This is a genomic window from Providencia sp. wls1922 (assembly GCF_009706505.1).
Lineage (GTDB): Bacteria > Pseudomonadota > Gammaproteobacteria > Enterobacterales > Enterobacteriaceae > Providencia > Providencia lanzhouensis.
On record NZ_WLUG01000061.1, the window covers coordinates 1 to 57,671 of the forward strand.

The 57,671-nt window shown below is 42.5% G+C and carries 50 protein-coding genes (1 of these 50 running past the window's edge); 22 read left to right on the forward strand and 28 right to left on the reverse strand.

Annotation, left to right across the window (positions count from 1 at the left end):
• Positions 1–848, reverse strand: an 848-nt coding sequence (bla, locus tag GKR71_RS05485) for a class A beta-lactamase (protein WP_154634024.1), incomplete at its 3' end; no start/stop codon positions are given.
• 316 nt (positions 849–1,164) lie between these two features.
• Between bla and GKR71_RS05490 the strand changes: the two genes are divergently transcribed.
• On the forward strand, positions 1,165–1,881 hold the full coding sequence (locus GKR71_RS05490) for a sulfite exporter TauE/SafE family protein (RefSeq protein WP_154599243.1): 717 nt from the start codon (positions 1,165–1,167) through the stop codon (positions 1,879–1,881).
• On the opposite strand, the gene GKR71_RS05495 is transcribed toward GKR71_RS05490, so the two are convergent.
• The 3 genes from GKR71_RS05495 to GKR71_RS05505 all read right to left on the reverse strand — a co-directional run bounded on the left by GKR71_RS05495 (position 1,870) and on the right by GKR71_RS05505 (position 4,934).
• The gene (locus tag GKR71_RS05495) at positions 1,870–2,751 is read right to left on the reverse strand and encodes a LysR substrate-binding domain-containing protein (RefSeq protein ID WP_036947946.1); all 882 of its coding nucleotides are present in this window, start codon (positions 2,749–2,751) and stop codon (positions 1,870–1,872) included. The genes GKR71_RS05490 and GKR71_RS05495 overlap by 12 nt on opposite strands.
• A gap of 48 nt (positions 2,752–2,799) precedes the next feature.
• On the reverse strand, positions 2,800–4,113 hold the full coding sequence (yjjJ, locus tag GKR71_RS05500) for a type II toxin-antitoxin system HipA family toxin YjjJ (RefSeq protein WP_154599244.1): 1,314 nt from the start codon (positions 4,111–4,113) through the stop codon (positions 2,800–2,802).
• A gap of 275 nt (positions 4,114–4,388) precedes the next feature.
• Positions 4,389–4,934 carry an AAA family ATPase gene (locus GKR71_RS05505; protein ID WP_036947952.1) on the reverse strand — a complete coding sequence of 182 codons (546 nt, stop codon included), beginning with the start codon at positions 4,932–4,934 and terminating at the stop codon, positions 4,389–4,391.
• Positions 4,935–5,103: 169 nt separating this feature from the next.
• Between GKR71_RS05505 and GKR71_RS05510 the strand changes: the two genes are divergently transcribed.
• The 6 genes from GKR71_RS05510 (at position 5,104) to GKR71_RS05535 (ending at position 12,835) form a co-directional block, all read left to right on the forward strand.
• Positions 5,104–5,526, forward strand: coding sequence for a MerR family transcriptional regulator (locus tag GKR71_RS05510; protein WP_036947955.1), 423 nt, complete (start codon positions 5,104–5,106; stop codon positions 5,524–5,526).
• A gap of 87 nt (positions 5,527–5,613) precedes the next feature.
• Positions 5,614–6,795, forward strand: a complete 1,182-nt coding sequence (locus GKR71_RS05515; protein ID WP_036947957.1) for an MFS transporter — start codon at positions 5,614–5,616, stop codon at positions 6,793–6,795.
• 257 nt (positions 6,796–7,052) lie between these two features.
• Positions 7,053–8,180, forward strand: coding sequence for a LuxE/PaaK family acyltransferase (locus tag GKR71_RS05520; protein ID WP_154634025.1), 1,128 nt, complete (start codon positions 7,053–7,055; stop codon positions 8,178–8,180).
• A gap of 1 nt (position 8,181) precedes the next feature.
• Positions 8,182–10,587, forward strand: coding sequence for an acyl-CoA reductase (locus GKR71_RS05525; RefSeq protein ID WP_154634026.1), 2,406 nt, complete (start codon positions 8,182–8,184; stop codon positions 10,585–10,587).
• 68 nt (positions 10,588–10,655) lie between these two features.
• Positions 10,656–11,930 carry a phenylacetate--CoA ligase family protein gene (locus GKR71_RS05530; protein WP_154634027.1) on the forward strand — a complete coding sequence of 425 codons (1,275 nt, stop codon included), beginning with the start codon at positions 10,656–10,658 and terminating at the stop codon, positions 11,928–11,930.
• A gap of 14 nt (positions 11,931–11,944) precedes the next feature.
• Complete coding sequence (locus GKR71_RS05535) at positions 11,945–12,835, forward strand: GNAT family N-acetyltransferase (RefSeq protein WP_080675592.1); 891 nt, start codon at positions 11,945–11,947, stop codon at positions 12,833–12,835.
• A 30-nt stretch (positions 12,836–12,865) separates the two neighbouring features.
• Here the strand turns inward: GKR71_RS05535 and GKR71_RS05540 are convergent, their stop codons facing one another.
• The gene (locus tag GKR71_RS05540) at positions 12,866–13,612 is read right to left on the reverse strand and encodes a DUF4184 family protein (RefSeq protein ID WP_036947967.1); all 747 of its coding nucleotides are present in this window, start codon (positions 13,610–13,612) and stop codon (positions 12,866–12,868) included.
• Between the two features lie 292 nt (positions 13,613–13,904).
• On the opposite strand from GKR71_RS05540, the gene GKR71_RS05545 reads away from it, so the two are divergent.
• Positions 13,905–14,999, forward strand: a complete 1,095-nt coding sequence (locus GKR71_RS05545) for a porin (protein WP_036947969.1) — start codon at positions 13,905–13,907, stop codon at positions 14,997–14,999.
• Between the two features lie 71 nt (positions 15,000–15,070).
• Here GKR71_RS05545 and gss read toward each other — a convergent pair whose 3' ends face one another.
• Together gss and GKR71_RS05555 are read right to left on the reverse strand one after the other, a co-directional pair.
• Positions 15,071–16,948, reverse strand: a complete 1,878-nt coding sequence (gene gss / locus GKR71_RS05550) for a bifunctional glutathionylspermidine amidase/synthase (RefSeq protein ID WP_154599253.1) — start codon at positions 16,946–16,948, stop codon at positions 15,071–15,073.
• Between the two features lie 172 nt (positions 16,949–17,120).
• Entirely contained in the window at positions 17,121–17,384 is a 264-nt protein-coding gene (locus GKR71_RS05555; RefSeq protein ID WP_132495964.1) for a DUF3811 domain-containing protein, read from the reverse strand.
• 144 nt (positions 17,385–17,528) lie between these two features.
• Between GKR71_RS05555 and mnmH the strand changes: the two genes are divergently transcribed.
• Entirely contained in the window at positions 17,529–18,623 is a 1,095-nt protein-coding gene (mnmH, locus tag GKR71_RS05560) for a tRNA 2-selenouridine(34) synthase MnmH (RefSeq protein WP_154610123.1), read from the forward strand.
• A gap of 84 nt (positions 18,624–18,707) precedes the next feature.
• Here mnmH and GKR71_RS05565 read toward each other — a convergent pair whose 3' ends face one another.
• The 4 genes from GKR71_RS05565 to GKR71_RS05580 form a co-directional block, all read right to left on the reverse strand.
• A complete protein-coding gene (locus tag GKR71_RS05565) occupies positions 18,708–19,118 on the reverse strand; it encodes a hypothetical protein (RefSeq protein ID WP_154634028.1) in 411 nt (136 codons plus the stop codon).
• Between the two features lie 21 nt (positions 19,119–19,139).
• Complete coding sequence (locus GKR71_RS05570; protein WP_108478125.1) at positions 19,140–19,787, reverse strand: homoserine/threonine efflux transporter; 648 nt, start codon at positions 19,785–19,787, stop codon at positions 19,140–19,142.
• Positions 19,788–19,897: 110 nt separating this feature from the next.
• Positions 19,898–20,356: a YaiI/YqxD family protein gene (locus tag GKR71_RS05575; RefSeq protein WP_036948314.1), complete on the reverse strand. Its 459-nt coding sequence runs from the start codon at positions 20,354–20,356 to the stop codon at positions 19,898–19,900.
• Positions 20,357–20,426: 70 nt separating this feature from the next.
• On the reverse strand, positions 20,427–21,632 hold the full coding sequence (locus GKR71_RS05580; protein WP_154599255.1) for an MFS transporter: 1,206 nt from the start codon (positions 21,630–21,632) through the stop codon (positions 20,427–20,429).
• Between the two features lie 111 nt (positions 21,633–21,743).
• Between GKR71_RS05580 and GKR71_RS05585 the strand changes: the two genes are divergently transcribed.
• Positions 21,744–22,331, forward strand: a complete 588-nt coding sequence (locus tag GKR71_RS05585) for a TetR/AcrR family transcriptional regulator (RefSeq protein ID WP_036947987.1) — start codon at positions 21,744–21,746, stop codon at positions 22,329–22,331.
• 46 nt (positions 22,332–22,377) lie between these two features.
• On the opposite strand, the gene GKR71_RS05590 is transcribed toward GKR71_RS05585, so the two are convergent.
• The 3 genes from GKR71_RS05590 to GKR71_RS05600 all read right to left on the reverse strand — a co-directional run bounded on the left by GKR71_RS05590 (position 22,378) and on the right by GKR71_RS05600 (position 25,084).
• On the reverse strand, positions 22,378–23,403 hold the full coding sequence (locus GKR71_RS05590) for a threonine aldolase family protein (protein WP_036947990.1): 1,026 nt from the start codon (positions 23,401–23,403) through the stop codon (positions 22,378–22,380).
• Between the two features lie 91 nt (positions 23,404–23,494).
• Positions 23,495–24,136 carry a DNA oxidative demethylase AlkB gene (gene alkB / locus GKR71_RS05595; protein ID WP_154610125.1) on the reverse strand — a complete coding sequence of 214 codons (642 nt, stop codon included), beginning with the start codon at positions 24,134–24,136 and terminating at the stop codon, positions 23,495–23,497.
• A gap of 69 nt (positions 24,137–24,205) precedes the next feature.
• On the reverse strand, positions 24,206–25,084 hold the full coding sequence (locus GKR71_RS05600; protein WP_154610126.1) for an EamA family transporter: 879 nt from the start codon (positions 25,082–25,084) through the stop codon (positions 24,206–24,208).
• Positions 25,085–25,168: 84 nt separating this feature from the next.
• Between GKR71_RS05600 and GKR71_RS05605 the strand changes: the two genes are divergently transcribed.
• The gene (locus tag GKR71_RS05605) at positions 25,169–25,654 is read left to right on the forward strand and encodes a MarR family winged helix-turn-helix transcriptional regulator (RefSeq protein ID WP_036947999.1); all 486 of its coding nucleotides are present in this window, start codon (positions 25,169–25,171) and stop codon (positions 25,652–25,654) included.
• Positions 25,655–25,702: 48 nt separating this feature from the next.
• Here the strand turns inward: GKR71_RS05605 and GKR71_RS05610 are convergent, their stop codons facing one another.
• The 5 genes from GKR71_RS05610 to GKR71_RS05630 all read right to left on the reverse strand — a co-directional run bounded on the left by GKR71_RS05610 (position 25,703) and on the right by GKR71_RS05630 (position 36,425).
• Complete coding sequence (locus GKR71_RS05610; protein WP_154634029.1) at positions 25,703–27,772, reverse strand: SWIM zinc finger family protein; 2,070 nt, start codon at positions 27,770–27,772, stop codon at positions 25,703–25,705.
• Positions 27,769–28,929, reverse strand: a complete 1,161-nt coding sequence (locus GKR71_RS05615) for a VWA domain-containing protein (RefSeq protein ID WP_036948005.1) — start codon at positions 28,927–28,929, stop codon at positions 27,769–27,771. The genes GKR71_RS05610 and GKR71_RS05615 overlap by 4 nt, the downstream gene beginning before the upstream one ends.
• Positions 28,922–31,480, reverse strand: coding sequence for a DUF5682 family protein (locus GKR71_RS05620; protein ID WP_036948007.1), 2,559 nt, complete (start codon positions 31,478–31,480; stop codon positions 28,922–28,924). Before GKR71_RS05620 ends, GKR71_RS05615 begins: the two co-directional genes overlap by 8 nt.
• A gap of 63 nt (positions 31,481–31,543) precedes the next feature.
• Positions 31,544–32,653, reverse strand: a complete 1,110-nt coding sequence (locus GKR71_RS05625) for an ATP-binding protein (protein WP_154634030.1) — start codon at positions 32,651–32,653, stop codon at positions 31,544–31,546.
• 37 nt (positions 32,654–32,690) lie between these two features.
• Positions 32,691–36,425 (reverse strand): DUF4132 domain-containing protein, encoded by a 3,735-nt coding sequence (locus GKR71_RS05630; protein ID WP_154634031.1) that lies wholly within the window; start codon positions 36,423–36,425, stop codon positions 32,691–32,693.
• Positions 36,426–36,814: 389 nt separating this feature from the next.
• On the opposite strand from GKR71_RS05630, the gene GKR71_RS05635 reads away from it, so the two are divergent.
• From GKR71_RS05635 to GKR71_RS05645, 3 genes are all read left to right on the forward strand, one after another.
• On the forward strand, positions 36,815–37,231 hold the full coding sequence (locus GKR71_RS05635) for a RidA family protein (RefSeq protein WP_154634032.1): 417 nt from the start codon (positions 36,815–36,817) through the stop codon (positions 37,229–37,231).
• Positions 37,232–37,275: 44 nt separating this feature from the next.
• A complete protein-coding gene (locus GKR71_RS05640) occupies positions 37,276–38,244 on the forward strand; it encodes a threo-3-hydroxy-L-aspartate ammonia-lyase (protein ID WP_036948014.1) in 969 nt (322 codons plus the stop codon).
• 85 nt (positions 38,245–38,329) lie between these two features.
• Positions 38,330–38,959, forward strand: coding sequence for a helix-turn-helix transcriptional regulator (locus GKR71_RS05645; protein ID WP_036948015.1), 630 nt, complete (start codon positions 38,330–38,332; stop codon positions 38,957–38,959).
• Here the strand turns inward: GKR71_RS05645 and GKR71_RS20320 are convergent.
• Both GKR71_RS20320 and GKR71_RS20325 read right to left on the reverse strand, forming a co-directional pair.
• Entirely contained in the window at positions 38,956–39,498 is a 543-nt protein-coding gene (locus tag GKR71_RS20320) for a substrate binding domain-containing protein (protein WP_230085030.1), read from the reverse strand. The two genes, GKR71_RS05645 and GKR71_RS20320, sit on opposite strands and share 4 nt — an antisense overlap.
• Before the next feature lie 6 nt (positions 39,499–39,504).
• Entirely contained in the window at positions 39,505–39,882 is a 378-nt protein-coding gene (locus tag GKR71_RS20325; RefSeq protein ID WP_230085031.1) for a LysR family transcriptional regulator, read from the reverse strand.
• A gap of 110 nt (positions 39,883–39,992) precedes the next feature.
• Here GKR71_RS20325 and GKR71_RS05655 point away from each other — a divergent pair, with 110 nt between their 5' ends.
• Together GKR71_RS05655 and GKR71_RS05660 are read left to right on the forward strand one after the other, a co-directional pair.
• Positions 39,993–41,180: an MFS transporter gene (locus GKR71_RS05655; RefSeq protein ID WP_154634033.1), complete on the forward strand. Its 1,188-nt coding sequence runs from the start codon at positions 39,993–39,995 to the stop codon at positions 41,178–41,180.
• Positions 41,181–41,316: 136 nt separating this feature from the next.
• Positions 41,317–42,210: an alpha/beta fold hydrolase gene (locus GKR71_RS05660; RefSeq protein WP_036948025.1), complete on the forward strand. Its 894-nt coding sequence runs from the start codon at positions 41,317–41,319 to the stop codon at positions 42,208–42,210.
• A gap of 43 nt (positions 42,211–42,253) precedes the next feature.
• Here GKR71_RS05660 and GKR71_RS05665 read toward each other — a convergent pair whose 3' ends face one another.
• The 3 genes from GKR71_RS05665 to GKR71_RS05675 form a co-directional block, all read right to left on the reverse strand.
• Positions 42,254–43,138, reverse strand: coding sequence for a 4Fe-4S binding protein (locus GKR71_RS05665; RefSeq protein ID WP_154634034.1), 885 nt, complete (start codon positions 43,136–43,138; stop codon positions 42,254–42,256).
• Positions 43,139–43,228: 90 nt separating this feature from the next.
• Positions 43,229–43,891, reverse strand: coding sequence for a CerR family C-terminal domain-containing protein (locus GKR71_RS05670; protein WP_036948028.1), 663 nt, complete (start codon positions 43,889–43,891; stop codon positions 43,229–43,231).
• 37 nt (positions 43,892–43,928) lie between these two features.
• Entirely contained in the window at positions 43,929–45,191 is a 1,263-nt protein-coding gene (locus GKR71_RS05675) for a M24 family metallopeptidase (protein WP_195848962.1), read from the reverse strand.
• A 289-nt stretch (positions 45,192–45,480) separates the two neighbouring features.
• Here GKR71_RS05675 and GKR71_RS05680 point away from each other — a divergent pair, with 289 nt between their 5' ends.
• Positions 45,481–46,638, forward strand: a complete 1,158-nt coding sequence (locus tag GKR71_RS05680) for an iron-containing alcohol dehydrogenase (RefSeq protein ID WP_154634036.1) — start codon at positions 45,481–45,483, stop codon at positions 46,636–46,638.
• Positions 46,639–47,088: 450 nt separating this feature from the next.
• Positions 47,089–48,282: an efflux MFS transporter YdeE gene (gene ydeE / locus GKR71_RS05685; protein ID WP_036948034.1), complete on the forward strand. Its 1,194-nt coding sequence runs from the start codon at positions 47,089–47,091 to the stop codon at positions 48,280–48,282.
• A 99-nt stretch (positions 48,283–48,381) separates the two neighbouring features.
• On the opposite strand, the gene GKR71_RS05690 is transcribed toward ydeE, so the two are convergent.
• The 3 genes from GKR71_RS05690 to GKR71_RS05700 form a co-directional block, all read right to left on the reverse strand.
• Positions 48,382–49,788, reverse strand: coding sequence for an aminotransferase-like domain-containing protein (locus GKR71_RS05690; RefSeq protein WP_230083118.1), 1,407 nt, complete (start codon positions 49,786–49,788; stop codon positions 48,382–48,384).
• Positions 49,789–50,287: 499 nt separating this feature from the next.
• Positions 50,288–51,352 carry a bifunctional DNA-binding transcriptional regulator/O6-methylguanine-DNA methyltransferase Ada gene (gene ada, locus GKR71_RS05695; protein WP_036948039.1) on the reverse strand — a complete coding sequence of 355 codons (1,065 nt, stop codon included), beginning with the start codon at positions 51,350–51,352 and terminating at the stop codon, positions 50,288–50,290.
• A gap of 76 nt (positions 51,353–51,428) precedes the next feature.
• Positions 51,429–52,613 (reverse strand): MFS transporter, encoded by a 1,185-nt coding sequence (locus GKR71_RS05700; protein WP_036948041.1) that lies wholly within the window; start codon positions 52,611–52,613, stop codon positions 51,429–51,431.
• A gap of 107 nt (positions 52,614–52,720) precedes the next feature.
• Between GKR71_RS05700 and GKR71_RS05705 the strand changes: the two genes are divergently transcribed.
• Positions 52,721–53,620 (forward strand): LysR family transcriptional regulator, encoded by a 900-nt coding sequence (locus GKR71_RS05705; protein WP_036948044.1) that lies wholly within the window; start codon positions 52,721–52,723, stop codon positions 53,618–53,620.
• Here GKR71_RS05705 and GKR71_RS05710 read toward each other — a convergent pair.
• A complete protein-coding gene (locus GKR71_RS05710) occupies positions 53,617–54,459 on the reverse strand; it encodes an AraC family transcriptional regulator (RefSeq protein WP_154599274.1) in 843 nt (280 codons plus the stop codon). The genes GKR71_RS05705 and GKR71_RS05710 overlap by 4 nt on opposite strands.
• A 174-nt stretch (positions 54,460–54,633) precedes the next feature.
• On the opposite strand from GKR71_RS05710, the gene GKR71_RS05715 reads away from it, so the two are divergent.
• The 3 genes from GKR71_RS05715 to GKR71_RS05725 form a co-directional block, all read left to right on the forward strand.
• Entirely contained in the window at positions 54,634–55,176 is a 543-nt protein-coding gene (locus GKR71_RS05715; protein ID WP_036948047.1) for a GNAT family N-acetyltransferase, read from the forward strand.
• 200 nt (positions 55,177–55,376) lie between these two features.
• A complete protein-coding gene (locus tag GKR71_RS05720; protein ID WP_154634037.1) occupies positions 55,377–56,804 on the forward strand; it encodes a Na+/H+ antiporter NhaC family protein in 1,428 nt (475 codons plus the stop codon).
• Between the two features lie 15 nt (positions 56,805–56,819).
• Positions 56,820–57,671, forward strand: the 5' portion of a protein-coding gene (locus tag GKR71_RS05725) for a D-cysteine desulfhydrase (protein ID WP_036948052.1). 138 nt of this gene lie beyond the right edge of the window; 852 of the gene's 990 nt are visible here — the first part of the coding sequence; its start codon is at positions 56,820–56,822; its stop codon lies beyond the right edge, outside the window.

Here is a 57,671-nt window from a genome sequence, read left to right on the forward strand (position 1 = left end):
AGGTATTCGTCAAATATATGAGAACCTAAAATACGAATCACTTCTGAGCGTTCATCCAAAGAAGTATCCGCTTTTCTTACATAGATGCTGATGAAAACAGGATCATGATTATTTGACCAGACCATCGACGTTATCCCTCTGACACCGTAGTCACTTGCACCTGATCTATCTGCGATTTTCCATCCTTTAGGAAGTGAAGCTCTAAGCATATTATCAGCGACTTTATTATTGACCATCCATTCTTTCAATTGTTCTTTTGATGAATGACTAAGAACTTCGCCAGTCAAAATTTTCTTAATACTCTTGCTCATTGCATCAGGAGTCGTTGTGTCTCGCAAATCACCCTCAGGATTGACTGTCAATTCTGGCTCATATCGGTCAGAACGAGTAACCGTATCTCCTATTGCTCTCATAAATGCCGTCAGAGCTTCTGGTCCCCCACCCGAAAAAATAGCAAAATTAGCGGCAGTATTATCACTGTATTCATTGGCCGCTTTGCAAGCTTGTTCAAGCGTAAATGGCTTATTCATATAATCTTTAGCAACTGGTGAATATGTCACAATATTTTTTTCAGTCACTATCATCGAATGATTTAATGAAAGTTTCTTTGCATCAACCTTTGCCAGAACATTGGCACAAGCAATTGATTTAACTGTACTATCTAAAGGAAAACGTTGATTTCCATTTATAGAAATCGTTTTATCATCTGGGAATATAATTGACAAACCAACCTTCCAACCCTCTTTTTCGTATTGCTTAACTTGATCCTGTAAAGTCAAAGCAAATGCAGAGGATACAAGAGGCATGCTTAAAATGAATGCGGCAAATGTTTTAAATCGTAAAGTCATAGTAAACCTTTGATGGTCAATATTTATATAATGAGTTTATTTCAGCATAAGTTGAAATTTAATTTATGTAGGGTCTTATTTTTAATCATGATTATATTTTCTTCTCTATGGTTCACAAATGATGATAATTTTTAGTAGCCTATAGAAAAACTTATAGCTTGATTTAAATGGTGTATTGATGGCTATAATCGCTGTAACTTGCTGAAAACCCTGCTCTGTATTTTCCGAAGCCCTCCTGAAGATAATCCATATAGGTTGTTTTTATTTAATTGATTACCCTTTAAGCAATACTTATCAATTCAAAGGTAAATTCAATATGGCGTTAATTCTATTGATCTTCTTTTTAGCAGGATTTGTTAAAGGAGTCATTGGGCTAGGCTTGCCAACATTATCTATGGGTTTGTTAACAGCGGTCATGGAACCTGCTGTTGCAGCAAGCATTCTAATTATTCCATCTTTCGTCACTAATATATGGCAGCTTATGATCGGTGGTAAGTTTTTAAACTTAATTCGACGATTTTACTTATTTATTATCGCTATTTTTATTGGCACTGTTTATAGCCCATTACCAAAATTGAGCTCAGCATCAGAGTGGGTATTTCCTGCATTAGGTCTGATATTAATCATCTATGGCTTAGTGGCCATGTTCCTCCCTAAATCGTCAACATCGGGTAAAAATGAACGATGGTTATCCCCACTGATTGGCTATATTACTGGCGTTATTACCGCAGCCACGGGGGTTTTTGTGATCCCTGCCGTTCCTTACTTACAATCGCTAAATCTTAATAAAAATGAATTAATACAAACTTTAGGACTCGCGTTTACCGCGTCAACAATTGCGTTGGCCATATTATTAATCAGAGAGAATAATAGTGAAACTATAGATTATTACACATCGTCAATTGTACTTATTCCGGCGATTATTGGCATGTATGTGGGGCAATATTGTAGAAATTTGATCAGTGAAAAAATATTCAGGCGTTGTTTCTTCTTAGGATTGATCGCTTTAGGCATTTACATGTTATTCAAGTAAGAACTTAACAAACTCATCCATATAACTCGGTAATTCATCAAACCTTCGGGCGCAAATGTATAATTTGCGCTTTGCCCATTCATCAGATAAAGGAGTGATATTTCCTGGATATATTCCGATAAAGCGTGATATGACTTGTCTCGGTAAAATGGCATAGCCAAGCCCTTCACTCACCAATTGCATCACTGCGTCCATTGTTGCTAAACGCATTCGGTAATTAAATGAAACTCCTTCGCTTAGTGCATGATGGTCAATATAATCCTGTAATGCATTACCTTGAGAAAGCCCAATAAAATCACGGTTTCCAATTTGGTTTAATGAAGAAATGCCGTGATCATTAAAACCATTGGATGGTGGTGCGAAAATAACTAAATGGTCATCACATAAAAATTTAAATTCTAAGTCATATAATGACGATGGATTTGCAACAATGCCTAAATTTGCCATTTGATTATTAAGGCTATTGATGATTTTCTCACTCGGCATTTCACGGATCCCAACGCTAATCTTAGGATATTTCTGTAGATAGTCCGCTAATTTTTGGGGAAGAAAACCAGCTTGTGCCGAAGAGTTGCATAACAGGTCAATATACCCCCGTAAACCTTGGCTGTATTGACGCAATTCACTACGCATATGGTCGATTTGCAAGAGCACTTGATTCGCGTGATTCAATAATGCCAATCCTGCATTTGTCAGCTTTATTCCCGACGAAGAGCGCGTCAATAATAAAACACCAAGTTCACTTTCCATGCCCCGAATACGTTCACTGGCTGATTGCAAACTTAAATTAGATAAATTGGCCCCTGCTGTAATACTCCCGGCCTTGTGGGTATTTACAAATAAACGTAAATCAACCATATCAAAACGCATAATCGCTCCGAAAATGTTTATGCCCCATGCTTAGACTAAGTTTTAGCATCAAAACTCATCAGCAAGGCGCGATATCCGGGAAGTGGCCTCATCGATGTGACCGCGTAACGTTTGTAAGCATAAAGCAAAGTTTTCAGAAAAACATTGGCAATCATTGGCTAAAGTAAAAAACGTCTCAGCTAATTCCAACGCTTCCCGCCAAGTTTCTCCACGGATCCCTTCAAGTAATGTAACTGGCCTAAGAGTATTAACGATTTCACCACCCGACTTAGGCGCAAATCCCATCGGTAAGATATCGTAAGCTGGTGCAAGATGGTATGGGCGGCCATGACTACTAATAAACGATAAATTACCATGATGCATATCGGTATTGCCGATGAGCATACCAAATGCCCAAAGCCGTGCTGTACTGGTAATAGCATCGGGATGTACATGTTTTTGCTTCACTAATTCATTGACCAATACAGGCCAAGGCTCCCTTGCCCGCCCTACAAATTCTGCATCCAGAGCTTGTAAAGAAAAAAGCCCTCGACGACCGAGTAAACCAACACGATCGAATCGAGGAATTTCAAGGAAGCGTTGTCCTTCAAAATCAAATACCTCTGTTTCTACTCCTAGTGCCTTTAAAGCAAGGTGCTCCGCTTGTAACAAATCACGCCAACGTTCACTGATTGGGTTATCATCTTGCGCCGTAAATTTTACAATGACATGACCTCGTTCAGTGTAGGTACAAAACTTAGGTTGCTCACCGCCTGCGGATGATCCTGGAGCCTCTCCCGAGCTAACCGCTCGCGCTAATGTTGGATACACAGTAGCTCGATCAACAGGAGTCGGTGCCTGCATGTTCAGAAATTGGTTTCTTGCCTGCTCCCCAATTAATAAGTTTCCTACTGCATCATGCCCGTGAGCGAGCAAGGCTCTTATAATATCGGAGTCTGACCAGCGATCTGGATTTGGTGATATTCCAAGTTGCGTTGAATAGGCGGATGCATAAGCTCGACCAAGGTATCCTTGTGGGCGCATATCAAATAGCCACCATGGTAAACCATCACTATGAAGGCATACTCCGTCAACTTGCTCCATAACGAATCCATCTGGATAAACCGGAATTAGCTGACCTAGAGATCGTAATGTACCCTCTTCTGTGATGCGATAAATAGGAGCAGAATTAAACCCTCGAAACGTATCACGCAATGCATATTGAATAGAGGATGCAGCGCCAATCCGGATAATATCGTCACCTAAAGCTTTTAGCGCTCGAGACAAAGTTGGCTGGCTAACATTAATAATATCAGCTAGTTGCCTTGCTGTTTTTGGCCCATTACGGAGCAATTGATGTATCATCTCAGATCGATTAGTCATGGTATTAACCACTTAATGAATAGATAAATGAATAGATGCATGAATAGATAATTTAGCAGCTATTTCTAGTATTGTCATCTTTCTGAGCTATCTAACAACTGCACTAACTCATCAATCTTGGAGTGAGAAAATACAGAAACCCCTGATTGAGATAATAACGTAGTTGCAACCCCCATTCCTTGAATGGTTTTTCCACTAAATGTACCTATTCTGTTCCATTGTAACGAATGTTATGTCCCATTAAACAAGCGCTAACAAGAATTTTTTTATTCATCTCATTGATTCACATAAGAAAGAATAAAATTAACTCGGTCTTTAACGGGTAAACAAGGGATCTCGATTAATTCATAGTTATATTTTTTATATGTCGTCACCATCGCATGGTAGGTCATCACTGCTTCATCAAATGTTTGTTTTCTTTCCGTATCTTGCACATATATTTCTTGCCATGGCGGTGTGATAAATACGTTTTTATTATACTGAAACGTATTTATTGCTCGTTCTATATGCTTGGGAATTGGAATTGAACATAAATTCAAATAGCCCTCAATATCAGGCAGCCCCCGGTCAAAAAAACAGATTTCATTATGATAATCAGCCAAATGCCATGATCGCAATTCCCAGCAAAGCATCATTTCAGCAAATGCTTGTCTATCAAGCCATGGCAATGCGTTACCACCAATACAGACTTGATCTTGAATAATGGCCCTACCCGATTCCGGTAAACAGGTGTATTTTTTAGCCATTAAATTTTCAATAATTGCACTTTTACCTGCGCCGGGACCGCCAGTGATAATAATCTTTAGCCCATCATTAATCATATATTTCCTTCATTTTTACTATTTCTTATGACTAAAAAACACCATTTTTCTTCAAATGAACTGAGTTAACCATTCTTGATGTAAATAAGTCATCAACCATAATTCAATTCAGAATAGTTAGGTGATAAGTTAGCGGATAAACGTTATTTATATAGAGCGCAAAATTATTATGAAAACACTCTCTATCAGCCAAGTATCCGAACTTACGGGTCTTACCTCTGCAACTATTCGTTTCTATGAAATCAAAGGGTTGATTCAACCTATTGGCCGAAAAGGTTTAACTCGGCTATATGCCCCTGAAGTTCTCACTCATCTTTCACTCATTATTCTTGCTAAACAAGCTCAGTTTTCACTGGATGAAATAGCAAACATGCTAAATCGTATGCCAGAAAAAGGAATTGAACGCCCTATTTTGCGGGAAAAAATAGATGAGATTGACCAAAAAATCCAAGAGTTGCAGAAACTTAAGCAAGGGTTACAACATATTGAACAATGTCCGTCGGAAAATCACTTGCAATGCCCTAAATTTCAGAAAATTTTATCTGTAAGCTTAAAACAAAATATCGCAAAACTGACCAAAAACATCGCTTGACTTAAAGTCAACTTGAAGTTTTATCATCCGGCATATTCGTTTTCTCCCTCTACTATTGTTGATTTTTATGAGCAATAAGGAATGATTATGCCTCGTTCAGTTTTTTGGCTTGCCGCCGCATTAGCCCTATTTACAACCGGTAATGCACTTGTATTGTCGGTTGCCGTTTTAGTCGGATCTCAGCTTTCTGCCGATCCTGCCTATTCGACAATCCCTCTTCTTGCTCAATATATTGGATTAATTCTGACTTCTGTTCCGATGGCGCATTTTATGATGCGGTTTGGCCGTCGTGCTGGGTTCATTCTTGGAAACGTTGGCGGATTAGCTGGCGCACTATTTGCCATAATCGGTATTTATAGCCAGAATTTATTACTTTTCTCTATTGGCACTTTCTTTACGGGTATTGCTATTGGTACGGCACAACAGTACCGATTTGCTGCATTAGAAGAAACGCCGGTTGCATTACGTTCAAAAGCCATTGGATTAACCATGAGTGGCGGTATTATTGCCGTATTGATTGGTCCAACACTTGCTGTTTCAACTCGAACCTTAATTGAAAACTATCCATTTATTGGAACCTTTGGTGCTCTGACGATTATCTATATTCTTGCATTTATTCTGTTACTCTTTTTGCCATTAAAACCGCATCAAATTCAAGCCAAAACCGCTAATTCATGGGTAAGTCGCTCTTATTTACGGCTCTATTCTCAGCCATTATTAATGCTGATTGCCATTGTCAGTGCTATCGGTTATGCCCTTGTCGTTTATATGGTGGGGACATTCCCATTAGCGATGAAAGCTCAAGGATTTGATTTTGCAGCCATCACTTTTGTCTTTCAATGTCACATATTAGGCATGTTCGCCCCTTCATTCTTTACTGGGCATCTGATTAGCCGTTTTGGGGTGAAAATATTCGTTTGGATGGGGGCAATATGTTTAGCTATAGCCAACATTATTGGTTTCACTGGCTCGAGCTACACACACTTTTTAATCACCATGACATTAGTCGGATTAGCGTGGAACTTTATTTTAATTAGCACCACACAGCTACTTCCAAGAACTTACCATGAACATGAAAGAGCCAAAATTCAAGGCGCTACAGATTTTCTCATTTTCAGTTTTGGTGCCTTAGGAAGCTTAAGTGCAGGCTTCGCTTTTTACTTTATGGGTTGGAATTCAGTTAATATTATGGGATTAGCGGTAGGAATTGGCATTATTATCGCGATGATATTACTGCGAGATAGCCTCAATAACCAAACCGCCAACTAACCACATGAATTACTGGCAGTAATACGCGTTTTATTACTGCCATTTCCTTTAGTACCCATCAAAAACGTTAACCTTGAAGCTGTACTCTAACCTCCCGCACAAGACTTCTATTTTACTATTACGGTGTAACAATCTTAATAATTTTGTTTTTTTTCCATCTGTTTATTATCACTCGTAATATTAGATTGCTGTTGCAATCTAGACTTTTTTAACACCTTTTTCTTATTCAATTACTCCTTGGGCTAAAGGAATATCTTATGATATCTGTCCCTACTGTCAATGAATTATGCAAACTAAATCAACCTTATAATTGTACGGCGGCAAGCGAATTATTATTCCATCACGCTATGCAGGAACTCGTTTTTTTCCATATAAAAAACACCCCCAAATATGCCCAATGGCTGATTAAACATCATATTTCCCCGGAAAACCCGCAAATCAATTCATGGGGAGACTTACCGCCAATCTTTGCCAACTATTTCAAACATAATCTGTTGGTTAGCCACACAGGCAATGATGCGTTAGAGCTAACATCGTCGGGTACTATGGGGCAAAAAAGCCGGATGCGTTTTGATGAACGTAGTATTAACGCCTTGCTGAACATGGTTGATCATATATTCCAATATTATGACTGGGTTACACCGAAAACACCGTGTAACTACCTATTACTCAGTTATGAGCCCGTCGATTCAATTACCCTAGGCACAACGTATACTGATCAATATTTATGCAAATATGCGCCAATTAAACAGGTTGTTTATGCCTTACGACATACGGGAAAAGGTCATCAATTTGACCCGCTAGGCGTGATCCAAGCATTACAGCGTTTTTCCCTTGATGATGCCCCTGTACGTATACTTGGTTTCCCTGCTTTTATCTGGTTTGTACTTGAAATGATGCAAGATATGCAATTGCCTCCGCTAACATTACCTCCCGACTCATTAACACTTTTTGGCGGCGGTTGGAAAACATATGCAGAACAAAAAATCCCTAAAACTACGCTCTACCAAAGACTGACCAAACAATTAGGGATCATCAACGAACGTTGCCGAGATGGTTATGGTGCCATTGAGCATGGTGTTCCCTATATCGAATGTATTCATCACCATTTTCACCTTCCTGTCTATGCTAAAGCGTGGGTGCGAGATACCTACTCTTTTGAAATAAAAGGGTATGGCAAAAGCGGTTTCTTACAATTGGTTTCCCCCTATATAACCTCCTGCCCAGCCCATAGCATTTTGATGAGCGATTTAGCGATCCTACATCGAGGTGCTGAATGTGGATGTGGTCTAGGAACTGACTGGTTTCAACTGCTTGGTCGTGCAACTCAACATAAAACACGGAGTTGCGCATTAGCCGCCTCAGAACTACACCAAGGAAAATAATATGTTCCTCATTTATGGAAAACATTACCCCGATTTCAATCCCAATCAGTCCTTGAGTTTACTCACTGAAATGCTGCCAAGCACATTGGGGCAACCTTTACCTCTCGAAGCCCTATTGACCTGTGCGGAACGTTTTATCACCCGATTAAAAGACCCTAATTTTTTACCTAAAATTGATGAGGTACTAAGAAACGAAATCAAACAATTTTGTCATCCCACCGCATTACGTTTTAAACTCGAACATGAATTAGGGCGTTCACCATTCTCTTTACGCCGTCCCCATTTATCTCAACCTCATTTTGAAAGTTGGCGACCGTTGGGAGTCGTATTGCATATCACACCCGCAAATGCCACATCTCTTCCTTTTTTAGCCATAATCGAAAGTTTGTTAGTGGGTAATATTAACTGGTTGCGTACAAGCTCCCGTCAACAAGGGATAACTTTCGAATTATTACACGCATTTCTGGCGTGTGACGAAACCCATGTATTGAAGAACTATGTCGCCATCTTACCTGTGGCAATAGAAAACCTTCCCCAATTAATAAAGCAGGTTGATGGCGTTTCTGCATGGGGGGCGGATAAAACACTAACAAGTATAAAAGAACAACTTTCGCCGAATTGCCGTTGGCTCCCTTGGGGTCATAAAATCAGTTTTTCTTGGTTAATCCCAAATGGCATTACTGACAAAAATTTGGATCAACTTGCGGATGAAGTTTGTCGATTTAATCAGCTATCATGTTCGAGTCCACAGAGTATCTTCGTCGATACTGAATCCTTACCAACACTCATCGACGTGGGAAATAATCTAGCACAGGCAATGCATCGACGTTGTCATTACTGGCCATTTCAACAACCAGACATCACATCCGCGGCGGATATTACCACTGCAAACGCCTTTAACGAATTAGACAACGTATTTGCAGATGCACAAAACCTCTGCTGGAGTGGGGATAATTGGCGTATTTGGTTAAAAAATACCATTGAATTTGAGCCATCACCACTATATAGAACGCTCTTATTACGTCCCTTGCCTCGCCATAAACTGATTGAAACCTTACGCCCATGGCGTACTTACTTGCAAACCTGTGCTCTAATTTCAACGACAAATGATACAGCGAATCTGAGTCAGCAATTGCTGGCTGCTGGGGTTAATCGCATCACCACACCTGGGTGCATTCATTCAGGTTATCACGGGGAGCCCCATGATGGAGTGTTTGCATTAAATCGACTCACTCGGCGAGTTAGTGTAACCCTCGATGATAATAGTTTATCCGGTTTAGCCACCCTTGACCTCCCACTCGATGAACCTAATTTACGTACAGAACAACCCATTATGGACAAATTATCATTCACTGAAAACACGATACAGCCTAGTGCTAAATTATTTTTCCGCAGTGGTGGCAGCACTGGCACTCCTAAGTTATCCGGCTTTACTTATCGTGACTATCACCTTCAAATGCAAGCTGCCGCAGATGGTATCTTCGCCGCAGGTCTTGACCCCGCCAATGATAACGTACTGAATTTACTCTACTCAGGAAATTTATACGGTGGTTTACTCAGTTTTTTCACCATCCTCGATAAAGCTAACGTGACCCATCTTCCAATGGGAGGTCCCCAAAATGATGACTATGGCGAAATTGCCGAAATGATCGTGAGTCAGCAAGTTAATACACTTATCGGCATGCCAAGCACGCTTTCTCAGCTATTTACGCAACAAGCAGTACCATTACGCCGCTATGGCGGCATTCGAAAAATATTGACCGGTGGTGAGCCAATAAGTCCTGCCCAACGTGATTTCTGGCATAGCTTCGGTATCCAAACTATTCGCTCTGCGCTCTATGGTTCCACCGATGCTGGTACATTAGGCCATGCCTGTAAGGCAAGCAAAGACGGTGTATTTCATTTAATGGCTGATATTCAGTGGTTAGAGATAGTCGAAATGACCAGTGATATTCCCGTTAAATCAGGAGAAGTCGGTCGTTTACTTTTTACTTCTCGCAACCGAGATGGACATCGGGTCACTCGCTACGACATTGGTGATCTTGGGCGTTGGGTGAAAGGCGCCTGCCCTTGTGGCGCACTCACGCCTCGCTTTGAACTTCTAGACCGTCATGACAACCTGATCCGCATAGGCAGTGCATTTATCCCAATACAGCAGCTAGCTCGACTGGCAGACGTTCCAATACAGTTCATATTAGATCATAGCCCCCTTAGCCAATTAGACCGGATGCGTGTTTTCGCTGATGGTGACACAATAGAAGTACAAAATCGGCTTAAGAGTGACCCGGTGTTACTCATGATACTTGATGCAGCGTTACTTGAATTTGAAGTCATCCGTTGCCCATCAAACACATTTGAGTGCAATCCTCAAAGTGGTAAAACGCTATTAGTCATTGATAAACGATAAATGTTAAGCGTTCAGAAACATAGCACTCATGAATATAGTTCTCATAAATACAGGATTGGGGTCGACAAATGAAAACATACATCAATGACGCCACTATCTTATCGCTTGAACAGCTAATTGAATTTGCTCGTCAGCACTCACCTTACTATGCGAAGCATTACCGAAAGATCCCCAAACATGGCTGGCAACTTTGTGATTTACCCCTCGTCAATTCTGCTGGATATTGGGCTGGGAACCATGACCTGGCCAGTTGGCCTGTCTTAACGGCTCCATTTACTCATGGTTTGGTATTTAAAACAGGCGGCACCACTGGAGCCTGTAAATTATCGCTTTATACCCATAACGAATGGTATGCCTTTGTGACCCGCTTTAGCCGTAGCCTGTCAAACCAATTACAATCTGGCGATCGGGTTGGAAATCTATTTTTCGCTGGGGATCTTTATTCAAGTTTCTTATTTATCCATCAAGCCCTATTCCATGCAGATATTCCCCTATGTGAATATCCATTTAGCGGCACAATCGATCCTCAAGGCTTATTTACTCAAATTCGCCAACATAAAATCAATGTTCTCGCGGGAGTTCCTGCAACGTTATTACAACTAGCAGCAAAAGCTACCCAACAACACCAACCCTTATTGGAGATTTCCCTGCTTCTATTTGGAGGAGAAAGCCTATTTGCCGAACAATCATTGTTACTTCAACGCGCATTTCCTTGTGCCCGTATTGCCTCTATCGGCTGTGCGGGGGTTGATTCGGGACTAATAGGTCAGAGTGACGCTCAATGTCAAATTGGAGAGCATCGAGTTTTTGAACCTGAAACTATCGTTGAAATTATTGATGAGGTCACTGGCGAACAAATTGAGGATGAAGGCCGCACCGGCATGCTGGTTATCACAAACTTAACCCGTCAGCTTATGCCGTTGATCCGCTATCCAACTGGCGATACTGCTGCTTGGTCTGAACCAAAGGGACAGCCAGCTCGTCGGTTCTTTTTACATGGACGAAGTAGCTTTGGGCATCGTATTCGTGTTGGCCACTCCACGATTTACCCTGATGAGATTGACGCTTTAATTAGCGAACTACTTGGCGAGCAACAGTGGCAAATGCTAGTAGAACATCATGGTTATTATGACCAATTAACACTACGTATTGCTTTTTTGGGCGATGATAATCACGCCAAAACTCTTGGTCATACAATCCAAAAAAAATATAGCCATGCCGTGAAGCAACTCGAAAGTGACCAACTACATTGGGTTATTGAATGGTGTCAACAGGATGAGCTTATTTGCAATATTCGAACAGGTAAATTACAGCGAATTATCGATAACCGAACATACGTTTAGAAGAAAAATAAATAATGAATATCCGAAATTTTTACGCAACAGATGCTAATGATATCAGCGCGCTTTTTCGTGATGTATACGCAGACCGCTACGTTTATCCCGAGCTTTATATCCCCGCGATGATCACTCGGCGCAATAAACAACGCATTTGGTGCAGTGCTGTGGCTATAAAAAATAACAAAATCATCGGTCATGCAGCCTTAAAACGAGACGCTAGCGTTACCACTAATGCAGAATTGGCGATGATTGTCACCCATCCTGCTGCCCGGCATCGTGGCGTGGCATTCCAGCTTGGTATGTACCTTTATGAAGAGGCTCGCCGGCAGCAATTAACAACACTGACCATTAAAATGGTATGCAGCCATTTAGGTTCACAGCTATTGGCAAAAAATTTAGGGTTTCATACCACCGCATTATTGCGGGATTATGTCGGCTCCCCCTTTGAATCAGGGTCATTTGAAAGTGTTGTTGTGGGCGTACAAACTTTGCAGCCAAAACCCGTACCAACACTCAGTTCGATGAGAACTCAGCCAAATACACTGGCATTACTGAGCGCGCCATTCGGTAATAAACCGCCATTTGCTATGCCAAACCTTCACATTTTTCCCATTGAGGTGTGTGATAGCGGGGAGCGCATAAACGTAACACTGCATCAAATAACAGGTGGGGTCATCAATGAACTCGCGCATCTACCCTATGAGCGGCGTATTTATATTCAGGTTCCTATCAATGCCATGCTAGCCAAATATCTGCCCTTTTTTTACCAAGTCGGTTATCGAGATGCAGGTTTAATTCTCGATAGTCATGGCGAATGGGTCTGGTTATTTCAGCGTGGTTTTAACCCCCAACATCTCCAGTTATGCTGTCCAATTGCACAAAAGTTACAAGAGGCTGCAATGTGCTGAAATGTTGAAATTGCAAAAATCTTGAATATTTTAACGTAAGCGGCATTGACGGTAAAATGTCCAAATCCCATAAGTAACTAAACCACCAAAGAAAAATGGCACCATCATGGTAAGTTCTAAATAAACGAAGCGGTTAAAGTGAAAATTGGGTAATTTCGGTGTGAGATAATAGGCAATAGGTAGCGCGAATAGCGCGGAAACAACACCTATACCCATTATTTTTTTGAGTTTTTGGTTATCAATGTGCTGCTGTATTTTTGGCTGTTTTCGATGATATCGCCAATATTGATAACTTAAATAGAGCAAACCTAATAATGATCCGGAATGCTGCAAAATTTTATAAATAGCAATTTCTTGTTTATCCGTCATGGTGAGGTTGAACTGTAAAAATGACCATGACCGCACCATCGTGCCTGTATCATGCGTAAAAGAATCCCAAACAATGTGCGTTAATGCGCCAATAAAGAAAGATATAGCGAGAATACAAATATTTCGGATAGACCAACCCTGCGTTTTTTTAATCGCAAAAGGTATAACGGTTGATAATGGCGAAGCCAGCTTCAGAATAATGACATAAATAATAAAGCAAAGAGGTAATCCAATAGATAGCCATCCCACAATACGATGGGCTTCTGATGCTAATCGATACAATCCAAACGAATATAATAAGTCTGGGCTCAAACTCCCAAGGATCATCGCAGGCAAACTTAGCCATTTTCCCAAGAAAGAATGCTTAATAGGAAACACAACTGCAGGATGAGAAAACGTCCATGGCATCAATTATTATCCTTCTATGATCATTTGGGATGCATCACATTCTAAATGTTGCCGTTCCAGTTCACTATACGATTATCCTGAAACCCCCGCCTTCCATTCGCACTTCCCAAATAGCGATTTTACGAAATAATTTGCGAGTAATTATATTTAGTTCAGTGCAATCCACTCATTGAATGATTCTCATTTAATTATATATTGCCTGAATTGATACCTTACGTTGATAATATACGCGGTTTATTTCCCATCCATGAACAAAATCAACTGTTTTACACGTGATTTAAAGGGTTTTTATATGAAATACAATAAATTAGCAATACTTATCACAACTCTGGCATTCGCAGGCGCAGCTAACGCGGCAGAAGTTTATAACAAAGATGGCAACAAATTTGATGTCTATGGACAAATTGATGTTCGCCACTATATTGCCGATTCAAAAAGTGGTGAAGATGGTGATGATTCACGCGTTCGTTTAGGATTCCGTGGTGATACGCAAATCAACGATCAACTCACAGGTTATGGTCGTTTTGAATGGGAAACTCCAACCAATAAATCTGAAAGTGATCATGAAAACCAAAACCGTTTAGCTTATGCCGGTTTAAAATTCGCTGATTTTGGTTCTTTGGATTACGGTCGTAATTATGGTGTGAACTACGATATCAATGCATGGACTGATGTTCTCCCACTTTGGGGCGCGGACACCATGGATCAAGAAGATAATTTCATGATGGGACGTAACCGTAACTTATTAACTTATCGCAATAATAATATGTTCGGCTATGTTGATGGCTTAAGCTTCGCCCTGCAATACCAAGGCAAGAATGGCGATCAAAATAAATCCTCTGGTGAAGATGCACTAAAAAATAACGGTGATGGTTATGGTTTATCCACCGCTTATGAATTAGGTTACGGCGTCACCTTAGGGGGCAGTTATGCAAACTCAAGTCGTACACCAAGCCAGCGTGACGGCGCTATTGGAGCAAAAGGTGAACGCGCGCAAGTGTGGAACGTCGGGGGTAAATTTGAGTGGGAAGACCTTTACATCGCAGCGATGTATGGCCAAGCACTGAATGCAACTCGCTATGGCGAAGATGATGCTGAAGCTGTTGCCAATAAAACAGAAAACTTAGAAGTTGTTGCGACTTATACCTTAGATTTCGGCTTAACCCCTTCAATTGGCTACAACCAATCTAAAGGGAAAGATCTCGGCGAATATGGCAGCAAAGATTTAGTTAAATATGTAGCTGTTGGCGCAGCTTATGAGTTCAACAACAACATGTCCGCTGTCGTTGATTACAAAATTAACTTATTGAATAAAAATGAGTTTACTCGTGATCACAACATCAATACGGATAATGTCTTAGGTCTGGGCTTAGTGTACCAGTTCTAATCTAGATCTCGAAAGTGGCGCTATCTTTCAGTATTAAAGATAGCGCCATTTCTTTGATTTTACTCTTATTTTTACTGATTTTGCTTCAGGTAGTCATCGTCGTCAAGCACCCAAAGCGGTTCTATATCGCTATCCTTCTTAATGACTAAAGAAGGGTCAGAACGTAAACATGCACCACCATAATGCCCACCTACCGTAAATGTACAGACCTGAATATAACGTTCTGCCACTTTCGGTAAACACCATAATTGCTGATAAACATTCTCTTGATGGGCAAATTGTCCACAAGTTTCATCCAGAATATCGTCTTGATGATCAACTAGCCCAATATTATTACCACAGCGCCCCGCGATAGGCTTCACGGCATACCCCGTTTGGCGTAGCTCATCGTTAATCTCAAAATCAGTATCCAATAAATATGGATGATGCGGGAACAGTGACCATAGAATCGGCAGAATTGATTTATTCCCAGGGATCACTGTCCATAACGGTTCAAAAACACGAATTTCTGGACGCAACAGCACATCAATCAGCCGGACATCATTATGATGTGGATGACCGGTTCGGATAGGTAAACCAGAAAGGTCACTTTCACTCTCTTGGCGTAACTGCTCCAGAGCAGTTTCCCATGCCCATGTTTTCCATACACATTGAAGCACCTGCCCTTCACCATCCACCACTTGACCCGTTTCATTCCAGACTAACTCATCCAAACCATGGATAATTTTACATTCAAATCCCGCCGCTTTAATGGATTGAGCCATAAACAGAGCGTGATAATCCTCCTCACTATCTCTATCTTGCATAATGTGAATAAACGGTTTTGCAGTGGTGTGTTTCCATGTATCCGTAAGTAACTCTTGCAGTCTTTCACCAGGATTCCAGCCCGCGTTGATGCCGCCTACTTTTGACCATTTATCAATAATTAACCCTGTTTCAGTATGGCAAGAAGCTGAATCCGCATTGTATTCATAAACTTTCAATCCACGATGGTCCATACAAAAATCAAGGCGACCCGTCACCATATCATGACGGCGGTTTTGCCATGATAAACGTAAACGCGGCCAGAGAATTTCGGGGATATTGAAAAGTTTCAGTAAGTTGTCATCTTTGAGGACTTTTTCAGTCGCATGCAAATACATCAAATGAACTTCATTTGTTGCCTGCATTAGCTGATTTTCGGCAGTACTGGAAATCGTGAAATATTCGTGGGGGTTGGCACTCAATTTATGCCCATGGTTAGCCTTCACATAGGCTAATTCAATCGGGTTAGATTCATCTAACCAGCGTTGATTGAAGTTAACTTGGCTATCTAACTGAGCCGCGTGCAGTTCCATCAATTGCGGATTAATTTCAGGTTCTTTATAGGCATACTGGTTATTATCCGTTTGTATCATCCAACCGAGGATCGTGGTATCGGTGAATGTATCAGACAACGTATAACTTCCATTATCAGTGTTTAGCGGTAGCTCTCGAGTCCACTGCTGACCCGCAGGGAGTTTATGGTGTAGAACATTTTGCTCAACAACTCGAACTTTGTTATCAAAAACTTGGGTAATAATCGCAACATGCCCAGTATGCTCAAATTCCCCCCCCTCCGCCCAAATCAGTAAGCTTCCTGCGGTGGGTTTCATTTGGCTGCCATTTTGATACGCGCGCAATGGCAAAATGCCGTCATCCACTACATGGCGCAAAAAACGTAATGCGAAAATTTCATACGCCATGCTGACATCGGTAAACACCACGCCATAATTGAGATAAAGAAAACGACGAGCAAATTCAACGCATTGCCATTTATATCCCATGTATTCATTATTGATATAACTGCGAAAAGAGATATCATCCCGTTCACCTAAATCGGGAATGGAACTGTAATTGGAAGAGTAAATTGCAACACCACCGGGGGCGTAGCCAAGTAAAGTGCCAAACGGTTCATGTTCTTCTGTCATGATCAGACTCCTATTACAGCTCACTGATATTATTTAAATTGCAATTATATGAATGCTAATAATCAGTATACGCTTGTAATAGTCAAAACACTGCGTTTTTTCATGGCATAAAAAAAGCACCTATTAATAGGTGCTTTTTGGTGTTGATCTTGAATTTAATGAGAAAATTTTGTTAGCGATAACCGCGAGTATGGTTGTTAGATGACCAGTTGTAGGTCGCATTGCTCCCTGTTACGCGCTCTTTTTTCTTTTGGGTTCTTAAGGCTTTGGCTTCTTTTTCAACTTCAGCCGAGATTTCGGTAATGATCAATTTTTTGACTTTGCTTTCTTCTGAATTGGTCAACTCGCGCCCTAAACTTTTACGTTCTTGAGCCAGCCGTTGCCTCACCCGCATTCTTTGCGTTTCAGTCATCTCTTGCAGTGTTAGGGTTTTCATGTCATTACTCCTTCGAAAGTTGAAAGACGACTTCCAATATAGCACTCCGTTCTCTTTTCGTCCCAGATAAGGTGCCATCATCCCTATTTAGGAGTATAGTAGCCCTTATCGAAATCCGAATTGATATGAATCATTTTATTTATTATGGAATTAGCGCTCTCCACACCTGAAATTCGCCAGATCCTCGCTTCTGACACCCCAATCATTGATGTTCGTGCCCCCGTTGAATTTCAACAAGGCGCTATGCCATCGGCACTCAATTTACCCTTAATGAATGACGATGAACGTACCACCGTCGGGATCTGTTATAAACAAAAAGGCTCCGACAAAGCGGTCGAGTTAGGGTATCAATTAGTCTCGGGTGAATTACGTGAAAATCGAATTAATGCGTGGAAAACTGCGTGTCAACAAAACCCAGAAGGCTATCTTTGCTGCGCTCGCGGCGGAATGCGCTCCCATATTGCTCAACAATGGTTAAAAGAAGCGGGCATTGAATATCCGCTTATTAATGGGGGTTATAAAAATTTACGCCAAACTGCCATCGATGCAATTAACGAACTCGCTCAACGCCCAGTAATATTGATTGGCGGTTGCACTGGAAATGGCAAAACACTATTAGTTCAAAGCCTTGAAGATAGTATTGATCTAGAAGGTATTGCCCATCATCGAGGCTCTTCCTTTGGGCGTACTTTAGAAGCCCAATTTTCACAGGCGACGTTTGAAAACCATTTAGCGGTTTCTATGTTAAAAAAAGCTCCTAATCACAACCGGTGGGTGCTTGAAGATGAAGGTCGAGCCATTGGCGTGAACAGCCTTCCAGATTCACTACGCCAAGCAATGGAAACAGCAACAATTGCGGTGGTTGAAGACCCCATTGAGCGCCGTATGGAAAGGTTAAAAGAGGAATATTTTGACCGAATGACCCACGATTTTCTTGCCGCATTTGGTGAAGAACAAGGTTGGAATGCCTACAGCGAATACCTACATCATGGTCTACATGCTATTCGTAAACGTTTAGGTTCCCAGCGAGCGATTGAACTAACTAAACTCCTTGATGATGCGCTGATTGCTCAACGTAAAACGGAAAAAACAGACGTTCATTTCTCATGGCTTACACCACTTCTTCATGAATATTATGATCCGATGTACCGCTATCAGTTAAGCAAGAAACAGGATCGAATTGTTTTCAAAGGAACATTTGAGGAAGTCACTGAGTGGGTAAAATCCACCGCTCAATAATGTTACACGTATCCTTCAATATTAAAATAAGGTGACGCTGTCACCTTATTGACCATTTCCAAGCCTGTTTAACGTACTTCCTGTTTAGCGTAACAGTGCACCCACTAAAAATAGTGCCCCCAATATCAAGCTGCACCCGGAACTGACATACCAAAATAGGTCGCTATTGCCTTTAAAGCGGCTTTTGATCAGTGGAAATATCGCCACTCTAATTAAAAATACAGCAGCAATGGCAATTAGAATGGATTGAGTAAAGGGTAAAGAAAAAGAACCTTGAGCTGCACTGAATGCGTACAATCCCCAAATGGTTAATACCGTGCCGACAAAAATCGCCGTAAATGGTGGATACCAATGCCCTTCTTGAGCCTGTTTAACGATCCGTTCCCCTGCTCCGAGCCACTTAAATCCAGCTGCACCCCAAACCAGACACGCAAAATGCAATAGTGCAACAATCCATGTCAGCACAGCCGCCAAATACAATGCAGTTATTCCCATTTATGGTCCTTTCAGTGAGGCTTATTTTTTAAAGGCAATCTCAGTAATACCTTGGTAAATTAATTTAGAAGCTAACCCGCCTAAAATCAATCCGACCACTTTGCCTATCACTTTATGGATACGGGAATATGTTCGTCTTACAGAAGATAATGAAAATGTCTGGCATAATATAATACGCCAAATTAGAGAAGCCACCACAATTCCTAGCCAAATCACAAGCTTAGTCCACAGCGGTGTTGAGGGTGAAATCGTAGTAGAGAAAATACTCATGAAAAATAGAACAGTTTGTGGGTTAGATAAGTCAGCAATTAACCCTCGACGAAAATAAACGCCTGTTGGAAAATTTTCTGTATTTTTTTCGGTGGCAAGAGACAGTTGCGTTTTATTTCGAAAGACACTGATCGCGTAATAAAATAAATATAATCCACCCAAAATCTTAATCAGGGAAAATAACGACTCAAACTGTGTCATTAATGCCACCAGCCCAAATAGCCCTAACCCTGAATAAATCGCATCCCCCAGTACAACCCCATAACCACAAATTAATCCGGCTTTTTTTCCTGAACTTAACGTTGTCTGAACCACCGTAAATAAGTTGGCACCAGGGTTAAAAAAGGTCAAAACAAACAAAAACAAGGTAATCAGAATGCTGTGTAGTGGATCCATCATGGTGTCTCACATTAGCGGAGGATTTTTTTATTATAGACAGGGATAACCCATCGAGGTGCAACCTACGTCAGGTTATTGAAAATCCACCGTATGCGAATGAACTAAAAACACTATCCCAACGATTTTCGACGTTGCAGCAGCCACTTATCTAACTCATTTGCAAATTGTTGGCGATCACGTTGGTTTAAGCTAGCAGGCCCCCCAGTTTGCACGCCGCTAGCTCGCATCGTGTCCATAAAGTCTCTAATTGTCAGTCTTTCACGAATGGTGGCTTCACTGTAACGTTCACCTCGAGGGTTCAACGCCACCGCGCCCTTTTCCATGACTTCCGCTGCCAACGGAATATCAGCAGTAATCACTAAATCGCCGGCTTGTGCGCGTAAAACAATCTCATTATCTGCAACATCAAACCCAGCGGGAACTTGCAGAGTTTTTAAAAACATCGAAGGCGGAACCGATAAACGCTGGTTCGCCACAAATGTAATTTGCACTTTTTCTCTATCAGCCGCGCGATATAACACTTCTTTAATCACTTTAGGGCATGCATCCGCATCCACCCAAATCACCATCATTGACATATAACCTATCTATTTCATCTTTTAAAAATTAATGGTGAGCATAATAGCATGACGCGGTCTTTTAAGAGGAACAAACTGCCGTTTCTTGTCGCATCAATAGCCCGTAACTCATGAGTGAGCACACCACCACCAAAATACCGCCAGCAATAGCAACCCAATATCCTGCATAAATTCCAAGCTCATCCACCATTTTACCTGAGAGCATCGCCCCAAATGCCACGCCAATATTGAGTCCCGCAAGTAGCCATGTCATTCCTTCCGTTAAACGGTGATCGGGAACAATATTTTCCACCAGCGACATACCGATAATCATCGTTGGTGCAAAAAATAGCCCAGATATAAACATCACCATCGACAGCGACCAAATTCCCCCGACCCACAGCAACGGAATAATCGACAGCAATGTCAGAACCCCGCTGATTAGCAACATACGCGGCAAAGGCATTGATAAACGCATCCCTCCAAATACCACCCCCATCACACAAGAACCAATGGCATACAGTGATAACACTAAACTCGCCATCGCCGGCTGCCCTTGTATCTGTGCCAGCGTCACACTCAAAATATCCACTGTCCCCACAATCACGCCCAGCGAAATCATGAGAATAATCAACAGTTGTAAACTTGGCAGGCGCAAAATAGACGCCTTCGCGCTCATCATCTGGTGCTTATCGACTAAGGCAGGTTCTGTTTTACGTTGAGAAACTAAGAGCAAGACTCCCACCAGCAATAAAATACCCGCAATCATAATTCCCGCTTGTGGGAACAGAACCACTGTCAGCCCGACGGATAAGGGAGGTCCCGCAATAAATGTCAAATCATCGAATACAGTTTCCAACGAGTACGCCGTTTGCAGTAGCGGATCCCCTTTGTAGATCTGCGACCATCTCGCGCGGATCATCGCCGACATACTCGGCATAAAGCCCGACAGAAATGCTCCTAAAAATAACCAAATATAAGAGAGCCCTAACCACGTAGACGCCACGATTAGCCCCATGCCCAGAACACTAATAAAAGTCACTAACGGCAATACGCGAAACTGACCATGGCTATCCACTTGGCGAGAAATCTGCGGCGATAATAAGGCATAAGTCAGCACAAAAGTGGCTGAAACGCCACCTGCCAGTGCATAACTTCCTTGCAACATTGACAGCATGGTAATAATCCCAATCCCCATCATGGGTAACGCTAAGCGAGCCAAAAGCCCTGCTAAGGCGAATTGGATGCTTCCTGAAGCGTGAAAAAGTTGTTGGTATCGACTCAGCATGCAGTATCTCCATGATAAAAATTCAATATATATACGGTGTGTATGTATAAAAATGATATATTGATACGAGATGAATGTAAATAATCATACGCAATGTATGTAAGAGGTTTTATGGCAAGACGAACACAAGCCCAAATGGAACAAACTCGCGCCCTATTACTGGCGACGGCACGGGATTTCTTCTGCCGTTTAGGCTATGCAGACACATCAATGGATGATTTAACTGCCAGTGTTGAATTGACTCGCGGCGCGCTATATCACCATTTTGGGGACAAACAAGGATTATTCTTGGCTGTTGTCGAACAAATAGATGCTGAAATGAACCAACGTTTACAGACAATTACGGACAACAGCGATGACTTGTGGTCAAGCTTTCAACAACGCTGTCATGCCTATTTAGAAATGGCGCTAGAGCCTGAATATCAGCAAATTATTTTGCGAGATGCTAAAGCGGTATTAGGAGAAGCCATTGCAAAATCTAACTTACAATGTGCGGACGCTATTGAAAAAATCATCGCCAAGCTGGTAGAAGATAATGTTATTGCCAACGTAGAGCCTCGCGCCCTCGCCGCGTTACTGAATGGAGGCTTATCCGAAGCGGCCTACTGGATAGCGCAAGATAAGAGTGAAATTCGGCTAAAACAGAGTATTGCTAGCATTGATATGCTACTGAATGGACTAAAACTCCCTGCTAAATAATCGCTGATAACAGTAAGCCCATATAGTGGGCTTACTCATGACGCAATTAACGCAGTGACTTAAATACGCTTATAAATTTTTCAACATCTTGTTCGCTTGTGGACCATGAAGTACACAGACGCACACAAGTTTTACCCGCTTCAGGCGCTGGCATACTGCTTAAAACGTAATGTTCCAACAATTTCTTCGCTAAATCATCCGGTAGCACCACAAACACTTGGTTTGATTCAACTGGCGCTAAGAACTCAAAACCTTGTCGCGTAAAGAATGCCGCTAAATGCATCGCCATATCATTGAGATGCTTACCCAATTTGAAATAAAGGTCATCTTTAAACAGTGCGTTAAATTGTGCCGCTAATAACCAACCTTTCGCCTGCAATCCCCCTTTTTGCTTGATGCTAAAGCGGAAATCAGATTTCAAGCTTGGGTTTAAAATTACCAGGATTTCACCGGTCAATGCACCAATCTTAGTGCCACCGATATAAAAAACATCCGTCAACTGAGCGATATCTTCAATCGTTACGTCGCTCGCATGGGACATTAAGCCTGAGGCTAAACGTGCACCATCCATAAACAGCCATAAACCATGCTCATCACACACTTTACGCAGCGCAACCAGCTCATCTTTACGGTATACCGTACCAATCTCTGTCGAGTTACTGATATACACCAATTTTGGCTGCACACAGTGTTCATCGGTATGATGCGCCAAAACTTGCTCAATCAGCGCTGGCGTTAATTTACCCGATGCTGAAGGAACAGTGAAAACTTTATGCCCTGTGGCTTCAATTGCCCCCGTCTCATGCACCGCGATATGCCCTGAATCTACCGCAATAGCAGCCTGATGAGGTCTTAATATATGAGAGATGGTCGTTAAATTGGTGATAGTACCACCATTAAAGAAATGGATATCTGCATCTGGGCGTCCAATGCGCTGTTTCACTTGCTCAGCCACACTGGCACATAACGTATCGGTACCATATCCTTCAAAACGCTTACCCGCTAAGCTATTGAGTTCTTCCATCACTGCTGGGTGCGCTATTTCATTATAATCATTAATAAAGCTGTACATTGGCAACCTACCGTTAAGTTAAAAACAAGCCAACAGTTATATGCGGATATTATTCAATATTCAATGATATTTTTTGGCTTGCAGAAACGAGTCACTTCATAAGCTGTGAGCGACGAAATGTCAGATTAAAACGGTAAGCCCCAAGTTGAGGATGAACGCCTGATTTGATTTGTCGTACCCCATGGTAATTGAGCCGTGAACGTCCGCCCCAGACCAAGACGTCCCCATGTTCTAATGGGATAGCTTGACGTAAAGACTCACGCGTCTCTCCACCAAAATCAAAGATAGTGGGTAATCCTAGTGAAAAGGAGACGATCGGCTGGGAGAAATCCGCTTCATCTTTATCTTGATGCAGCGACATTTTAGCCCCCACACCATAGCGGTTAATTAAGCAGGCATCAGGATCAAAATGAGAAAAGCCAGCTTTTTCAGCGGCATTTATCGCCAACTGTTTAAATAATGCGGGCATCATGGGCCATGGCTGCAGAGTCATCGGATCGACAGAGGAATATCGGTAGCCTTTATTATCCGTAACCCAGCCCCAATCACCGCAATTGGTCATTGCCACAGACATAGCGTATCCGCCAGGGGTTTCCATATGACGCAAAGGTGCTTGAGCAATCACTTCATGCAATGCAGCTAATAACGGCTCCCCTTGCCCAAGCAAAAAACCTTTAAGGAAATAAGCGTCTGGCGCAATCTCAATCATATTCTCTTCATCAGGAAATAACATAGTCACCACAACACATATTGTCACTACTCAGTAAAATGGGTGTCTACCTATATAAGACACCCTGACCATTTAAGCGGCTTGTTGCTGCCTTTTCAATGCCAATTTACGCTCTGCTTTTTGGCTACCCCAGACGCTGAGTAAAATCACCAACATGCCGAGTAACTGTAATGGGCTGAGTTGTTGATCAAGCCACAGCCATCCTAGGATAACGGCGCTCATCGGGCTTAAGAATCCCAGCGATGCTACTGAACTGGGTCCTAAGATAGCGAGGCCACGAAACCATAATGCATAAGTCAGTGCGCCACCGATCAAAGTTAAATAACTCAGACCTGCGATATTTAATAAACTCAAAGAAGGTAACGCAGGTTCAAGTAACAGCGCAAACGGCAGTAAGACTAACCCGCCTGCGGTTAATTGCCACGAGGTAAAGGTTAATGCTGAGACTGGAGGCTGCCAACGACGGCTTAATACCGTTCCTGCCGCCATAGAGAATGCCCCGGCTAAGCCCGCAATAATCCCGGTTAAATCTAACGCGGCACTTGGCGTCAATAATAAAATAGCTACCCCGAAAATACCGCTCAGTGCGGCAAATATCGAAATACTCGATAGCGAACTGCTTAATAGCCAACGGCTAAGGAATAACACAATCAGCGGTTGAATCGCCCCCACCGTTGCCGCCACACCTCCCGGTAAACGGTATGCGGAGATAAACAACAGCCACCAAAATAGCGAAAAATTTAAAATGCCGAGAATCAGTACTCGTCCCCACCAAATCCCCTGAGGCAATTTGCGTAAAAATAGTAAAAGTAGCAATCCTGCGGGTAAGGCTCGGAGCATGGCTAACGTCAACGGCATACCCGCAGGTAACATTTCCGTCGTCACCAAGTAGGTACTTCCCCAAACTATCGGTGCTAATGCCGTTAAAAATAGAACCCAATATCTATTCATGAATACGCTCACGTTGATTTATCTTGAGGTCAAGATAAATTCAAACTACCTTGACGTCAAGATAGATTATTGTATGATTTGCCTATGGATAGAATAGATAAAATCACTCAACAATGGGAACGTGAACGCCCCGATCTTGATATCAGCGCCATGGGGCTGATTGGTCGCTTAGGTAACGTTGCCCATCACCTGACCCGTGAAATGGAAAAGGTATTTGCCAAATTTGGTCTAAACCGATCAAGTTTTGACGTACTCGCCACTTTGCGCCGTGCGGGTTCCCCTTATACACTGTCACCCAGCGATATGCTTGCTACCTTGATGGTGACATCCGGTACCATGACCAATCGCATCGATCAGCTAGAGAAAGCCGGTTATGTGGCGCGTCATGTCAATCCTGATGATGGGCGCGGTTTTTTGGTGAGCTTAACAACTGAAGGGTTGGATTTGATCAATCGCGTAGTGACAGCCCATACCGAAAACCAATCTCGTTTAGTGGCATCACTGTCAAATGAAGAGCAACAAGCGCTGAATCAGCTACTACGGACGTTTCTAAACCATTTAGAATCATAAAATGTAGAGAGGGGAATTCCTTTCCCCTCTCTATTTTTACGAGCTAAATTAGCTATTCAACTCAAAAGGCATCAATTTTTGCGAACGCTCAAATTGGTCGCAAAGATACACCAAGCGCAGTAAATTTTCGGCGGTTTGATTTTCCTTTTTTACGTAATGCACCAGTTGCTTAGCAAACCATAACATCCCCAAGTCGTGCAATGTCCTGACCACAAAGTTTAACTCGTCAATTTGACTCGCGGATAACTGTGCGCGCCCTGTACAGCTTTGCGTTTCCAATACCGCCAAGATTGGACGGGTAATCTGCTGTGCCAGTGTTGGCACTGGCGCAAATGCTGTGCGGTCTTGCTGCTTTTTCGCCATATATTCAGCAATCGACGTCATAAACTTGGAAGACTGTTTTTTACGAGGTACTGATTCAAAATCGAGGTAAAACAGCTCAATACCCTGCTCTTTTTTCAACCAGAGTGTTTTCGGAGTTAGTTGTAATTGTTGCTGAGAGACGCTTACTTGAACGGATACCGCACTAATTTCCCAACCTTTCTGAGTGATAAAACGCAGTTCTTCAATTTTGTGATTTTCTGTGCCTTGCCAATTTAATCGCAAAAATGCCCGATTCCGGTTTCCATCCAGCACAGTCCAACTGACACACTGCTCGATTTCATTCCAATGTAGCGGTTCGTAGCTATCGATATGTAGCACAGCAGGCTCAAACTGAGCATCATCGGTGAGCGCATTGAAATAGGTCGTTGCCGCTTTCCAATCCTCAAATCCCAGCTCACTTTTCAATGCTTGGTAATCATCGAATGAAATGTGCGGCGCTTGGCTAACTGCACTGCGACTGATTGCATAACTATCGCCGCTAGCCGCAAGTTTGCCCTCATCGGATAAGCGGGGATTGTGCAATTCAAAACCACTGCGCATCAGGTTATCTGCCGTTTGTTTCCAAATGGCTAGCGTTTGCCAGACACTGTGACGGGTGAAATTCGGGTCGAGGGTATTGGCGCGTGCTTGGCTACACTGCACCACTTTTTTCTCTTGGTTATCCCAAAAACTAAACGTTCCCCCAATGGCGCCACTTTGAGTTTGCCACCACTCGGCATGAATTGGGAGCAAAGAGAGAATGTCCGTTTTACTGTCATATTGACGACGACCAAAAGCGCGCAATTGCGCAATTTTATCGTCGCTGGCGTGAGTTAATTGGTAAAGATAGCCACTAATTTGCGCGATAAACCGCAAAACTTGTCCTTCATCCATCGTGAAATGGCGCTGGGCTAATAATTTCACTTGATAGCTTAAACGCTTTAAATAATTCGCCAAGCGAGGCAAACCTTCCGCACGCGCCGACATATTCAATAAATGCAATTGCGCGGCGCTGCTTTGGCTTATATGGGAAAGCCCCTGACGCAGCATATCGTGAATAAAACGCTGGATAGTCGCAATCACCGTTTGCTCATCGTCACTTAATGCTAGCGTGACCTCGCGGTTAGGCATCAGATCATCAGGCCAACTCCACGACTGGTTATGCTGAAGAAATACCTTAGCGACCGCTGCCAAATGGAGGGCTTTTTGCTGCTTCTCCGGTAATGACGACAGCATCCCTTGAAAGCCATTCCCCCGAATATAGATAATTGGCTCATCATAATTGGGGATCGTGATTTTCAGCTGATTCGATTGGTCATCCAAGATCACTGCATGATCTTGCCAATCCTGTAAGATCTTCACTGCCAAGCGGCAATCTGGCTTACTGTTTTGCTTGATTAATGCGGGAACATCGAATGCCAGCAACTCGGGTAATAGTGGTTCAATATCGACAGATTCTGAACTATCTTCTGTAGAATCAATCGATTGTTCATCGCTGTTTGTTTGTACCCAAAGCACCGCGGCCAGAATATGTTTGCAGCAACCCGAGGCCGAACAATCGCAGCTGGCTTTTTGCACCCCTTGAGGATCTAACGTGACTTGCTGACCATCGCTGGTAAAAGTTCCATTCGCTAAACAAACCGGAGAAACTTTACCACTTTCCAGATCCTTACGGGCGCGGCGCAGCAACCCGATGTTGGCAAATACGGCCAATGCGTCGTCATCATAATGTAAATAAACGGTTTTCCAACTCATTGCATCACCTCAGCCAGCCAGTGAGCAAAATGCTCTGGGGTTAACGCCGCCACACTCATACCGCGATCCGCCAGCTTCTGGGCAATTTCCGTATCATAAACCGGCAATGCATCATCATCTAAAGCGGCTAATCCCAACAATTTCACTTGCTGGCTATTCAAGCGCTCGGTGCAATTGAGCAGATTATTCAATGCCCCGCCTTCTTCAAAGTCGCTGATCAACGAAATCACAGTGCGTTTCGGGTTGCGGATCAAGCTTTCACAATAATGCATCGCTTTCGCGATATCGGTTCCCCCGCCGAGCTGCACGGTCATTAATACTTCCACCGGATCGTGGGCTAAATGACTGAGATCCACCACTTGGGTATCAAACACCACCAAAGAGACACGTACTGTCGGTAATGCCGCTAAAATACTGGCGCACACCGCCGCATACATAATCGAACTCGCCATCGAGCCACTTTGGTCGACGCACAAAATCACATCCCACGGCAAATGCTGTTGCTGGCGGGAGTTAAAATACGGGGTTTTAATCACTAGGCGCTGATTTTGTTGATCATAATTCTTTAAATTCGCAGCAATAGTAGCTCGCCAATCAAAATTACGGCTATTAGGGAGTAGCGATCGCTTAAAGCGGTTACGACGCCCTGTTAACGCTTGGCGAAATTGGTTTCGCATCTGGCTTAAAATATCATCCACCACTTTGCGAATAATATTCTTCACCGCATCCCGCGTATCTTCGCTCATTTTACCGCGTAAACTTAATAACGATTTAGCTAAGGCTTTGGTGGGCTCCATTGCATTCAAGGCTTGCGGGCTTTTTAATAAACTACTAATTTCATAACGCTCTAATGCCTGCGACTGCATTCGCTCAAAGGTGCTGTTCGGGAACAATTTACGGGCTTGGTTCAGCCAGTTAACCGCCGTCAATTGGGACGCATCTAGCGAGCCATGGCGGCCTCCTTCTTGGCGTAAACCGCGACGTTGATATTCACGGCGATATAAAAAATCCAATGACCGTTCGATTTTGAGCTCATCACCATTTAATGCCGCTTGTCCCAGAGCGCCATCCGCATATTGGCCTAAAATAAGGCGCCAGCGTTTCGCTAATTGAAGTTGTTCTTCGGTTAATTGCGCATCTTCTGGCTGCTTATCCATGAGATAGCCCCTCATTTTGCAACGAAAACCACTCAGTTAACCCTTGGTTTTCAAGCTGAAGCTGAATTTTTTGTTCGAGTTCCATGGCTTGGAGTAATTGTTGCTGATTGAATTGTGTCTGATGGAGAGTTAAATCTTGGGTATCCATCGATAATTTTTGTGCGACCACCCGCGCCATTTGCGCATTTTGTTTCGGGGTTAATTGGCTAAACGCAAAGCGCAGATCCGGCAATACTTGCAAGAAACGTCCATCATCCCACTCACTCAACAGTTCATTGAGTAGCTCAATTAATAGGGGTAAGCGCACAACCAATTCCGGTGCGGTACGCATAATGCCAATGAAATATCCGATAGCCAGTTCCGGGTCGCTACCTAAACTGAACGTTCGCTGAATTTCCTCGGTCAGTACCGATTCATCAATTTGACCACCAAGATAACGAATAGCATCCACCGCCCCTTTAATTAGCGGTGCGTGATTAAGACGCCCATCCAACCGGCTCAATTGTGCATAAAATTCTGCGGAATAATCCATATCGCAGCTAATTTCAGGCATAAAGGTGATTAATTCACGGCAAGACAGTAACGCATTAAAATAGTGTTCTTGTTGCTGTTCATCCCCTTGAGCCACCTGATCTAAGCAGAAAAAGGCCTGGGAGAGTACTTTATCAATCCGCTGTTTGATGCCCGTTTCATCTTCGAGGTCAAAGAAACTACGCCCGCGCCATAGGTGTACCAGTTTATGACCACAGGTCACCAATGATTCAAACTGACTATCTTGCTGAATATAGCTATCTAATAACGTAAATAACGTTGGAATGCGCTGATGAAGCCCAATCAATGCCGCTTGCATTAGCAATGTCACCGCGCTTTGGCTGGAACGGCTGACACCTTGCTCTTCAAGTTGCTTTTCCATCGCCAAAATTTTATTCAGTGCAATGGCTTTTAATTGCGTGCCTTTTTCAGAAAGCGCGATCAGCTCCCCTTCCACATTTGGCGTCCACGCGTATTGCCACTCTTCAAACAGTAAATCCAGCTGGTTGCCCGAAAAAAAATTGGGACCAGAAAGCGGTTTGGCGAAGTGGATTTCTAAAAAACTCAAAAGATGCAGAAAACGGCTGCGTAAACGGTGCTGCTTATTACGGTATACATCTAAGCGGCTGACTTTGGCTAAAGTATCGTCCAATTTGAAGCGAAAGCCTTTCGCCAATGAATAGGTTTCAGAAACCAATGGCGGTGTGATGGTTCCTTTAGGAATCTGCCCCAAGGTAAAACCAGAAAAACAGGTTTTGATTTGCTGCCACAGTTCATCTTGGCTTTCATCTAAGCTGCCTTTGATAAACGCACTTTGCAGCCCATCCAATAGATCATAGCGACCCGCGCCCGTGTGCCCACGAAATACGGCAAGTCTCAGACTTTGCTCTGCGGCGAGCTTAACAGATAAAAACCCTGGCGCTGCATCAAATTGCTTTTCCCGTAACACTTCAGCCACGTAAGCCAAAAATTGAATACCAAGCTGATTTCGATAAGCCGCGGTAGCAGTCATTTTTTGCTGAGCTTGATCAGTGCGTTGTGCCAGCAACCCTTCCCACACTTTTTGATAAAAGGCTGGCGAAGGCATGCCGGAGGCATAACCATTTAACGCATCAAGCCGGTCAAAGCTATAACGGATAAGCCAAGCGCTGTCACGGTCTGCCAACTTTTGCTGAGCCATAAATTGCTTTTGTTGCTCGGAAGAGAGTTTAAATTGCTGCGACGCCGCTTTACCAAGCCCTTCAAGCAGTGCCAAGGTATGAAACCCGCCCGTCACGACCACAATTTTCGCGTTTGGCTCTGCCGCTTTAATGGTTTGAATGTGCGCTTGCATATGGGCTTCACGCTGAGTTGAACCCTCCGAAGCCAGTACTTCTGGCTCGTAATCTAAACGCGCCAAGGCACACCAAATAAAGGTATCGCGGAAGAAATCAGCCCAATTGGCAACCGACGTTAATGGGCGCAACTCAAACAAATGTTCCCACAGTTCATCATGATCACGGCACCCACACTTTTTCGCTAACTGAGCAATAAATAAGCTATGGGCAAGGTAGCGTTCCCGTTGCAGGCTTTGATGCTGGCTTTCGCCTTCCAGATCAAGTTCCACCTGTGCTGTCCACGGCAAATCAATAAAACGCAGTTGAGCTTGATGCTGCTGCCCTACGCGTAACGCTTGCCACTCAGGGGAATATTCACAAAATGGGAAATACGCCGATCGCGTGACAGCGTCACTTTCATCTGATTCAGTAGGCGCACTTTTCAGGGTAGTCTGCCCCATAATCGCCACGGGCGGACGTGTATCGACATCCAATAACCCCGCGATTAATGGGTTAAAACTGTCAGGACCTTCTATCAGCACATAGTCAGGCTTAACCTGCTCAATTAAGCTCAATACGCTATAAGCACAGGCGGGACTATGGTGACGAACGGGCGCAAAATAGAGCTGTTGCTCATCCAGTATTTTCCACTGTTCAAGCGCCTGCTGTAGCCGTTCTGGCAATGTGATGTTTGATAAACTCACCGATGATGTCTCTCATAGGGACAGTGTGGTGATGTATTTACCACCACACTGCGACGACGGATATTATTGCCAGAATTCACGAGATGCATCGAAAAAGGCTTTCCATGCTTCGCTCTGTTTCGCACGTTCACGGGCAACATTATCAATGTAATAACGCATCCGTTTGATATCATCCGCATTATCTTTGAGTACCACACCAATCAACTGGCGCGCCACAGCGCCTGCGTTCAGTGTGCCATTCCCCAAATAGTGAGCTTCCAATGCACAGGCATAGGCGATATTAACTGCTTCTGCCGTAGACATCACCGCATCTGGGGTTTTGATATTCCCACCATCTTTGGTATTACCTGAACGTAATTCTTGAAAAGTCGTGACTAATAATTCGATCACGTCCGTTGGGACAGTCACTTTGCCATCCAGCTCGCCAAGCTCAACAGTCAGTTGTTTGTTGATCAGTTCAATTTCAAATGCCGGATCTTGGATGGGTTTGACGGTTTCGAAATTAAATCGACGCTTAAGTGCTGATGACATTTCATGCACACCGCGGTCACGTAAGTTGGCAGTACCAATCAAGTTAAAGCCTGACTTGGCGCTGATCCGTGCATTATCTTTCATCTCAGGGATCATCATTTGCTTTTCTGACATCATGCTAACCAGCACATCCTGAATTTCAGGTGGGCAGCGAGTGATCTCTTCAAAGCGCACAATTTTACCTTGTTGCATTCCTTGGTAGAGCGGTGAACTCACTAAGGCTTTTTCTGTAGGACCTTCCGCCAGTAGCAGCGCGTAGTTCCACGAATATTTAATATGGTCTTCTGTGGTACCCGCCGTGCCTTGAATGGTTAAACCTGAGTCACCACTAATCGCCGCCGCTAATAACTCGGACAGCATGGATTTCGCCGTACCAGGCTCCCCCACCAGCATTAACCCTTGTTTACCCAGTAAGGTCACAATGGCGCGATCAACCAGCGCATCGTCACCAAAAAATTTAGGGGTAATTTGCAGTGCCTCATCCCCAAGAATAAATTGACGTACCGCCCGCGGGGAACGTAGCCAACCTTGTGGTTTAGGGTTGCCTTTATCCGCTTGGGTTAATCGTTCTAATTCATCCGCAAAGCGCACTTCTGCGCTTTCACGCAGAACGCCTTCTGTTACTTGTTTCGCCTTAGCCATGTTGGTTTCCTAAATTTATGCGTCGATTAATCAATGATTACCACGGGGTTTTCTTTTCCCATTCAGGGTCAAAACCGCTACAGGCATCCGCGACTTTCAGGTAGTCAGCATAGCTTTCGGCTAACAGGATCGGCGGCACGTTTTTCAGTTCCACATAGCCTCTATCCCACGAGCTTTTTTGTGCTTGGTCAAAACTCAAGGAGTACAACACCGCAGGGATATTTTCTTCTGGGACATAGCTACCACTGAATTCCATATACACATAGCAATCTAGGCTGGAGAAATATTTGAAGTAATGACAGAAGCTTCCGCCGTCTTCCGCTTGGCCGCGCTGATAACCCATTTTGGTTAACACGCCACGTAGGGTGAAGGTATCCGTTAGCCAGCCTTTTCTATCTTCGATTTCCGTGAGCGTTAACGCCAGATCTGGAATGGTGTGATCCATCTGCGAGAATAGGAATTTGACTTTGTAATCTTTAAAATGAGCAATCCACGCTTTACGATCAGCGTCTGATAATAACGCCGCATGAGCGAGCTTGATGCTGGAATCTTCGCTCAATTCGACTTCATCGTCATCAAGGTTCAACAAGCAACCATCATCGGATGGACGGAATTGGTTGATCACTTGGTCATCTTTCACTTCTAACCAAACCAGTCGTTCAATCAGACCACGCATCACTGGGTGATTTTGAATGTATTCCTGCCAATCCGCCGTGCTCCACAAACGTTCTGCACACATCGCTTCATACAAACGCGCAGTCTGTAATTCAATAACTTGCTTAAGCTCTTTTTTGCTGGATGTTAGGAGTTTTTTCGACTCTTTAATCAGCTCTTCGTTGTCGGTTTTACGTGCCGCCGGCAGCGCTTTGATCTCTTTACCTTCAGGGTTAAATAGCACCAGTTTTTGCTGAGCATCGAGCTTGGCAGTAAACGTGCGATCCCCATATTCCAGTACTAAAGTCCCCGTTTCATCCATACCCGCAGTTGGAATAGTTCTGTCTGCCAATTCATCCGCGCTCCAACCGTTACGTTGTGCGATATCAGCCACCAGTCCGCGGGCTTTTTCTTGGACTGATGCGGTGCGATAACGGCGCGATAATGATAATAAAAGCTGAATGATCAGCGGATCGTTACTGACGGCAATCGCGTCAATCATCGCTTCAATTTGGGCACGGCGCTGGTAATGGTCATGCATATAGTTACGCAGCATGGTTACGGCAACATGTCCCTCCACACCACAAATCAGCGCAAGCATCCCTTTTTCACTGATTGCCGAGCCCAAATAACGACCTAATACTTCGTTTTTGATCTCGTTGATGGTCTGCTCAAGGGTGAAGTTTTCATACTTGGCATAGTATTCAGGCCAGCGTTTTAGCCAATCTTGATAGTTTTTCAAGCGTGATGGCGCATCTCTTTGTGCTTCCGCCATCGCCGCTTCCAGTGATGGTCCTGCCACATCTTGGCTAATAAAGCTGTTGAGAATAAAGCTACCTAACTTACGCTGGCTGTCTAATGATAATAAGCTGATATAGCGCTGTAATAGCCCATTACCCGCCGGCATTTTTAATTTCACCGCCAGAATGATCCACCAGCGGATGATGTCCGCATCCACCTTTTTATTATCTTGCCAGGTCATGGCTGGAATGGCGTCCAAATCAAACCATGCCATGCTCGCGGGTGCTTTGGCTTTTAAGCCTTTTTGCGCTTCCGCCAACAAAACTTTCGGTGCCAAGTAACCGGAAATATCTTCGCCAAATTGCTCTAATGCCGTTAATAATGCGGCTCTTACCACTTCACGTTTCTCTTTTTTCAGCAACGCGTACAGCGGTTTTAGTGAATCTGGATGTTTTAAGCGAGCTAACCATTCGATAGCAGTAACGCGGATCTCTTGTTTACCAGAATCAAGGCCTTCTGCCGCATTAACGTGAATGCTTGGTAAGGTTTCCAGCAATTTTTGAGCACTTAAACGGTGAGTTTTGTTTTCACCCAGCGCCAACTCCATAATACGAGGAATGAATCGTGCCGGAATGGTCGGGTATTTACCTAAAATGGTTACCGCATTAGACGCATCATACTCTTGGTAATAACGATGCCCTTGGTGCTGCGGGATAAGCCCCAGCGCTTCACTTAAGAAATCGGGGTACTGCATAAAGAACGGCCAAATTTGTTCCGGCGCTCTAAATAGCCCTAATCCATCACTGTATGAACGCAGGCATAAGTCAGCAATTAAGCGACTCGCATTTTTAAAATGGCACTGCTCAAGCCCTTTTTCTAATTGACGTAAATCGAGTTGCGATAAGATGCGAACGGGAACTTCACGAGTGAGTTGATAGTGAGAAAAATGCTCAACATCAGAGCGGTTATGACTCAGCAAACGCAACGCGTGGAATAGCGTGAATTCCGGTAAATTATTAATGCGCTCTTTGTGCTTAATGACATTGTATTCATGATCGGTAATCACTCCGACACCCGAGTTTAGTTTAGCTAATAAGCCAGCACATTCGTCTTCACTGTGTTGACTGAACTCTTTGTAATGGCGTTGTGACCACGTGTATTTATGCTTTTCTTGTTTGTTTTCTTCCCGTTCGCGCTCAGCATTTTCTTTGGCTTTTTGCAGCATTTCACGGAAGTTAGATACCAAAATATCGACTGCGCTTTCTGGTAGTGGCGTATCTTCCATCGGGATAATCTCTGGAATTTCGACCTCTTCCACTTCACTCGCACAATCCATCACATCAAAGCGAGAAATCGCACTTTCAATGCTCTTGAGGACGGTTTTGTTGGTCTCCACTTTCAACGCTACTTCAAGAATATCTCGATCTTTACCAATACGGGCGAACAGATCCGCCGCTTGCGTACGTTGTTTTGGCGTTCCTTCAAGCAGCACTTTGGTTAAGTGGGTTTTAACCGCTTCTTCCGGCAGAATAGACATCACTGGCTCAGCTGCTGAACGCACGGTTTTCAGTGAACTGGTTGCCAATAGCACTAAAATATCGGCAAACACACTATACAGCGCTTCGTCTTTTCTCAGCGTGTCGATCAATTGGATCTGACCACAAGCGGATAAATTGCTCAGTAGGCTTTGGCGAATAAAGTCTTGCTCAGCAATTAAATATTCTTTTAAACCTGGGATAGCGAATAATAACGCCATATTTTCGTAGTGATAATCCGACAGATTTTGTCTATCAAAAATGCCGTATAGCACGGTGTTACCCGGTTGTTCGGCTTCATTCTCCACTAACTGACTGAGCAGCTCGTAATTCCAATGTTTACGATGTTCATATTTAGCATGGCGTGAATTTTCAAAGGTGGTTACAAATGCATCACACAGTAAATACAGCATCCAAGAAGGCAATTCTGGCGTCAGAATTTTGATATTCACCTCTTGGCAGGCGGACGCGAGTACTTTAGCAAAACGCGCGATCTGCGCGGGCGTAATATCATCACCTACTTTAGAATACAGTTTATGGCGAGCATTTTTACCTTGACGGATCACTTTGCTATACGAGCCGGCATCAAAACTGTGACTTCCCCACCACCAATCGACCGTTCCCGGTTTGTCTAACAAAATTGTGGCTTTTTCTTTGTCCAACTGCCCCAGCTTCATGAGAATTTCAGGGGATTTACCCTCAATGACATAATCAAAGAGCGATTTGGGTAAGCTTTCTTCAAATGCGGCAAAAGGAAGCAGGGATTCTTGTAAATATTGTAATCCTGCGGTTTCCCCTTTTTCGCCATAAATAGCCAGAAGGTCAAAGGTAATTTTAGCCATGTTAATTTCCTAAATGTAGTTATATAACAACTTCTTATCATTTTTAGTTATTCATCTCAATTTGATTATTCTTATTCCTGATTATTTAACTTTATTGCTTAATTATTCATCTGGAATTAAATACCAATAATTTAATTATTCCCCCGCTATTTTCCCAACACTTGCTTCAAATACCGCCTGTTTATGGAAGATTGATCAGTAATGTATGACGTTGTGAGCAAAATGCCATCTATAACAATCTTTCTCATTTTTAGCTTGATCTGCCCAGATATCATCGGCAAGTTGACGAAAATTTTTAGTTCATTTAAACAGCAAAAAAGCCATTGACTAAACATATAGTCCAATATTAGACTTATTGTATAAATTAAATTTCCGAATGAGGAAAATCAATGAGCCAAAATACCGCTTACACAGATATCGTATACACTAATGCTTCCCAGCTGGTTCCACCAAGAGGGCACTATTCACACACAGTCACAGCGAATGGTTTCGTGTTTGTATCGGGGCAATTACCCACAGATAGCCAAGGAAATGTTCATGCGGACGCACCCTTTACTCAGCAAGCAGAACAGGTATTAGCAAATTTAGAGGCTTGCTTATCTGCCAGTGGTGTCGGTCGGCAACAATTGGTTCAGGTTCGGGTTTATATCTCGGATATGGACAATTGGCCGGTTTTTAATCAAATTTATGCCAATTGGATTGGCGACTTTCGTCCTGCTCGCGCCGTTGCGGGTGTTAGTGAACTGCATTTTGGTGCAGGGATCGAAATTGAAGCAACCGCTGTCGCGGCGAACGCGTTGTTATAAAAATCAAGTTATTACCAATGAGCCATTTAATAATGGGGTATATCATGTCTGAATTAACATTACCGACCTATCAAGATGTCGAAGCCGCAGCACAGCGCATTGCAGGTATTGCTCACAAAACCCCAGTGATGACGTCCACGACAGTCAACAAAGAGTTTGGCGCTGAGTTATTCTTTAAATGTGAAAATTTCCAACGTATGGGGGCATTTAAATTTCGCGGCGCGTTAAATGCTCTTTCACAACTTACTCCAGCGCAAAAAAAAGCAGGAGTAATCGCATTTTCATCAGGAAACCATGCTCAAGGTATCGCGCTGGCGGCACAAATGTTGAATATTCCAGCCACCATTTTGATGCCGATTGATTCTCCAGAAGTCAAAGTTGCCGCCACCCAAGGCTACGGCGCTAAAGTGATTAGATTTGACCGCTATACCCAAGATAGAGAGCAACTTTGTCGCGATCTTGCCGAAAAAGAGGGATTGACCATCATCCCACCTTACGACCATGTGGATATTATTGCGGGTCAAGGTACTGCGGCTAAAGAGCTGTTTGAGGAAGTTGGCGAGCTGGATGCCCTCTTTGTTTGCTTAGGTGGTGGTGGGTTGCTCTCTGGATGTGCACTCGCAGCGCGCGCATTATCGCCGAATTGCAAAGTGTATGGCGTTGAACCTGAAGCCGGTAATGATGCGCAGCAATCTTTCCGTAGTGGAAAAATTGTGCACATTGATACGCCAAAAACTATTGCAGATGGTGCACAAACTCAACATGTGGGGAACTACACTTTTGAGCTAATCAAACAAAATGTGGATGACATTTTAACTGTGACCGATGCGCAATTAGTTGATCGCATGAAGTTCTATGCTGAGCGTATGAAAATAATTGTGGAGCCGACAGGTTGCCTTTCTTTCGCTGCCGCCTTGAAAATGAAAGAACAGCTGCGCGGCAAACGTATTGGGATTATTATTAGCGGCGGAAATGTGGACATTAAACGCTTCGCAGAATTAATGTTAGCTTAAGCAATTTATGCCCCTTCTCTATTAGAATTGAAAAAAATAGTTTAATATTTAAAGAGATATCCAAAATAGATGAAGGGGTAGAGTTATGGCAAAGCCACAAGAAAACAGTTTATTGGCACAAATTGAAGCCATAGCACAAGGGTTAAGTGAGACCTTCGCCCCTTTCTGTGAAGTAGTGGTTCATGATCTGAAAAACCCCGAACATTCGATTATTTCAATTCATAACAACCTCTCTGGGCGCAAAGAAGGTCAACCGACAACTGAATTGGGTCTCGCCCGTATTGAATCCGCCGATTTCCCCAATATCATCGCCAATTATGCCAATCAATTTCCAGATGGACGCCCAGCCAAGAGCACATCAATCGGTATCAAAGATGAAACTGGGCAATACGTTGCTGCATTGTGCCTCAATTTAGATATGACCCAGTTTCGCAGTATGCAAAGTATGCTGTCACAATTTACAGAGGTGGGATGCAGCCCCGTCAAAGAGCATCTAGAACCCAACGGCAGCGAAGCTATTCGTACTCGCATCGATCAATACGCCGCTTCTATCGCCGCCACTCCACGTACCTTGAAGGCGGATGACCGAGTTGCCTTAATCGAGATTTTACGCAAAGAAGGTCTTCTTGATATTAAAAAATCCATGGATACCATCGCGCAACACCTTGGGGTTTCTCGAGCTTCGGTCTATTTATATGCCAAAAAAGACAGTTAAAAATCCCAAATTGCTTTTCCTTGCCAGCATTCATCGATCAACGTTAGGAAGTAGCTCACTTTGAGCGGCAAATAACGTTTTGTCGGATATAAAGCGCAAATCGATGATTCTTGGCGAGAAAATTCACTCAATATCGGTAGTAGTCGCCCTTGCTGAATAGCAGTTCCCACGAAGAAAACCCCTAACTGGCAAATTCCTTCGCCTTCAATGCTGGCATCTAGAATTGCCTGAGTGTCATTCAACGTCAGGCGCCCTGATACGGGTAATAGTTGCTTTCCCTGAGGGGTATGAAATTGCCACGAAACCACACTGCCCCGATGTTTAAACGCCAACTTTTGGTGCTTTACTAACTCTGAAATGCTCTGCGGAGTACCATATCGTTGTAAATAGGCAGGAGATGCACAAGTGACCATTCGATGTGGCGCTAAGACTTTACGGATCAGCCGGTTATCATCATTTCCCCCAATACGAATGGCGAGGTCAAACCCTTCCCCGACAATATCGCTATAGTCATCCGAGAAATGAACATCTACCTCCACATTAGGTCATCGCCGTACATATTCTTTGACAATAGGCATGATGTACAAACGTCCAAATATGACCGGAGCCGTAATGCGCAATAACCCTTTCGGTTGTTGTTGTCCCTGACTCAGTTCATTTTCGATATTGGCGACTTCGTGTAAAATTTTGAGCGCCCCTTCATACACCGTTTGCCCTTCATCACTTAAGCGAAGACTTCGCGTTGTGCGATGCAATAAGCGAATTTGTATTCGGTTTTCTAATCGCGCGACACATTTCCCGACGGCTGAACGCGAAATACCCAGTCTTTCCGCAGAATGCGTGAAGCTTCCTGTTTCAACCACATCCACAAAGACTTTCAAGTCGAACAAGTTATCCATCAGTAATGATGCTGAATTAGACACGATTTATCCCCAATGAAGCCACAGCAGTGATATTTATTATCAATAATGTCCCAGATAAGATCAATTCACGCTTGAAACTATTTACTGACCGTAATTATTTGGAACTTTATATGATGAATACAATAACGATTGAAGCCAATGCAACTTTTCAACAGCGATGGGGAGCCATCCTGACGCTCATGTTGGCGACCTTCAGTGTGGTGACAACCGAGATGATCCCTGTAGGGCTATTAACGCCGATTGTGGAAGATTTTTCTGTTTCTTTAGCAACCACCGGTTTCTTAATGACACTTCCTGCTATCAGCGCCGCCATCAGCTCACCGCTGATTGTGTTATTTACGCGTTCTGTTGACCGCAAAACACTGTTATTGATTGGGGCGCTTTTACTAACCCTTTGTAACTTAGTGGCGGCTTTAACACCGTATTATTGGCTACTCTTGATCAGTCGTCTTTTTGTTGGCGTTTGTATTGGCATTATTTGGGCATTAGCAGGCGGGTTAGTGCCTCGCTTAGTGGTAGCCCCCTCTGTCGCGCTAGCAACGTCGTTAGTTTTTGGTGGCGTGGCAGCAGCGTCTGTATTGGGCGTACCTTTCGGCGTTTTAATGGGCGAATGGCTAGGCTGGCGTGTCGCATTTGCTTCAATGTCCTTTATTTCATTGCTACTTTTCCTCTCTTTACTCACGCAATTACCTTCTCTTCCCGCGATGACGTCTCCCACATTCAAAACGTTTATCACTGAAATTAAGCGTCCCATCATTATCAATGGGCTGCTAATAACGCTGCTTATTGTATCCGGGCATTTTATGGCATTTACCTATATTCGTGCGCTGCTATCCAATAATGATTTGATTTCAGTCGACCTTTTAGGGGGTTTATTACTGATTTACGGGTTGGCAGGTATCGTAGGTAACTTCCTATTTGGGCTCACCGCCAACAAACACCTAAATTTTACGGTCGTGATGATAGCCAGCGGTCTTATCTTAAGTTTAGGAGCATATATATTCTTTCCAATGAGTGTATGGATGGCATTATCCATCATGGTACTTTGGGGAATTGCTTATGGTGGCGTATCTGTCACTTTAATGACTTGGATGATGCGTTACAGCACCCATAATATTGAAGCCACAAGCTCCCTGTATATTGCCTTTTTTAATAGCGGAATCGCCTTAGGCTCTGCGCTTGGTGGTGCTTTCGTCTCACTGTATGGGTTAATTGGCAATTTACATGTCGCGGTATTGTCATTTGTAGCTGCGCTTGCGCTGTTAGGGATCAATGATTACCAGAAAAAAGCTCGCTAAATTCTCTAACAAAGTCGATTTATTATTAATAACTAAAGTAAATGGCGTTTAAATTAGTAACGATTGTTTTTTTTAGCGCTAGCCTTTCTTGCTGAGTTATTGCATAAATAGCTATCACCAAAAATAGGGAAATAAAATGACAAAAACAGCACCATTAACACTGTATTACGATACCTTTGGTCAGTCAGAACATCCTGCTGTCGTACTTATTGCAGGGTTAGGTGGACATAACATTAGTTGGACATCAGAATTTTGCCAACAAATTGCAGATGCAGGCTTTTATATTATCCGTCCCGATAACCGTGATGCGGGCTTATCGCCACATTTAGATAATTACCCGCCACTGAATATCGGAGAAATGGCTGAGCGATTACAAAACGGCGAGCATGTCGATGTTCCCTACACCTTATTTGAAATGGCCAATGATATTATCGCCTTGTTAGATGCCTTATCCATCGAAAAAGCCCATATTGTAGGGCGTTCAATGGGCGGAATGATAGCGCAAGTAGTAGCATCAAAAGTTGCGAACCGCACTCTTTCACTTTGTCCAATTATGTCATCAACTGGCAATCCGCAATTACCGCAAAGCGAGCCGGATGTCATGAAAATGCTCATGTCTCCTAGCGTAGATCCTAAACAGGATTTTGAAGGCTACATTGCTGGGCAACTCGCATTTTACCGCCGTATTAGCTCAACATGCGTACCGTTTGATGAAGAAAATTGCCGTGACTATATTACGCAAGCATTCCAGCGTAACTACTCTCCTGAAGGTACTAAACGTCAGCTAGCTGCCGTTGCAGTAACGGGTGATTTAAGACCTCTCCTCGGTGCCATCACTGCCCCAACGCTGGTAATTCACGGCTCTGTTGACCCATTATTCCCCGTCACTTCAGGTCAGGATATTTTTGATAATATTGAAACGGCAAAATTAGAAGTGATTGAAGGTATGGGGCACGATACGCCAGCCGCATTAAACCCTCAAATTGCTGAAATGATTATTGAGAATATGCGAGATAGTGAAGTTAATTAATAAAGTTAAGTTTGTAAATAAGCGCCTGAATAAAGGCGTTTATTTATAGCCAGCCTTGCTGTTTATGTTGTGCGCAAATTGGGCACAGGGTTTCTTCCGAAGTCCATGCCGAAAAAGGTAATTGGCATTTTTGGCATGTCCCTTCAAAATAATGGAAATGCTGTGGTTCGCTATTTTTTGCTACGTGAGGGTGAACTTGAATTGATTTTGGGAAACAGACCACTTGGCAGCTCATACAGCCGGTACAACGCTTATCGTCTAAACTAAATTGATGATCTTCTAGCTCTATCGCCTGCTCATCACACACTTTCGCGCATGCGCCACATAAAATGCAACTCGCCGTATCTAATGCAATATGGAACCAGCTATCTTCAGGATAAAACTGTTTTCTGGCATTTAATCCCGTTTTAACCTTGCCACTATCTAATGGCTGACTATCTAATTTTTGACGAAAAAGCATTCTACGCCGCCCACTATCCACTTCCGCAGGTTTGGTGATAGTCAAACTCCAAATAGGCTCTTGTAATGCTTCCAGTTTTAAATTTAATGCGGCTAAGGCTGGCAACCATTTGTCCACCAACGGTTCGGGAATTTGCATACCTCGAATGGCATATTGACGATGCCAAACAATCAGTTCTTCAGGGCTAGCAAGTGGCTCATCATGGCTGATAACCAAAAAGCCATTTTGGTAGGTTCGTTCATGAGGTTGAATATTTTCAATGGCATCGACTGGACAGGTAAACAGGCAGTTACCGCATTGATAACACAGTTCATTATCAATTTTCGCATCCATAAAACCAAAAGAAATCGCACCCACAGGACAGCTGCTCGCACAGTTGTCACAAACACTATTTTTCAAGCGCTTATGGACACACTTTTCATTAATAACAGGTTCTGGAGGAAGATCTAACTGAATGAACCGCCGCATAATCTATTCGTTTACCTTTGATGATTAAGCTTAATAACTTTCTATCATCTTAATGCAACGGCTTAAAATTAACATGACATAAATTAAAAATTAACGAGATATGACGGCATTACACGCAAAGACACTCACTTGCTCTAGGATTTTGTCCAATAAATCTTTATCAAGATTTTTTTGATTCAAGCGTTTTAATAGTGATTTTTTCGCAATCACAAATCCCAAAACTTGCCCAATTAAAGCATGTGCTGAAATAATCGCCGTTGCTTGATCTTTATCCGTAATAAATTGGACAAGTGAAGTTAAGCGAGAATGAAAAGGCTCGATAAACTCTTTAAAGATAATATCTGCATTTTCTGTAGGTTCTAACTGCTCTCTTAAGATTAATATTGAATAATACTCATGTTCCGGTGACAGCAACGCCAACCCTAGCCCTTTTATTAATAGTCGGAGTAATGATTCAACCTCTATTACCTCATGACTTGCCCGTGATTTTAATTGCTCAAACTGCACATCAAATATGCTCACATTGCTCATTTGGGCAAGATCTGCCGCAATTTTATGGATAACAGCTGCATAGACCCCCATCTTTCCTCCCATATGATAAGGGATGGCAGATTGGTTAACTCCAGCACTTTCAGCCAGTTGACGAGTTCTCACGCCATTAATACCATAAAGAGCAAACTGTTTGATGCCTTCATTGATTAATTTTTCTTTCGTCAGCTCCGAAGAGAGTGTGTTTTTGTTTATTTCTGTCATATGCAGCTGAAACCCTAATTACATTAAATGAGTAACATTATACGTCGGCACGCATTAAATGCGTCGAATTATTATTTAATTCTATCCCCTTATCTTTTCCCACAATAACGGTACCGCCTAAATTACACAAATGATAATCAAAGGCACAATTGGGTTCAAACGCAAATGTCATTCCTGCTTTTAAGATTAATTCACGCCCAGGATTAGGCAGTCGGCTTATATGTCCATATTTTTGAGCTAACGGTAATATTTCGATTCCGGGAGCCGTACCAAAACCAATTGGACCATAAGGATTAATGCTATGAATAAGCGGATGAACATGCCAACCTTTTGCCTTTAATAATGGTTGTTCCATTTTGTCCACCAACTCCCCAAAGGTAATGCCTTCTTTGAGATTCTCTACACCTATCTCATAACATTCTCGCGAAACTTGCGCAGCTCGCTCAATATTCGGATGTATTTTCCCCACCGCTACCGCAGCTTGATGCTGAGTTTCATACATCCCATACAGTGCAAAAATTTCAGTTAATACAATATCTCCATATTGTATTTTCCTCGGTTTTTGCGAACGGTACTGCCATGCTGGTTGTCCCCAACCAATATATTCAGGACCTGACCCCATCAAAATTTCTGTGGTAAACCCACCCATCGATAAACACGTTGAAGTCACTGCCGCAGCAATATCCGCTTCGGTATTTCCGGGAATAGCTGTTTTGCGCATCGCCTCACTCATGGCTTCACCAATCATGGCTGCATGTTTGATGTGCGCGATTTCCTCATCACTTTTGACCGAGGCTAATTGGAAAAAGGCTTTATAAACAGGCACAAAATTTACATTCGGTAATTGCTCTTTAATACCTGACAGCGTATTAAACGGCATCGCACCATCAAAATAGAACGGCGGATATGGTTCAAGCCCAATGACGCCTATCTGAGCATTCGGTGATACCCCTAACTGAATCAAAATATTGCCGATATTGCGCCCTGTTTTTCCCACCATAATCTGCTCAGGTGAAATCCATTGCATATCATTGCGTATAGACGCCTGCATATGGTCAGCCACCATCATCGGCGCAAATGTTACCACTATTGGTGCTTTATCTTGATGGAACAGCACCACAGATCCTAGTCTGTCATTGGTAAAATAATGATCGATACAAAATGGTGCAGGTGCGGCGGACTCCCTATCGCCATACACCATCAAAACTTCCAAATCATGCTCCTTCATAATTTTACGAGCCAAACCCCATCGTCTATCACGCTCTTTAAGGGTAAATGAAGCTGGTATCATTGAATTCATCATAATTTCCTCGTTTATATTATATTTAATTCATTTGAATGAATTAAATATTGATCGCAATGATACTGAAGTCAAATCAATCATAAGCATTAAGTGCTATCACTTGGAAATTACTTGCCCCAAAAACGGATAATGAATTGAAAATTCAGCGATAAATAAACAACGCTCCAACCAAACATTTTGATCATCCTTTGAATAGTTTCGAGTGTATACTAGAGTAATCTCAACATTTTTAACCCTAACCGATGCCAAATGACATCCCCTACCATTCCCAACCAAAGGTTTGTATATGAATAATTTTGAGTTTTACAACCCAACGCGCATTGTTTTTGGTGAAGGTAAAATAAGTGAATTGAACCGATTGGTTCCCGCGAATGCAAAAGTCCTCGTGCTATTTGGCGGTGAAAGTGCTCGCAAGAATGGCACCCTCGATGAAGTTGCGAGTGCATTGAAAAATCGCCAGATTGGCTATTTTGGTGGGATTGAAGCCAACCCTCGCTATGAAACCTTAATCAAAGCTGTCGCGCAAATTGAACACGAAGGTTATGATTTTTTACTGGCTGTTGGCGGTGGCTCCGTCATTGATGGTACTAAATTTATCGCGGCGGCAGTCAATTACGCAGGAGATAAATGGGAAGTGGTGACCAGCGGCGGTGCCGCTATTGAACACGCATTACCTTTTGGTACGGTGTTAACCCTCCCTGCTACTGGCTCTGAAATGAACAAAGGCTCTGTGATCACGCGTGAAGAATTACACGCCAAATTAGCCTTTATGAGTGACAAAGTTTTCCCTCAATTTTCTATTTTAGACCCGGTTAAAACCTACTCATTACCACCTCGTCAAATCAGCAATGGGGTTGTGGATGCGTTCGTACACGTTATCGAGCAGTACCTCACCTACCCTGTAAATGCCAATGTTCAAGACGCATTTGCTGAAGGTCTACTGAGAACCTTGATCGATATTGGCCCGAAAGCCTTAGCAAATCCAACCAATTACGATGTGCGCGCCAATTTAATGTGGACAGCAACATTAGCGTTAAATGGTTTAATTGGTGTTGGCGTACCGCAAGACTGGGCAACCCACATGTTAGGTCATGAAATCACCGTTCTCTACGGTTTAGATCATGCCCAAACCTTAGCCATTATCCTGCCTTCCTTAATGGAAGAAAAACTGCCTCAGAAACAAGCGAAAATGGCGCAGTATGCAGAACGCGTCTGGGATATCCGTGAAGGCAGCGAAAAAGAAAAAGCACTCAAAGCCATTGAATTAACAAGAGACTTTTTCGAATCAATGCAAGTGAAAACACGCTTTAAAGATTATCAGCTCAACCAAGATATCGTAGAGCCTTTAGTTGAGAGCCTCGTGGCGCATAGCATGGTGACACTCGGGGAACACCGTGATATTACCCCTGAAGTGAGCCGTCGAATTTATCTCGCTTCATTATAATGACCGTGTATTATCAAAAGAGCGCATTCCCTTGCGCTCTTTTTTAATGACTCGAACAGGGTTTTAAGTTCACTTCCGCGACCAACCATTTCAACAATAACGCCGCGCACCAAAAACGATGACTTTTGATATTGAGAAAGGCAACAGACTCTTAGTTTATATGCCGATTAAATAGGATGATGAATCAATAATTAATTGATTTTTTATGCAGTTAAGCTGATAGCAGATAACTCTACTATCTGCGTCGCCGCTATCTTTAGCCAGATAATTGGTTGGCAATGGCACAATAGCATGATCAAAATATTGTTTTGATTTCCCGCCCTAATAACCCGTTTCTTGGTGCCGCAATTTTATGTATTTTATATAATAAAATTATATAAAACATTTTTGTAACAATCGTTTTTATAACAACCATTTTTATAACAACAATGTACTCCTAGGTCGTGAGCCATGTTTTCTAAATCCAATATCTCGAATACTGCCCTGCTCGCGTCTTCGCTGCTATTAACCATCGGGCGCGGCGCCACATTACCATTTATGGCGATTTATCTGACACGCCAATACCATATGGCGATCGATATCGTCGGTGTTGCTATGACTATTGCCTTAACGGTCGGCGTGCTATTCAGTATGGGATTTGGCATGCTGGCGGATAAAGTCGATAAAAAACGCTGCATGCTTATTGCGGTGATAGCGTTTATTTGTGGATTTATTGCAATTCCGCTGATGAACAATGCACTATTGGTGATTATATTTTTCTCACTAATTAACTGCTCTTATTCTGTTTTTTCGACTGTATTAAAAGGCTATTTTGCAGATACTTTGTCATTATCCTTAAAAACTAAAGTATTTTCCCTCAACTACACCTTTATCAATATCGGTTGGACGGTCGGGCCCCCAATGGGCACATGGTTATTAATGTACAGCATTAATTTACCATTTTGGCTAGCGGCAGTCTCCGCAGCCGCCCCTATCTTTTTTATTCAGCGATTTGTTCAAAGCACCAAACCTGCTAGCCATGTTGATGGTCAACCGCGAGTGTGGAACCCTAAAGCAATGCTCCACGACCGTGCATTGGCTTGGTTTATTCTCTCCACTTTTCTCGGCTCACTCGTTTTCGGCTCTTTTACCACGTGGATCTCCCAATATGTAATCACCGTTGCTAACAGTGATTTTGCACAAGCAGTAATTGGTGTGATTTTACCTGTCAACGCCGTCGTCGTTGTCACTTTGCAATACACGGTAGGTAAACGTATTACGCCGGATAACTTAAGACGCTTAATGACCATTGGTAGCGTATTCTTTCTAGGGGGATTAGCGGTATTTATGGGATCTGGGGATAATCTCTATTTATGGGCGTTAGGTTCATTTATCTTCACATTGGGCGAACTTATTTACGCACCAGGGGAATATATGCTAATTGATAGCATTGCCCCTGAAGGCATGAAATCCAGCTATTTTTCTGCTCAAGCGCTGGGGCTACTTGGCGGGGCATTTAACCCTATGATGACGGGGTTCGTTCTGACTGAACTTCCTCCGTATTTTATCTTTATTATCTTAATGGTAGTGACAGTGCTGGCATGGTTAAGTATGCTTAATGGCATGCGAATTAAAAATAAACAAACCCTCGCATTGGCAATATAAACTGCGGTAAACGTAGTTTGCTGTATAAATAATGTTCCTTATGTTTAATTACCCGCTAATAGCTATTATTAGCGGGTTTCTTTTTTCTGTTTCAATGCCCTATTTCAACAGACTCATTTTTAAGGTTTCTCCGAGAATTTTTATCGCGTTACGCCGTCTTGGGATCAACTCTAAAGCATAATTAATACGCAGGTGGTTTGGGTAGCAATCGCCTGTAGCAAAGTGGGTTCCCGTCAATACCGTCACTTTATTGCGATGTAAAATCTCCATCAATTTCGCAGTATCTGCTGCCGGATGCTCGACCCATAATGAAAATCCACCTTGAGGCCTTGAAATTCGAGTATTAGCAGGAAAATGCGTTTCAACTAATTCCCGATATTGACATTGTAATTCACGATATTGCTGACGCATTCGGCGTAAATGCAAAAAATAGTGCCCTTCTTTTAAGAAATTACTCATCACTTGCTGCATAAAAACTTCGCCAGAACAATGCGATAAGTATTTTAAATGCATAACTTTCTCTTTGTATTTACCGGGGATTATCCACCCCGTCCGTGTTCCCGGTGCAACGGTTTTAGAAAATGAACTGCACAGAATCACATGACCTTCGGTATCCAGAGATTGGATCGTTGACGGACGCGGATAAGCATATGCAAGAGGCGCTAAACAATCATTCTCGATAATCGTACCTTGATATCGATTAGTCATCTCAAGCAACCTTTGTTTATTTTTTTCCGGCATAATACTGCCCATCGGGTTATTGCATGTCGGCGTGACCACCACCGCTTTGACCTGCCAACATTGGAAAGCTTCTTCTAACCTCTCCAAGTTAATCCCTGTTTGGGGATCAACGGGAATTTCGATGATTTTACGGCCCAGCCCATAAAGCGTTTGCAATAATCCGGGAAACGTCGGTGATTCAACAGCAACCACATCATTGGCTTGGGTACATGCTTGAATTGCAATAGAAATCGACTGATGGGCACTGGTAGTTGTCACAAGATCATCAGGGGTAAATGACTGACGATAATCAGATACATGATAGATTTGCTCTCTGAGCGCGGCTAACCCTTGCAAGCTATCATACTCAAGTGTTAACGGATTACGACGCCGCGCCACCATATTCATTTCTTGCCATAATGGCTCTAAGGTTTTATCTGCAATATTAGGTACCGCACACGATAATGATGTGACTCCTGCACGCTCTTCAACACGCAGGAAGTCCATCGTCGGGTTCCATTTATCAATATGAACAGGCTTTTGAATATAGTTAGCCACTTTAGGCAATGGTGCTGTGGCCTTTTCAGGGATCACAAAATAACCCGATTTCGGTACTGCATAAATGAGCTGACACCGTTCCAGTTCACGATAAGCCAGTTGAGCCGTGGTAATGCTCACATCATGGCAGCGACTAATATCACGTACCGACGGCATTTTCTCCCCACCAAGAAACTCTCCTCGATGGATTTTGCTCTGCAGCATTTGGGCTATTTGTTTATAGAGCATCGCACTCATTTCCTTAAAATCGAATCCCGTATCTGTAATGTAATACAGATTTCGCTGAGATGATCTGTATTTTACAAAAAAGCCAATCTGTCACTTTTTTAAGTCAATTTCTCATGCGAAGCTAAATAAACAAAATACAGCAATAGGATTTTATTTATGGAATATGAAAAAAATATAAAGGGCAAACCATACCCAAAATTTATATTAACACAACCAATTACATTCATCTTTCGATGGGTAATCTCATTATTTACAAGGAAAAAATATGAGAAATATAAAAATCAAAAAATCTAAGAGTTTATTTAAAAAAATTAAATCGACCTTAATTAAATTAATTTTCGAAGGATATAAAACAGAAACCGCGCACTATAATAAATAGAAAACGATAATTGTAAATTCAAAACTATCTAATTAGAGAATATATATGATATTTATATTGAAAATTGCTGCGGCAATAGAGATATTGGCGCAGCCTTATTCTATTTCAAAATAGATCTTATTATTTTTTTGCAGATTCTTTTAGTAATAATGCCCGCTTTCGGTCGATCCCCCAGCGATATCCCGATAATCCACCATCCGTTCTCACTACTCGATGGCATGGAATCACTACAGCTAGCATGTTTGCACCACATGCATTCGCCACTGCTCTAAACGATTTAGGTGTTCCCATCTTTTCTGCGATTTCACGATAACTCACCGTTTTCCCAACAGGAATATTCCTTAACACTTGCCACACTCGTTGCTGAAATGCAGTTCCTCGAATATCCAAAGGAAGATCAAAACCTATTTCTGGGGCTTCAATAAACCCAATAACTTTAGAAACCACTTGGTCGAATGCTTTATTTCCACCAATCAACTGAGCATGGGGAAATTTATCCTGTAAGTTATTTAGCAATTGTTCAGGGTCATCTCCGAATAAAATTGCACAAATGCCTATCGGACTTTGTGCAACCAGTACATTTCCTAGCGAGCAAACGGCCAGAGCAAAATAGATTTTGCTTCCTTCACCACCTAATTTCCACGCTGTCGGCGTCATGCCCAATCGCGAATTTGCTGTTTCATAAAAACGACTGTTCGAATGAAAACCCGCATTATAAATAGCGTCAGTGATCCGTTCATTTTCCTGTAATTGTGCTTGTACTTTCTGATGAAGATAAGCATCGCGATAGGCTTTAGGCGTTAATCCAGTTTGTAATTTAAATAATCGATGAAAATGAAACGGGCTTATTCCGACATAATCAGCTAACTCAGCCAATGTATATTTCTGGGTGTTTTGCTCAATATACCGACAAGCAAGCTCAATTTTTTCTTGATAAAACTGAGCTTGCTGTGACATTTCGTGACGACGACGTTTTCCCGACTGAAAACCCTGCGCTATCGCTTGCTGCTCATTATCAAAAAACAGCACATTATCTCTCTTCGGTAATCGCCCCGCAGCGGATGGATGGTTATAAAGTTTCGATGTTTTCACACCATACACAAAATAACCATCTGCAGCTTTATCGCGTAGTTTCAGTGCATTCCAGCGCTGCTCATCTGTGGCCCATTGATTTTTCGTCGACATATATTTAGCCCTTTACTGATTTCACCGTGATCAGTATCTCTGGTTATTATATGTCGAACACTCCAAACCTTGCTTTTTAATTCGCGCTACACATTACGTCCTGCGTTTGTGTTTCGCTATTTTTCCGGCGTACAATCAGCAAAATCACTATAAACCCGACTATCGCCAATAATGCGCCCATAAAACTCATCGTCGTGTAGCTGTAGCCATGGGATAAAATCGCCGCACCGACAGCCGCTCCAATGGCATTTCCCAAATTAAATGCACCAATATTCACGGAGGATGCTAGCGCTTGCGCGCCAACAGCCGCATTCATCACTAAAATTTGAATGGGTGGGACGAGTGCAAAGCTAACAATACTCCAGAATAATAAACCAACGGTAGCTCCAGCGATATTTGTCGCAATTATTGGAAACATCACCATGCTTATTGCAGATAATACAAACAAGGTTAATAAAGTTGGATATAAGTTTTTATCCGCAAAATAACCACCAAGATAATTACCGATACTAAAACCAAGGCCAATGACCATTAACATCATTGTAATTGTCTGATCTGAAGCCTGAATAAAATTCATTAACATTGGTGTTATAAACGTATACAAGGTAAACATTGCACTTGCTCCGAGTACCGTCGATAACATACCTAACATCACTAATGGGCGCTTTAAAATACGCAATTCATTTTTAACGTTAACCTGGCTACCTTGTAAACGTGCAGGAATCGCAAAAATTAAACTGGCGATCGTGAGCAATCCAATACCCGAAATTAAATAGAATGCCTCACGCCAGCCGATTAATTGCGTTATTTTAGTGACTAATGGAACGCCACCAATACCCGCAATGGTCAGCCCCATAAACATTGCCGCAATCGCACTCGCTTGTTTACCAGCAGGAACCACACTGGCCGCAACAATGGCACCTAAACCAAAAAATGCCCCGTGATTTAGGCTAGTAATTAACCTTGAAAGTGACAGCGTCACCAAGTTAGGCGCTAAACCCGATAATAAATTCCCCACCGTGAAAATAGCCATTAAAAAAACCAACGCAACTTTTGGGCGCTTACTCACTAATAATAGCGTCATGATTGGCGCTCCAATCATCACTCCCAGCGCATAAATCACCACAATCGCACCGACAGAAGGAATGCTTTCATTCAGGTTTTCAGCGATATAGGGAAGCATTCCCATCGGAGAAAACTCGGTAATACCAATGGCGAATGCTCCAACAGATAACGCGAGCAATGCTGTGTTTATTCTCATTTTTATGCCTTATAAACCAATATCAATTGACCGGCGGCAATTCTTCCATATTGAAAGCGGTTGAAAAACCCATTATGGTGAGAATAACTTTTGCGGGAAATGCAATAATGAAAATCACATTAGAAGAGCTCCAAACATTTATCAGCGTAGTCGATTACGGCTCTATTACAGCAGCAGCCGACCAGCAATGCATGACGATATCCACCGTGAGTCGTGCATTATTGCGTTTAGAAGAGAAAGTCAAAACCACGCTACTTTACCGAACCACTCGCGCCATCAAACTTAGTGATGAAGGTGCTGCATTTTTGCAAAAAGCGCGAGAAATAGTCCGACTAGCTCAAGAAGCCGAAGATTTGCTATCCGCTCGCCAATCGATTCCATCAGGTAAGCTACGCATTGATGCTTCTACCCCGTTTTTAACCCATGTAATTGCTCCGTTGATCCCTCTATTTTATGAACGATATCCCCAAGTTGAGTTAGAAATAAATAACTATGAAGGTGTGACAAACCTATTAGAGAAAAAAACGGATGTCGCGTTTAGAATTGGCACGTTAAAGGATTCTTCACTCAGTGCAACACTATTGGGTTATACCCAGAAAAGGCTAGTTGCTAGCCCCGCTTACTTAGAAAAATATGGAATACCGGAAACGATAGAGGATCTCCATAAGCATTGTTTGCTCGGTTTCACAACGCCAGAGTCATTAAATTATTGGCCACTCGAAAACGCCGATGGCAGCTTACTCAAAATTACCCCCCATATCGCCTGCGCCAGTGGCGAAGTGCTACATCATTTAGCGCTGCAAGGAACTGGCATTCTCTCTTCTTCCGACTTTGTAAGCTTAGATGCCTTTGCCAATGGCGGACTCGTGAAGGTGCTAGAACAAAAAACGATAACAATGAAACAGCCGATTAATGCTGTCTATTATCGCAACCAAGCTGTTTCTCCAAGGCTACGCTGCTTTATTGATTTTATTAAAAAACATTCGACAAAAATCGACCCGAGTTAATTCTTATTCACTCTTTTTCTAAACTCACTTAATGTTGCACCAGTATGCCGCTTAAAATAGCGGCATAAATACGAGGTGTCTTCAAAATTTAATTCATCCGCAATACCCTGAATGGTGAACGTTCCTCTCTCTAACAGAGCTTTAATCTCTAAAACCACTTGTCTATCAATCAGTGCCTTGGGCGGATCGTTGAAGAAGTCCTTCACAATTTGCGATAAATAAAACGGTGTAATCGAAAGTTGATTCGCATAGAACTTAACCTCTCTTTGCTGTTTACAATGCTGGGTTATTAATGTCCAAAATTGCCAACATAATTGTGATTTACGGCTACGTTCATCTGAAAAATGGGATTGTGCATGATTGACCTGATTAGCAATTTCTAAAAATAGATTTTGTAAATGTTGCCGTAATTGTAATTTCCCATACTCTGCGCGTTCTTGGTGGTAATATAAAAATAGCTGATACCAATGTGAAAATAGTGTGGATTGTGCCGATGACATTGATAAACGTGGTTGAAAATTAAAATAGGCAAACAATGAATTAGGTAAAACAAATGCAATATCTGTGGCAAACGTCTTATCAATATGGATGTAATCTACAATAAAATTCCGAGAACGCTTCTGTAACGTAACAAAAGTGTCATTATACAAAACAAAGAGCTCATTTTTGCGTAAGGCATAGCGCTTAAAATTAATATTGAAAATCCCAGCTCCTTGCCTACAAATACATAGCGTCACATAGTCTGGAGACAATACTGTATTTTGCAATTCTTCCAGTGTCGTCGAGCCGATGCTGACTACCCCTTCCCATACAGATTGATGCTGCTGCAACTCTTTCATGTTCAACACACTCACATTTCATTCATGCCATTAGCTTTATTAACCTATTCTACCTAGTTTCTTTAAAATGTCAGTTTTCATAAGTACCCAAAATACCGAGGTTAAACTATTAAAAAAAACAAATAAATACCTAAAATAGGTGGCATAATATCAATGCAATAAAGAGAAAATAACATGATTTTATATACACAAAGGCTGATTTTACGCCCTTGGCATATTACTGATGCGGCAGACCTTTATCATTATGCAAAAGATGAACGTATCGGCCCTATTGCAGGCTGGCCACCTCACCAGAGCGTCGAAGAAAGTGCGAAAATTATTCAATCCATTTTTATGCGCGATGGTGTGTTTGCCGTTGCGCTAAAAGAAGATAACAAAGCCATTGGCTTGATTGGTTTATCTATCGGAAAAGAGAGTAATTTTCCAATTGGGGATAACGATGCGGAAGTGAGTTATTGGATAGGCGTACCATTTTGGGGAAAAGGGCTCATTCCTGAAGCTATCCGAGAAATCATGCGACATGGATTTAAAAATCTCAAACTGGATAATCTATGGTGCGGTTATTTCCAAGGTAATCAACAATCTAAAATTGCTCAAGAAAAATGTGGTTTCCAATATTACACAACATTAGCCCCACAATTTATTGAGCTTATTGGCGAGACAAAGACTGAAGAAATTAGTCGCATCACTTATCAGCAGTGGCAATCACAAGCTTAATAACCCTTACTACGCTATCTCAAAAAGATAGCGTACCCTTCAATACCATAATCTTGCAGTTTATCTGACTTTCAGCATGGATTTTGTAACAATCTACGGCAATATAATGAAAATATCCGACAGCCTACTTCCATCAATGCTATGATTTCCTGATATTTATAAACTACACGTCATACAATAAAAATATCCAAGGTAAACACATGCACGACTATGGTATTTGGACAATTATCACGCCAATTGTCACTATCCTTTTAGCTATTCTCACTCGACAGGTGATGCTTTCATTAATGCTCGGTATTTTAGTCGGTTTTACCGTCATTAATGACCACAATGTATTACTCGGCATTCGCGGAACTGTGGATGGCATCATCGATACATTTTCTTCCGCCGGCAACACTCGTACCATCGTCTTTATGGTCATGATTGGTGGGATTATGCGCCTAGTCGTCGTCACAGGCGGTGTTCGTGCATTAGTTCAGCTACTGACAAATAAAACAAAATTAATTAAGAATAGAACGGCAACACAATTACTCGCCATAGTCATTACTGCCTTAATTTTTATTGAGAGTTCCATCAACCAGTTAGTCGCGGGGGCATCCACTAAGAATTTAGCCAGACAATATGGCGTTGCCCCAGAAAAAATGTCATATCTTATTCAAACCGCCTGCGTTTCTGTTTGTTCATCAGCTATTATAAATGGTTGGGGGGCAGTGATTATGGGACTCATTGGTGTACAAATTTCCCAAGGTCTTATTTCCGGTGAACCCTTCGATATTTTAATTAAATCTATCGGCTACAACTTAATGGCATGGCTATCATTGGTCACCATTTTATTCTATGTGTTCACCAATGTTTCATGGGGACCAATGAAAAAAGCCGAAATGAAGTATCAAGAAAATTTCATGACAGGAAAATTAGCCGAATCTTCACTTACAAATGAAGAGGAAGAGATTATTGAACATCCGAATGCCCATTCAGCCTTGAACTTTTTCATCCCTATTCTTTCTACTGTATTAATGGTTCCAGTGGCCTTATATATCACAGGTGATGGGGATTTCAGTAAAGGGAGCGGCTCAACGTCCGTTTATTGGGGCGTTATGTTCGGTACCGCAGTTTCTTTTTGTTGGTTTATCGGAAGAAGGCTATTAAATATTGATAGCTTCTTTAAAGAGCTATTTATTGGCTATGCCAGCATGTTAAAAATCAGCTCCATCATGATTTTAGCTTTCTTGATGGGAAATGTATCTTCTGAACTGAATACGGGCGCTTATATTGCTGAAGTCACTCAAGGCATTATGGCACCTGGATTCTCTATCGGCTTTATCTTTATCATTAGCGCTATTATGTCGCTGGCTACGGGTACCTCATGGGGAACCTTTGCCATTATGATCCCGATTGGTGTTCAATTAGGGTTATCCGTCGGTATGCCAATTGAATATATGATTGGCGCAGCCATATCAGGGTCTATTTTCGGCGACATGACCTCACCTATTTCTGCGGATGCCATTGTTGCCTCTATGGCTACTGATTGTGATCATATTGAACATATTCGCACTCAAATGCCTTATGCATTAGTAACAGCAAGCTTCGTACTTGCCATTTATCTCTATTTAGGATTTACCAATTAATACAGGGGAATTTAGATGTCTCTTCAACAAAAATTAACTCAGTTCGCAAAAGTTGACTTGCTTAAAGCATCGACCCCATTGAATCGACTCGATAATTTATCGCGTTTATATGGTCGAGAAATCTACATTAAACGCGATGATATGACGCCGTTAGCAATGGGCGGAAATAAGCTGCGTAAACTTGAGTTTTTAATGGCGGATGCCTTAGCCCAAAATGCAAAGATTATTGTGACAGCAGGTGCGATTCAATCAAACCATGTTCGTCAAACTGCTGCGGTAGCGGCAATGTACGGACTGAAATGTGTCGCTTTATTAGAAAATCCTATTCAAAGTGAAGACAGCAATTTCCTGCATAATGGCAATAAGCTCCTGACCGATTTATTTGGTACTCAATGCGTCATGTGTGACGAATTAACCGATCCACAAGCACAAATGGCAGAGTTAATTAAATCATTAGACTTGCAAGATGCTTATATCGTCCCTGTTGGTGGTTCCAACGGTCTGGGCGCATTAGGTTATGTTCAATGTGCGATTGAAATTGCTCAACAAAAACCGACCAATATTGAATTTGATAAAGTGATTGTGGCTTCTGGCAGTGCCGGAACTCACGCTGGCTTAGCGATTGGCTTACAAGAATTACTCCCTACTTCACAACTCATTGGTGTCACCGTTTCTCGTAAACAGCAAGATCAGGCACCAAAAGTTGAAAAACTGCAAACTGAATTAGCAGAATTACTGCAAATTAAAAAAACACCAGACATTACACTTTGGGATGATTTCTTCGCACCAATGTATGGCATGCCAAACCGCGGTGGTTTAGATGCAATAGCGCTATTAGCTCAAAAAGAAGGGATCCTTCTTGACCCA

Bases quoted from the DNA above. Each gene is read 5' to 3' on its own strand.
- GKR71_RS05490 (WP_154599243.1), top strand. From the start codon at position 1,165: ATGGCGTTAATTCTATTGATCTTCTTTTTAGCAGGATTTGTTAAAGGA.
- GKR71_RS05495 (WP_036947946.1), bottom strand. From the start codon at position 2,751: ATGCGTTTTGATATGGTTGATTTACGTTTATTTGTAAATACCCACAAG.
- yjjJ (WP_154599244.1), bottom strand. From the start codon at position 4,113: ATGACTAATCGATCTGAGATGATACATCAATTGCTCCGTAATGGGCCA.
- GKR71_RS05505 (WP_036947952.1), bottom strand. From the start codon at position 4,934: ATGATTAATGATGGGCTAAAGATTATTATCACTGGCGGTCCCGGCGCA.
- GKR71_RS05510 (WP_036947955.1), top strand. From the start codon at position 5,104: ATGAAAACACTCTCTATCAGCCAAGTATCCGAACTTACGGGTCTTACC.
- GKR71_RS05515 (WP_036947957.1), top strand. From the start codon at position 5,614: ATGCCTCGTTCAGTTTTTTGGCTTGCCGCCGCATTAGCCCTATTTACA.
- GKR71_RS05520 (WP_154634025.1), top strand. From the start codon at position 7,053: ATGATATCTGTCCCTACTGTCAATGAATTATGCAAACTAAATCAACCT.
- GKR71_RS05525 (WP_154634026.1), top strand. From the start codon at position 8,182: ATGTTCCTCATTTATGGAAAACATTACCCCGATTTCAATCCCAATCAG.
- GKR71_RS05530 (WP_154634027.1), top strand. From the start codon at position 10,656: ATGAAAACATACATCAATGACGCCACTATCTTATCGCTTGAACAGCTA.
- GKR71_RS05535 (WP_080675592.1), top strand. From the start codon at position 11,945: ATGAATATCCGAAATTTTTACGCAACAGATGCTAATGATATCAGCGCG.
- GKR71_RS05540 (WP_036947967.1), bottom strand. From the start codon at position 13,612: ATGCCATGGACGTTTTCTCATCCTGCAGTTGTGTTTCCTATTAAGCAT.
- GKR71_RS05545 (WP_036947969.1), top strand. From the start codon at position 13,905: ATGAAATACAATAAATTAGCAATACTTATCACAACTCTGGCATTCGCA.
- gss (WP_154599253.1), bottom strand. From the start codon at position 16,948: ATGACAGAAGAACATGAACCGTTTGGCACTTTACTTGGCTACGCCCCC.
- GKR71_RS05555 (WP_132495964.1), bottom strand. From the start codon at position 17,384: ATGAAAACCCTAACACTGCAAGAGATGACTGAAACGCAAAGAATGCGG.
- mnmH (WP_154610123.1), top strand. From the start codon at position 17,529: ATGGAATTAGCGCTCTCCACACCTGAAATTCGCCAGATCCTCGCTTCT.
- GKR71_RS05565 (WP_154634028.1), bottom strand. From the start codon at position 19,118: ATGGGAATAACTGCATTGTATTTGGCGGCTGTGCTGACATGGATTGTT.
- GKR71_RS05570 (WP_108478125.1), bottom strand. From the start codon at position 19,787: ATGATGGATCCACTACACAGCATTCTGATTACCTTGTTTTTGTTTGTT.
- GKR71_RS05575 (WP_036948314.1), bottom strand. From the start codon at position 20,356: ATGGTGATTTGGGTGGATGCGGATGCATGCCCTAAAGTGATTAAAGAA.
- GKR71_RS05580 (WP_154599255.1), bottom strand. From the start codon at position 21,632: ATGCTGAGTCGATACCAACAACTTTTTCACGCTTCAGGAAGCATCCAA.
- GKR71_RS05585 (WP_036947987.1), top strand. From the start codon at position 21,744: ATGGCAAGACGAACACAAGCCCAAATGGAACAAACTCGCGCCCTATTA.
- GKR71_RS05590 (WP_036947990.1), bottom strand. From the start codon at position 23,403: ATGTACAGCTTTATTAATGATTATAATGAAATAGCGCACCCAGCAGTG.
- alkB (WP_154610125.1), bottom strand. From the start codon at position 24,136: ATGTTATTTCCTGATGAAGAGAATATGATTGAGATTGCGCCAGACGCT.
- GKR71_RS05600 (WP_154610126.1), bottom strand. From the start codon at position 25,084: ATGAATAGATATTGGGTTCTATTTTTAACGGCATTAGCACCGATAGTT.
- GKR71_RS05605 (WP_036947999.1), top strand. From the start codon at position 25,169: ATGGATAGAATAGATAAAATCACTCAACAATGGGAACGTGAACGCCCC.
- GKR71_RS05610 (WP_154634029.1), bottom strand. From the start codon at position 27,772: ATGAGTTGGAAAACCGTTTATTTACATTATGATGACGACGCATTGGCC.
- GKR71_RS05615 (WP_036948005.1), bottom strand. From the start codon at position 28,929: ATGGATAAGCAGCCAGAAGATGCGCAATTAACCGAAGAACAACTTCAA.
- GKR71_RS05625 (WP_154634030.1), bottom strand. From the start codon at position 32,653: ATGGCTAAGGCGAAACAAGTAACAGAAGGCGTTCTGCGTGAAAGCGCA.
- GKR71_RS05630 (WP_154634031.1), bottom strand. From the start codon at position 36,425: ATGGCTAAAATTACCTTTGACCTTCTGGCTATTTATGGCGAAAAAGGG.
- GKR71_RS05635 (WP_154634032.1), top strand. From the start codon at position 36,815: ATGAGCCAAAATACCGCTTACACAGATATCGTATACACTAATGCTTCC.
- GKR71_RS05640 (WP_036948014.1), top strand. From the start codon at position 37,276: ATGTCTGAATTAACATTACCGACCTATCAAGATGTCGAAGCCGCAGCA.
- GKR71_RS05645 (WP_036948015.1), top strand. From the start codon at position 38,330: ATGGCAAAGCCACAAGAAAACAGTTTATTGGCACAAATTGAAGCCATA.
- GKR71_RS05655 (WP_154634033.1), top strand. From the start codon at position 39,993: ATGATGAATACAATAACGATTGAAGCCAATGCAACTTTTCAACAGCGA.
- GKR71_RS05660 (WP_036948025.1), top strand. From the start codon at position 41,317: ATGACAAAAACAGCACCATTAACACTGTATTACGATACCTTTGGTCAG.
- GKR71_RS05665 (WP_154634034.1), bottom strand. From the start codon at position 43,138: ATGCGGCGGTTCATTCAGTTAGATCTTCCTCCAGAACCTGTTATTAAT.
- GKR71_RS05670 (WP_036948028.1), bottom strand. From the start codon at position 43,891: ATGACAGAAATAAACAAAAACACACTCTCTTCGGAGCTGACGAAAGAA.
- GKR71_RS05675 (WP_195848962.1), bottom strand. From the start codon at position 45,191: ATGAATTCAATGATACCAGCTTCATTTACCCTTAAAGAGCGTGATAGA.
- GKR71_RS05680 (WP_154634036.1), top strand. From the start codon at position 45,481: ATGAATAATTTTGAGTTTTACAACCCAACGCGCATTGTTTTTGGTGAA.
- ydeE (WP_036948034.1), top strand. From the start codon at position 47,089: ATGTTTTCTAAATCCAATATCTCGAATACTGCCCTGCTCGCGTCTTCG.
- GKR71_RS05690 (WP_230083118.1), bottom strand. From the start codon at position 49,788: ATGCTCTATAAACAAATAGCCCAAATGCTGCAGAGCAAAATCCATCGA.
- ada (WP_036948039.1), bottom strand. From the start codon at position 51,352: ATGTCGACGAAAAATCAATGGGCCACAGATGAGCAGCGCTGGAATGCA.
- GKR71_RS05700 (WP_036948041.1), bottom strand. From the start codon at position 52,613: ATGAGAATAAACACAGCATTGCTCGCGTTATCTGTTGGAGCATTCGCC.
- GKR71_RS05705 (WP_036948044.1), top strand. From the start codon at position 52,721: ATGAAAATCACATTAGAAGAGCTCCAAACATTTATCAGCGTAGTCGAT.
- GKR71_RS05710 (WP_154599274.1), bottom strand. From the start codon at position 54,459: ATGAAAGAGTTGCAGCAGCATCAATCTGTATGGGAAGGGGTAGTCAGC.
- GKR71_RS05715 (WP_036948047.1), top strand. From the start codon at position 54,634: ATGATTTTATATACACAAAGGCTGATTTTACGCCCTTGGCATATTACT.
- GKR71_RS05720 (WP_154634037.1), top strand. From the start codon at position 55,377: ATGCACGACTATGGTATTTGGACAATTATCACGCCAATTGTCACTATC.